The sequence below is a fragment of the Acidovorax sp. LjRoot66 genome (assembly GCF_964253305.1).
In the GTDB taxonomy this organism is placed as follows: Bacteria; Pseudomonadota; Gammaproteobacteria; order Burkholderiales; family Burkholderiaceae_C; genus Acidovorax.
This window is the reverse complement of record NZ_CAXUQU020000002.1, coordinates 1-57,671: the sequence shown is the minus strand read 5'-3', so window position 1 is coordinate 57,671 and position 57,671 is coordinate 1. Positions and strand designations below refer to the sequence as shown.

At 63.5% G+C, this 57,671-nt stretch carries 45 protein-coding genes and 5 pseudogenes (1 of these 50 running past the window's edge); 21 read left to right on the top strand and 29 right to left on the bottom strand.

Features of this window, described 5'->3' with window-relative positions; genetic code table 11:
- A protein-coding gene (locus ACSQ3Y_RS32545; protein ID WP_436180238.1) for an AMP-binding protein crosses the window boundary here: on the bottom strand, positions 1–1,786 show its 5' portion. Its footprint begins 185 nt before the window's first position; 1,786 of the gene's 1,971 nt are visible here — the first part of the coding sequence; the start codon lies at positions 1,784–1,786; its stop codon lies off the left edge, out of view.
- A 97-nt stretch (positions 1,787–1,883) separates the two neighbouring features.
- Between ACSQ3Y_RS32545 and ACSQ3Y_RS32540 the strand changes: the two genes are divergently transcribed.
- From ACSQ3Y_RS32540 to ACSQ3Y_RS32520, 5 genes are all read left to right on the top strand, one after another.
- On the top strand, positions 1,884–2,567 hold the full coding sequence (locus tag ACSQ3Y_RS32540) for a nitroreductase (RefSeq protein WP_436180237.1): 684 nt from the start codon (positions 1,884–1,886) through the stop codon (positions 2,565–2,567).
- A gap of 46 nt (positions 2,568–2,613) precedes the next feature.
- Complete coding sequence (locus tag ACSQ3Y_RS32535) at positions 2,614–4,251, top strand: class I adenylate-forming enzyme family protein (RefSeq protein ID WP_436180236.1); 1,638 nt, start codon at positions 2,614–2,616, stop codon at positions 4,249–4,251.
- Positions 4,252–4,274: 23 nt separating this feature from the next.
- Positions 4,275–5,474 carry a thiolase C-terminal domain-containing protein gene (locus ACSQ3Y_RS32530; RefSeq protein WP_436180235.1) on the top strand — a complete coding sequence of 400 codons (1,200 nt, stop codon included), beginning with the start codon at positions 4,275–4,277 and terminating at the stop codon, positions 5,472–5,474.
- Positions 5,471–5,902 (top strand): Zn-ribbon domain-containing OB-fold protein, encoded by a 432-nt coding sequence (locus ACSQ3Y_RS32525; RefSeq protein WP_372658014.1) that lies wholly within the window; start codon positions 5,471–5,473, stop codon positions 5,900–5,902. Before ACSQ3Y_RS32530 ends, ACSQ3Y_RS32525 begins: the two co-directional genes overlap by 4 nt.
- 587 nt (positions 5,903–6,489) lie before the next feature.
- A complete protein-coding gene (locus ACSQ3Y_RS32520) occupies positions 6,490–6,750 on the top strand; it encodes a hypothetical protein (RefSeq protein ID WP_436180496.1) in 261 nt (86 codons plus the stop codon).
- 32 nt (positions 6,751–6,782) lie between these two features.
- On the opposite strand, the pseudogene ACSQ3Y_RS32515 reads toward ACSQ3Y_RS32520, so the two are convergent.
- The 27 genes and pseudogenes from ACSQ3Y_RS32515 to ACSQ3Y_RS32385 form a co-directional block, all read right to left on the bottom strand.
- A pseudogene (locus ACSQ3Y_RS32515) lies at positions 6,783–7,311 on the bottom strand (aminotransferase class III-fold pyridoxal phosphate-dependent enzyme); the annotation flags it as partial.
- Between the two features lie 58 nt (positions 7,312–7,369).
- A pseudogene (locus ACSQ3Y_RS32510) lies at positions 7,370–10,339 on the bottom strand (Tn3 family transposase).
- A gap of 2 nt (positions 10,340–10,341) precedes the next feature.
- A complete protein-coding gene (locus tag ACSQ3Y_RS32505) occupies positions 10,342–10,899 on the bottom strand; it encodes a recombinase family protein (protein WP_436180234.1) in 558 nt (185 codons plus the stop codon).
- Positions 10,900–11,177: 278 nt separating this feature from the next.
- Positions 11,178–11,294, bottom strand: a pseudogene (locus ACSQ3Y_RS32500) (IS5/IS1182 family transposase); the annotation flags it as partial.
- Between the two features lie 288 nt (positions 11,295–11,582).
- Positions 11,583–11,696 (bottom strand): annotated as a pseudogene (locus ACSQ3Y_RS32495) (Tn3 family transposase); the annotation flags it as partial.
- Between the two features lie 18 nt (positions 11,697–11,714).
- Positions 11,715–12,743, bottom strand: a complete 1,029-nt coding sequence (locus ACSQ3Y_RS32490) for an aldo/keto reductase (protein ID WP_436180233.1) — start codon at positions 12,741–12,743, stop codon at positions 11,715–11,717.
- A gap of 153 nt (positions 12,744–12,896) precedes the next feature.
- Positions 12,897–13,673, bottom strand: a complete 777-nt coding sequence (locus ACSQ3Y_RS32485) for an SDR family NAD(P)-dependent oxidoreductase (protein ID WP_324345344.1) — start codon at positions 13,671–13,673, stop codon at positions 12,897–12,899.
- 59 nt (positions 13,674–13,732) lie between these two features.
- Positions 13,733–14,317: a TetR/AcrR family transcriptional regulator gene (locus ACSQ3Y_RS32480; protein WP_436180232.1), complete on the bottom strand. Its 585-nt coding sequence runs from the start codon at positions 14,315–14,317 to the stop codon at positions 13,733–13,735.
- The gene (locus ACSQ3Y_RS32475; RefSeq protein ID WP_324345348.1) at positions 14,314–14,994 is read right to left on the bottom strand and encodes a cupin domain-containing protein; all 681 of its coding nucleotides are present in this window, start codon (positions 14,992–14,994) and stop codon (positions 14,314–14,316) included. The genes ACSQ3Y_RS32480 and ACSQ3Y_RS32475 overlap by 4 nt, the downstream gene beginning before the upstream one ends.
- A gap of 21 nt (positions 14,995–15,015) precedes the next feature.
- Positions 15,016–15,255 (bottom strand): hypothetical protein, encoded by a 240-nt coding sequence (locus ACSQ3Y_RS32470; RefSeq protein ID WP_324345350.1) that lies wholly within the window; start codon positions 15,253–15,255, stop codon positions 15,016–15,018.
- Between the two features lie 60 nt (positions 15,256–15,315).
- A pseudogene (locus ACSQ3Y_RS32465) lies at positions 15,316–15,972 on the bottom strand (aminotransferase class III-fold pyridoxal phosphate-dependent enzyme); the annotation flags it as partial.
- Entirely contained in the window at positions 15,884–16,300 is a 417-nt protein-coding gene (panD, locus tag ACSQ3Y_RS32460) for an aspartate 1-decarboxylase (protein ID WP_436180231.1), read from the bottom strand. The pseudogene ACSQ3Y_RS32465 and the gene panD, both read right to left, overlap by 89 nt.
- A 49-nt stretch (positions 16,301–16,349) precedes the next feature.
- Entirely contained in the window at positions 16,350–17,396 is a 1,047-nt protein-coding gene (gene bioB, locus ACSQ3Y_RS32455; protein WP_436180230.1) for a biotin synthase BioB, read from the bottom strand.
- An 85-nt stretch (positions 17,397–17,481) separates the two neighbouring features.
- The gene (locus tag ACSQ3Y_RS32450; RefSeq protein ID WP_436180229.1) at positions 17,482–18,270 is read right to left on the bottom strand and encodes a citryl-CoA lyase; all 789 of its coding nucleotides are present in this window, start codon (positions 18,268–18,270) and stop codon (positions 17,482–17,484) included.
- 34 nt (positions 18,271–18,304) lie between these two features.
- Complete coding sequence (locus ACSQ3Y_RS32445) at positions 18,305–19,144, bottom strand: HpcH/HpaI aldolase/citrate lyase family protein (RefSeq protein WP_436180228.1); 840 nt, start codon at positions 19,142–19,144, stop codon at positions 18,305–18,307.
- Positions 19,141–20,511 carry an MmgE/PrpD family protein gene (locus tag ACSQ3Y_RS32440; RefSeq protein WP_436180227.1) on the bottom strand — a complete coding sequence of 457 codons (1,371 nt, stop codon included), beginning with the start codon at positions 20,509–20,511 and terminating at the stop codon, positions 19,141–19,143. The genes ACSQ3Y_RS32445 and ACSQ3Y_RS32440 overlap by 4 nt, the downstream gene beginning before the upstream one ends.
- Positions 20,512–20,527: 16 nt before the next feature.
- Positions 20,528–21,706 carry a CaiB/BaiF CoA transferase family protein gene (locus tag ACSQ3Y_RS32435; protein WP_436180226.1) on the bottom strand — a complete coding sequence of 393 codons (1,179 nt, stop codon included), beginning with the start codon at positions 21,704–21,706 and terminating at the stop codon, positions 20,528–20,530.
- 11 nt (positions 21,707–21,717) lie between these two features.
- A complete protein-coding gene (locus tag ACSQ3Y_RS32430) occupies positions 21,718–22,875 on the bottom strand; it encodes an acyl-CoA dehydrogenase family protein (protein WP_436180225.1) in 1,158 nt (385 codons plus the stop codon).
- Between the two features lie 54 nt (positions 22,876–22,929).
- Positions 22,930–23,715 (bottom strand): enoyl-CoA hydratase-related protein, encoded by a 786-nt coding sequence (locus ACSQ3Y_RS32425; protein ID WP_436180224.1) that lies wholly within the window; start codon positions 23,713–23,715, stop codon positions 22,930–22,932.
- A 32-nt stretch (positions 23,716–23,747) separates the two neighbouring features.
- Positions 23,748–25,730, bottom strand: coding sequence for an acetoacetate--CoA ligase (locus ACSQ3Y_RS32420; RefSeq protein ID WP_436180223.1), 1,983 nt, complete (start codon positions 25,728–25,730; stop codon positions 23,748–23,750).
- Positions 25,727–26,950, bottom strand: a complete 1,224-nt coding sequence (locus tag ACSQ3Y_RS32415; protein WP_436180222.1) for a CaiB/BaiF CoA transferase family protein — start codon at positions 26,948–26,950, stop codon at positions 25,727–25,729. Before ACSQ3Y_RS32415 ends, ACSQ3Y_RS32420 begins: the two co-directional genes overlap by 4 nt.
- 14 nt (positions 26,951–26,964) lie before the next feature.
- On the bottom strand, positions 26,965–27,753 hold the full coding sequence (locus ACSQ3Y_RS32410; protein WP_436180221.1) for an enoyl-CoA hydratase/isomerase family protein: 789 nt from the start codon (positions 27,751–27,753) through the stop codon (positions 26,965–26,967).
- A 208-nt stretch (positions 27,754–27,961) separates the two neighbouring features.
- The gene (locus tag ACSQ3Y_RS32405) at positions 27,962–29,554 is read right to left on the bottom strand and encodes an AMP-binding protein (RefSeq protein ID WP_436180220.1); all 1,593 of its coding nucleotides are present in this window, start codon (positions 29,552–29,554) and stop codon (positions 27,962–27,964) included.
- Positions 29,555–29,653: 99 nt separating this feature from the next.
- Positions 29,654–30,592, bottom strand: a complete 939-nt coding sequence (locus ACSQ3Y_RS32400) for an electron transfer flavoprotein subunit alpha/FixB family protein (protein ID WP_127806087.1) — start codon at positions 30,590–30,592, stop codon at positions 29,654–29,656.
- Positions 30,592–31,341, bottom strand: coding sequence for an electron transfer flavoprotein subunit beta/FixA family protein (locus ACSQ3Y_RS32395; protein WP_436180219.1), 750 nt, complete (start codon positions 31,339–31,341; stop codon positions 30,592–30,594). The genes ACSQ3Y_RS32400 and ACSQ3Y_RS32395 overlap by 1 nt, the downstream gene beginning before the upstream one ends.
- Positions 31,342–31,421: 80 nt before the next feature.
- The gene (locus ACSQ3Y_RS32390; protein ID WP_436180218.1) at positions 31,422–33,035 is read right to left on the bottom strand and encodes a long-chain fatty acid--CoA ligase; all 1,614 of its coding nucleotides are present in this window, start codon (positions 33,033–33,035) and stop codon (positions 31,422–31,424) included.
- Positions 33,036–33,099: 64 nt separating this feature from the next.
- Complete coding sequence (locus ACSQ3Y_RS32385; protein WP_436180217.1) at positions 33,100–33,729, bottom strand: TetR/AcrR family transcriptional regulator; 630 nt, start codon at positions 33,727–33,729, stop codon at positions 33,100–33,102.
- A 158-nt stretch (positions 33,730–33,887) separates the two neighbouring features.
- On the opposite strand from ACSQ3Y_RS32385, the gene ACSQ3Y_RS32380 reads away from it, so the two are divergent.
- The 16 genes from ACSQ3Y_RS32380 (at position 33,888) to istB (ending at position 56,180) form a co-directional block, all read left to right on the top strand.
- Positions 33,888–35,024 (top strand): acyl-CoA dehydrogenase family protein, encoded by a 1,137-nt coding sequence (locus ACSQ3Y_RS32380; protein WP_436180216.1) that lies wholly within the window; start codon positions 33,888–33,890, stop codon positions 35,022–35,024.
- Positions 35,025–35,089: 65 nt separating this feature from the next.
- On the top strand, positions 35,090–36,298 hold the full coding sequence (locus tag ACSQ3Y_RS32375) for an acetyl-CoA C-acetyltransferase (protein WP_436180215.1): 1,209 nt from the start codon (positions 35,090–35,092) through the stop codon (positions 36,296–36,298).
- Positions 36,299–36,343: 45 nt separating this feature from the next.
- On the top strand, positions 36,344–38,476 hold the full coding sequence (locus ACSQ3Y_RS32370; RefSeq protein ID WP_436180214.1) for a 3-hydroxyacyl-CoA dehydrogenase NAD-binding domain-containing protein: 2,133 nt from the start codon (positions 36,344–36,346) through the stop codon (positions 38,474–38,476).
- A 75-nt stretch (positions 38,477–38,551) separates the two neighbouring features.
- Positions 38,552–40,171, top strand: a complete 1,620-nt coding sequence (locus ACSQ3Y_RS32365) for an acyl-CoA carboxylase subunit beta (RefSeq protein ID WP_436180213.1) — start codon at positions 38,552–38,554, stop codon at positions 40,169–40,171.
- A gap of 132 nt (positions 40,172–40,303) precedes the next feature.
- Complete coding sequence (locus ACSQ3Y_RS32360; RefSeq protein ID WP_281362732.1) at positions 40,304–42,262, top strand: acetyl/propionyl/methylcrotonyl-CoA carboxylase subunit alpha; 1,959 nt, start codon at positions 40,304–40,306, stop codon at positions 42,260–42,262.
- Positions 42,263–42,317: 55 nt separating this feature from the next.
- A complete protein-coding gene (locus tag ACSQ3Y_RS32355) occupies positions 42,318–43,481 on the top strand; it encodes an acyl-CoA dehydrogenase family protein (RefSeq protein ID WP_127806094.1) in 1,164 nt (387 codons plus the stop codon).
- A 13-nt stretch (positions 43,482–43,494) separates the two neighbouring features.
- Entirely contained in the window at positions 43,495–44,655 is a 1,161-nt protein-coding gene (locus ACSQ3Y_RS32350) for an acyl-CoA dehydrogenase family protein (protein ID WP_436180212.1), read from the top strand.
- Positions 44,627–45,595: an AAA family ATPase gene (locus ACSQ3Y_RS32345; RefSeq protein WP_127806096.1), complete on the top strand. Its 969-nt coding sequence runs from the start codon at positions 44,627–44,629 to the stop codon at positions 45,593–45,595. Before ACSQ3Y_RS32350 ends, ACSQ3Y_RS32345 begins: the two co-directional genes overlap by 29 nt.
- Complete coding sequence (locus ACSQ3Y_RS32340; protein ID WP_164868402.1) at positions 45,579–47,009, top strand: vWA domain-containing protein; 1,431 nt, start codon at positions 45,579–45,581, stop codon at positions 47,007–47,009. The genes ACSQ3Y_RS32345 and ACSQ3Y_RS32340 overlap by 17 nt, the downstream gene beginning before the upstream one ends.
- A 31-nt stretch (positions 47,010–47,040) precedes the next feature.
- Positions 47,041–48,681 carry an MBL fold metallo-hydrolase gene (locus ACSQ3Y_RS32335; RefSeq protein WP_436180211.1) on the top strand — a complete coding sequence of 547 codons (1,641 nt, stop codon included), beginning with the start codon at positions 47,041–47,043 and terminating at the stop codon, positions 48,679–48,681.
- 38 nt (positions 48,682–48,719) lie between these two features.
- Positions 48,720–49,211 (top strand): PaaI family thioesterase, encoded by a 492-nt coding sequence (locus ACSQ3Y_RS32330; RefSeq protein ID WP_008905367.1) that lies wholly within the window; start codon positions 48,720–48,722, stop codon positions 49,209–49,211.
- Between the two features lie 30 nt (positions 49,212–49,241).
- The gene (locus ACSQ3Y_RS32325; RefSeq protein WP_436180210.1) at positions 49,242–51,023 is read left to right on the top strand and encodes an acyclic terpene utilization AtuA family protein; all 1,782 of its coding nucleotides are present in this window, start codon (positions 49,242–49,244) and stop codon (positions 51,021–51,023) included.
- 43 nt (positions 51,024–51,066) lie between these two features.
- The gene (locus ACSQ3Y_RS32320) at positions 51,067–52,260 is read left to right on the top strand and encodes an acyl-CoA dehydrogenase family protein (RefSeq protein ID WP_436180209.1); all 1,194 of its coding nucleotides are present in this window, start codon (positions 51,067–51,069) and stop codon (positions 52,258–52,260) included.
- 144 nt (positions 52,261–52,404) lie between these two features.
- Entirely contained in the window at positions 52,405–53,055 is a 651-nt protein-coding gene (locus ACSQ3Y_RS32315) for a TetR/AcrR family transcriptional regulator (RefSeq protein ID WP_436180485.1), read from the top strand.
- Between the two features lie 799 nt (positions 53,056–53,854).
- Entirely contained in the window at positions 53,855–55,381 is a 1,527-nt protein-coding gene (istA, locus tag ACSQ3Y_RS32310) for an IS21 family transposase (protein ID WP_436180208.1), read from the top strand.
- Entirely contained in the window at positions 55,371–56,180 is an 810-nt protein-coding gene (istB, locus tag ACSQ3Y_RS32305) for an IS21-like element helper ATPase IstB (RefSeq protein WP_436180207.1), read from the top strand. Before istA ends, istB begins: the two co-directional genes overlap by 11 nt.
- Before the next feature lie 297 nt (positions 56,181–56,477).
- Here the strand turns inward: istB and ACSQ3Y_RS32300 are convergent, their stop codons facing one another.
- Positions 56,478–57,563, bottom strand: a complete 1,086-nt coding sequence (locus ACSQ3Y_RS32300; RefSeq protein WP_436180206.1) for an IS630 family transposase — start codon at positions 57,561–57,563, stop codon at positions 56,478–56,480.
- Positions 57,564–57,671 lie beyond the last annotated feature (108 nt).

The window sequence follows — 57,671 nt, the reverse complement described above, 5'->3', positions numbered from 1 at the left end:
CATGGACGACCGCCTGCGACAGTTCGGCCTGCAGCGCCGCGTCCGCCGCCACGCCGGGCATCGGCACGCAGACGCAGACGATGGCCGAGCCCTTGATCTCGTCGGGCACGCCGATCACCGCCGCCTCTGACACCTTGCCGGTGCCGGTGAGCAGGGTTTCGATCTCCGACGGGCCGGTGCGCTTGCCTGAGACCTTAATCGTGTCGTCGCTGCGTCCGAGGATGTAGAACAGGCCGTCCGCATCGCGCATCGCAAAGTCGCCATGCACCCAGACGCCCGCAATGGTGCGCCAGTAGCTGTCGAGGTAGCGTTCGTCGTCGCGCCACAGGCTCTTGGTGAAGCCGATGTTGGGGTTGCGCAGCACCAGCTCGCCGACCTGGCCCGCGCCGACCGGCTGGCCGCTTTCATCGACGATGTCAACCCCGGCGCCGAGCCCGCGCGCGCCGAACGAGCCTGGCCGCAAGGGATGGTGCAGGGTGCCGGTGAAGTTGCAGCCGCCCACTTCGGTGCCGCCGACAATATTGAGGAACGGCAATCGCTCTTTGCAGATGTGCTTGAAGAACCAGCGCCAGGGCGCCTCGGTCCAGGCCTCGCCGCCGGAGCAGGTGATGCGCAGCGAAGACAAGTCGTAGCGCTGGACTTCTTCGTCGCCGTAGCGCATCAGGCTGCGGATCAGCGTGGGCGCGACACCCAGGTAGGTGACTTTGTGATCTTGCACCAGGCGCCAGAAGCGGCCCGTGTCGGGGAAGTCGGGCGTGCCTTCGGCCACCAGCAGGCTGCCGCCGAAATAGCTCGGAATGCAGGCGCACATGGCGCCCACCATCCAGCCCATGTCGCTCATGAAGAAGAAACGGTCGCTCGACTTGAAATCGGCACAGATGTGCATGTCGCGCGTGACCATCGAGCCCAGGAAACTCACGTGGGTCCATATGCAGCCCTTGGGCTTGCCGGTGGTGCCCGAGGTGTAGAGCAACACGGCGGGGGCCTCGGAGGCCATCTCGGCGGTCGGCATGTCATGGGGCTGGACGGCGACCAGGCTGGCCCAGTCGTGGTCGCGCCCGGGCGTCATCGGGCATGGGGACGCTTCACCCAGGTGACGCAGCACCATCACGTGCTGCACGCTGGGTGTCTCGCGCAGGGCTTCGTCCAGCACCGACTTCATGACGCCGGGCGTGCCGCGCCGCCAAGTGCCGTCCACCGTCAGCACCGCCTTGGCTTGGCCGTCGTTCAGGCGGGCGACGATGGGTTGCGGCCCGAAGCCCGAAAACAGCGGCATCAACACGGCGCCAATCTTCAGTACGGCAAAAAACGCGACGAAGGTCTCCGGCAGGTTGGGCAGGTACAGGCCGACCCGGTCGCCTCGGCCAATACCCAGCGACTGCAACGCCGCGGCCAGGCGACAGACTTCGGCGTCAAACTCGCCGTAGCTTAATGATTTGCGGTTTTTCGGGTCTTCACCTTCCCACACCAGGAAGGTCTGATCCCACACCGGCGTGCCGCGGTGCCGATCCAGGCAGTTCAGCACGATGTTGGTGGTGCCGCCGACACACCAGCGACCCCATTCAATACCGCGCGAGGTGTCGAGCATCTGCGTGTAGGGTTTGAAAAAGCGGAAGTCGCAGAATTCGAACACTTCCTGCATCAGCCACACGGGGTCGGCATCGGCACGCGTAGCAAGGTCCTCGAACCAGAGCTCACCCACCTTGCGCAGGAAGGCGGTCAGATTTGAGGACGCTATCAATTCAGGCGTGGGCACCCAGTCAAACGGTTGTTTGTTAGAATTCATGCCACAATGGTAGTCGAACGTCGTGCTGGCGTCCAGTGCGCGTCCAGCTTGAATTTTTAGTTTCCTCTATTTGGCTTGTTAGAAAGGCGGTTCATCCATGCATGTCGACGAAGCGATTCGCAGCCGGAAATCGGTCAGGCGTTTTCTACCCACGGCCGTTGCTCCTTCGGTCGTGCAGCAAATTCTGAGCGTGGCGGCGCGGGCTCCGAGTGGCAACAACGTGCAGCCGTGGAAGGTGTACGCGGTGGCGGGTGAAGCCCGGCAGCTTCTGTGTGATGCTTTCATCGAGGCGGCCACGCACGAGCCTGATCGCCACCAGCCCGAGTACGCTTATTACCCCACCACCTGGGTCGAACCCTATCTGGATCGCCGGCGTCGCTGCGGTTTCGGTTTGTATGCCAGCCTGGGCATCGCCCGCGACGACGCGGCGGCACGCGAGCGGCAGATGCTGCGCAACTACACGTTCTTCGAAGCGCCGGTGGGGCTGCTCGTCACGCTCGACCGCCGTTTGAACACCGGCAGCTTCATGGACCTGGGCATGTTCATCCAGAACATTCTGGTGGCTGCGCGCGCACAGGGCCTGCACACCTGCGCGCAGGCAGCGATTGCCTGGTACCACAAGGTGGCCCGGGCCCAGCTGCCGATCGGCGACCACGAAATCCTCGCATGCGGCATTGCCCTGGGTCACGAAGACCCGTCCGCCCCGGAGAACGCCTTCATCACTGAACGTGGCGAGGTGGAGAGGTTCACCAGCTTCCATGGCTTCGATCCCCAGAGCTGATCAAAGCCTTTCATTTATTTAAACAAATTTTCTGAAGACACTATTCATGATCCTGCATTCGCCTTCTACGATTGAACGCTACACTGCCGCCAAACTTTGGGGGGACCGCACCCTGCTTGATGTGGTTGCGGCACATGTTGTCGATGTTCCGCAACGGGTGGCCATCGTCGATACACCAGACCGTGAGGCGCTGATCGGCACGCCCGCCACCTCGGTAACTTGGAGCGAGTTCGGCAAAGCCGTCGACGCGATTGCCACCGGGCTGATTCTCCGTGGACTAAAAAAAAACGATGTTGTGGTTGCGCAGTTGCCCAATGTCTGGGAGTTGATTGCGTTGTACTTTGCTGTGTCCCGTGCCGGAGGCGTGCTGTCTCCGGTGGCCATGCAGTGGCGCGAAACCGAGTTGCGCAACGTCGCAGAGGCCAGTCAGGCGCAGCTCTACATCGGCGTAAAAAATTTCAAGGGCTTCGACCACATTTCGATGGCTGCCAAGCTAGGCTACGCCACCTTGGCGATTGAAGACGTCACCGCTTTGGCCGCACAGGCACCAGACCAGGCCCTGCTGGACGCTGTCAGCGTCAGTGCCAACGATATTTTCAGCCTGTGCTGGTCCTCGGGTACTGAATCACATGCCAAGGGCTGTCCGATGTCGCACAACAACTGGCTTTACCAGATGCGGCTGGTGCCCAATACGGCGGGCATTCAAGAGGGTGACCGTGTACTGGCACCAGCACCGATGGTCAACATGACGGGTGCCGTGGCTTGGCTGAGCTGGCTGGCAGCGCGTGGCACGCTGCTGCTGCACCATCCGCTCAATGTCGAACTGTTCCTCAAGCAAATACTCACGGAAAAGGTTCAGTTCACGATTCTGGTGCCTGCAATCCTGAACATGATCCTCAAGCTGCCCAATGTCGACAGCCTCGATTTGTCATCCATCCGCTCAATCGCCACAGGCTCAGCGCCGCCCTCGCGCTGGAGCATGGAGGAGTTCAAGCGCCGCTGGAACATCGAGATCTGCAACCTGTGGGGGCAGACCGAGGGCACAGGCTTGGTTGGCGGCCCGGTTGACGTGCCGGATTTCGCTATGCGATCGGAACATTTTCCCTGGTGGGGCAAGCCGGGACTTGAATGGCCGTCGACAATGGAAGGCGTACAAGCCAAGCTGCTTGACGAGCAAGACAAAGAATGCACGCAGCCAGGCGAGGTGGGCGAGTTGGTCTATCGCGGACCCAACGTGTTTGCCGGCTACTACCGGCGGCCAGACCTCGCACAGAATTCGTTCACGGCCGACGGTTTCTTTCGCACCGGTGATTTTTTCATCGTGCGCGATGAACGCCACATCGGCTTTTTTGACCGCAAGAAGGACATCATCATTCGTGGTGGTTTCAATATAAGCGCCGCCGAGGTCGAGAACCTGGTACTCACCCACCCCGGTGTGCAAGAGGTAGCAGCGGTGGCGGTGCCCGACGAAATCATGGGCGAGAAGACCTGTATCTACGTCGTGCCCAAGGACAAGGCCCGGCTGCCGACGCTGGAAGATATCGTTGACCACTTGAAACAAATTGGCGTGGCGGTCTACAAGCTGCCCGAGCATATTGAGTACCTTGACATCATCCCGCGCAACCCGGTGGGGAAAATTTTGAAGGCGCAATTGCGACAACGCGTGCATGCTTCGGGGGCGTGACCTCCAACTCTGGACACTCAATCATGACCCCTCAAACGAACTCATCGCCGCGCAGTCTCCGCGGTGAAACCGCGATCATCGGCGCCGGCATTTCGGCCGTCGGCCGCGTGCCGGGCAAGAGCGCGCTCGCGCTGGCCGCCGACGCAGCAGGCAAGGCGCTTGCCGATGCCGGCATCGGCAAGCACGAGGTCGATGGCGTGCTTTCCAGCTCCGCCTTCGCCTCGCCGTTTCACCGATTCAGCGTAGCCTTCAGTGAGTACCTCGGCATCCAGCCGACGTTCTCCAACACGATGCAGGTCTCCGGCGCCACGGCGGCCACCCTGTTCAACATCGCCGCCGCCGCCATTGCTGGCGGCCTGGCCGAGACCGTTCTGGTGGTGGGCGGCGACAGCCTGCTGACTGGTCTGTCGCCCGACCTGGCCCTGCGCTCGATGACCGAAAGCCGGGACCAGCAATACGAAATGCCATTCGGCATTCCCGTGGCCAACACCTTCGCCATGACAGCGCATCGCCACATGAAGGAGTTCGGCACCACCTCCGAGCAATTTGCCAAGGTGGCGGTGATCCACCGCGAACACGCACGCCGCACGCCGGGGGCGCAGATGACCGATCCGCTGAGCGTCGATGACGTGCTGAATTCCGGCTGGGTGACAACGCCCTACCACAAGCTCGACTGCTCGCTCATCTCCGACGGCGCAGCAGCCTTCATCGTCACCTCGGCCGAGCGCGCCAGGGCGCTGGGAATTGCCAAGCCCATCTACATCCTCGGCGGCGGCGAATGCTACACGCACGAGCACATCTTCTTGATGCCCTCGCTGACCACCACGGGCGCGGTGCAGTCGAGCGCCAAGGCCTACGCCATGGCCGGCTGCGGGCCAAAGGACATCGACGTGGCCGGGGTCTATGACTGCTTCACCGGCACGGTGATCATGATGCTGGAGGACCTCGGCTTCTGCCCCAAGGGCGAAGGTGGGCGCTTCGTCGAGGACGGGCAGATCACCTACGGCGGCGCCATCCCCTGCAACACCCATGGAGGCCTGCTGTCGTTTGCGCACTCGGGCATGCCGGGTTCGCTGTTTCATTTCTACGAGGTCGTCAACCAGCTGCGCGGAAGCTGCGGTGAACGCCAGGTCGCGGGCGCTGAACTTGGCCTGGTGCACAGCCTGGGCGCCGGTTTTGCGACCAACGCCACCACCATCCTGGGAACGGAGGCCACGCTGTGATCAACCTCAAAGACGCCCACCTCAAGCCACAGCCGATGCCGGATGCAGATTCGGACATCTATTGGCGCGGCATTCAGGAGGGCAAGCTGCTGCTGCAGCACTGCCCAGCGTGCGGCCACGTGCAGCTCTACCAACAGGCGATCTGCCGTGAGTGCGGTAGCGAGCGCCTAGAGCACCGCGCCGCCAGCGGTCGCGCCAAGGTGCATTCGTTCAGCGTGGTTCACCGGGCGCCCGGCCCGGCTTTCAAACAGGACACGCCCTATGCGGTGCTGCTGGTCGAACTCGAAGAAGGTCCGCGGATGATCAGCTCCTTCATCGGCGCAGACCCTTCAGCAGTCACTTTCGACATGGCTGTCGAGTTGGTTTGCGAACCCGTCGGTGGTAGTGTGTCGCTGCCGCGATTCCGGGCGGCCGGACCTCCAGCGTGAAGCAGCGTCGTCGTGCGCCTTCTGAGTGTCTGAGGACATGACCCAACCCAACGCGGGATTTCGGTGGCCGCAGCTTGCTGCGCCGTCCTCCCAGGCGGCAGTCGAGGGGGCTCCTCCTGACCTGACGACGGCCACAGTGGCGCGGCGGGCGATTGCGCCCTTGTCCATGCATGATCGGATCGTGGCCATCGTTGCGCCGGTCGGCTATGGCAAGACGACATTGATGGGCGGATGGCTTCGCGCTTGCAAAGACGCAGACCCCGTGTGGGTGGGACTCGATGCTTCCTGGCGCGACCAGGTGTTCTTTGTTCGCTCCTTGTTGAATGCGATCGGAGGCCCGTCGGAGCCGGTCGCGATGGGGGCCATTGACGCGGCGGCAGTGGTCGAGAGCGGCTTGCTGGCGTTGTTGCAGGCCCTTGGACAAAGTCGTCGTCCCATGATGCTTTTTTGCGCCGCTATGCCAGGTCTTTGTGCGCCAGTGGCCGGCAGGACCACAAGATCAGGACCCATTCCACTATGGCGCCGCACAAACGGTTCTGGCCTATGCGCACAAATGCAATTGACGTTTCACCGAGGCCACCAAGTCCTTGCGCGAGGTGCAAGTGAAGTTCGGGGAGGCTCCTTCGCTTTTCGGCCACATGTGGGTGCGGGTGATCTTTTCCGCCTTGCTGTTCAAGGCGGGGCGGCATCGTGAGGCCCTGGCAGACAGCACCTCGGCGCTGACCGAAGAGCTGGCTTTCGCTCCCGACGCCTCGTGCCTGGCGGTCAGGCTGCGCGCGATCCGCGCGTTGCTGCTGTACGAACGCAACCTGTGCATCGAGGCGATGGTGGATTTGGAGGTGGTGTGACCACTACTGTCGCACCAGGGCATCGTCGATAAGATGGCGTAGATTGTGTGGCCGATGGGGCGCAGCAGCAGCCCCTGCGCCAGCGCGTGGCGGGCATAGCGGCGGCCGAAGTCGGGCAGGCGTGCTGAGCACGTGCCACGCGAAGACCATGCCCTTGCGTCGATCGAAGCGCACACGCGGGTGCTTGGAGATCGGCGCGAACTGCGCGGCCAGCCGCTCGCTGGTGCCCAGGTTCTGGCGCAGCGCGTCGGTCTGCGCGAAGAAGTCCAGCGTGGCCAGCGCGGCGCGGCAGGCCAGCGGGTTGCAGGTGTAGCTGTGCGAATGCAGGAAGCCGCGCGCCACCTCGTCGTCGTAGAAGGCGGCATAGACCGCGTCGGTGGTGAGCACCACCGACAGTGGCAGCGTGCCGCCGGTCAGGCCCTTGGAGAGGCAGAGAAAGTCGGGGCGGATGCCCGCCTGCTCGTGCGCGAACAGTGTGCCGGTGCGGCCGAAGCCGACCGCGATTTCGTCGAGCACCAGGTGCACCTGGTGCCGGTCGCAAAGCTCACGCGCGCGTTTCACGTTTCAGGTACAGCGGGTCGTGCATGGGGTCGTCTCAGAAAACGGAAAATAAAGCACGCTAAGCCGGTGGCAGCGGTCGCAACGGCCTGAACTTGCCCGCGCCGACCTTGGTGCTGCTGCGCCAGAGGTAATCGCCGGTCAGATTGATGTGCTCCCAACCCAGCGGTGACAGGTATTGCAACAGCGTGTCGTCTACCGGTTTGCCGTGCCCGTTCAAAGCGTTGTTTGCCCGTTCCAGATAGACCGTGTTCCACAACACGATGGCTGCCGTCACCAAGTTAAGGCCGCTGGCCCGGTAACGTTGCTGCTCAAAACTGCGGTCACGGATTTCACCCAATCGTTAGAAGAACACGGCGCGGGCCAGCGCGTTGCGCGCCTCGCCCTTGTTTAGCCCGGCATTAACGCGCCGGCGCAGTTCCACGCTTTGCAGCCAATCCAGAATGAACAGCGTGCGCTCGATACGCCCCAACTCGCGCAAGGCGACAGCCAGACCGTTCTGGTGTGGATAGCTGCCGAGCTTGCGCAACATCAGCGAGGCCGTCACCGTGCCCTGCTTAATCGAGGTGGCGAGCCGCAAGATTTCATCCCAATGGGCGCGTATCTGCTTGATGTTCAGCCGATCGCTGCTAATCATCGGCTTGAGCGCGTCATAGGCCGTATCGCCTTTGGGGATGAACAGCTTGGTGTCGCCCAGGTCACGGATGCGCGGCGCGAAGCGGAAGCCCAGCAGGTGCATCAAACCAAACACATGATCGGTGAAGCCTGCCGTGTCGGTGTAGTGCTCCTCAATGCGCAAGTCCGACTCGTGGTACAGCAGGCCATCAAGCACGTAAGTTGAATCACGAACGCCTACGTTGACCACCTTGGCGCTGAAGGGCGCGTACTGGTCGGAGATATGGGTGTAGAAAGTCCGTCCGGGACTGCTTCCATACTTCGGGTTGATATGACCAGTGCTTTCTGCTTTACTGCCAGTTCTGAAGTTCTGGCCGTCCGACGACGAAGTGGTGCCATCACCCCAGTTCGCGGCGAAAGGTTGCCGGAACTGCGCGTTGACCAGCTCGGCCAGCGCCGTCGAATACGTTTCATCCCGGATGTGCCAGGCTTGCAGCCACGACAGCTTGGCGTAGGTAGTGCCAGGGCAGGACTCGGCCATCTTGGTGAGTTCAAGATTGATGCCATCAGCCAGGATCGTCGTCAGCAGCAAGGTCTTGTCCTTGGCAGTGTCGCCGCTCTTCAAATGCGTGAAGTGCCGGGTGAAGCCTGTCCACTCATCAACTTCCATCAGCAGTTCGGTTATCTTGACGTGCGGCAGCAACATCGCCGACTGGTCGATCAGGGCTTGCGCGGTCTCCGGCACCGCCGCGTCCAGCGGCGTGATCTTCAGGCCGGACTCGGTAATGATGGCATCCGGCAGGTCGTTGGCCGCCGCCATGCGGTTGACGGTGGCAAGCTGCGCTTCCAGCAGCGTCAGCCGGTCTTTCAGGTATTGGTCGCAGTCGGTGGCCACGGCGAGCGGCAACTCGCTGGCCAGCTTCAGAGTGACGAACTTCTCGACCGGTACCAGGTATTCGTCGAAGTCCTTGAACTGGCGTGACCCCTGCACCCAGACATCACCCGAGCGCAGCGCGTTCTTCAACTCCGACAGGGTGCACAGCTCGTAGTAGCGACGGTCGATGCCATCGTCTGTGAGCACCAGTTTGGCCCAGCGTGGCTTGATAAATTCGGTTGGTGCGTCGGCGGGCACCTTGCGTGCGTTGTCATTGTTCATTCCGCGCAGCACGTCGATGGCATCGAGCATGCCCTTGGCGGTTGGTGCGGCCCTCAGCTTGAGCACGTCTAGGAACTGCGGCGCATAGCGGCGCAATGTGGCATAGCTTTCACCGATGCGGTGCAGGAAGTCGAAGCCCTCCGGTTGTGCGAGCTTTTGCGCCTCCGTGACGCTGGCGGCGAAGGTGTCCCACGGCATGACCGCCTCGATGGCGGCGAACGGATCGCCGCCGCTCTGTTTTGCTTCCAGCAGGGCTTGACCGATGCGCCCGTACATCCGCACCTTGTCATTGATCGCCTTGCCGGAAGCCTGAAACTGCTGCTGATGCTTATTTTTGGCGGCGTTGAACAGCTTGCCGATGATGCGGTCGTGAAGGTCGATGATTTCATCAGTGACGGTGGCCATGCCCTCGATGGCCAGTGCTACCAAGGTGGCGTAACGCCGCTGCGACTCGAACTTGGCCAGGTCGGCGGGCGTCATCTGGCCGCCCTCGCGGGCGATCTTGAGCAGTCGGTTCTGGTGAACCTGTCGCTCGATGCCTGTGGGCAGGTCAAGCGCCTGCCACGCCTTGAGGCGCTCGATGTGTTCGAGCATGTGCCGTGAGTTCGGTTTGACGGGCGACTGGCGCAGCCATGCAAGCCACGTCATTTTGCTGTCTTCCTTGCGCTTGAGAAGTTCGTCCAGGCGCTGACGGTGGGGTGATAACAAAGAATCGGTCAACGCCGCGTAAATACGCCGGTTGGCGCGGGTGATGGCCTCGGCGCTCGCGCGTTCGATGGCATTCATGGCGGGCAGGATGATGCTCTGCCGTCGCAGGTTTTCGACAAGGGTGCTGGCCAGCACAATGCCCTTGTCGGTCTGCAAGGCCCGCTCCGTCAGCGTATGCACCGCTTGTCGGTAGTGGCTCATGGTGAAAGGCTTGAACCCAAACACCGTTTGCAGCTCGACCAGGTGCTCCCGCCGTGTCTGCTCGCGCTGGCCGTACTCGTTCCAGCTTTCCACAGGCACCTTGAGTTGCGCGGCCACCATGCGCAACAAGGGCGGGAACGGAGGTTCATCTGCACCCAAAAAAATGCCAGGGAATCGCAAATAGCAAAGCTGGATGGCAAAGCCCAACCGATTTTCGGGGCCACGACGCTGACGGATGACCGACAGGTCGGTGTCGTTGAACGTGTAGTGCCGGATCAGATCGTCTTTGGCATCAGGCAGTGCCAGCAGGCTTTCGCGCTCGGTGGCGGACAGGATTGATCGGCGCGGCATTGTCAGTCTTCCCGCAGGTACTGGTACAAGGTTTCACGGCTGATGCCGAAGTCACGGGCCACCGTGGTTTTTTGATCGCCTGCCGCGACTCGCCGTTTCAACTCGGCAATTTGTTCGCCGTTCAGCGATTTCTTTCGTCCCCGGTAGGCACCGCGCTGCTTGGCAAGCACAATTCCCTCGCGTTGACGTTCACGGATCAGGGCGCGCTCGAACTCAGCAAAGGCTCCCATGACCGACAGCATCAGATTGGCCATCGGTGAGTCCTCGCCGGTGAACGTCAGCCCTTCTTTGACGAACTCCATGCGCACGCCCCGTTGTGTCAGCCCCTGAACGATGCGACGCAGGTCATCGAGATTGCGTGCCAGCCTGTCCATGCTATGCACCACCACGGTATCGCCCTCGCGGGCGAAGGCCAGCAGCCTTTCAAGCTCGGGACGTTGCGTATCCTTGCCGGAAGCCTTATCGGTAAATACCTTGCCAACGTCGATTTTCTCCAGTTGCCGATCAGGGTTCTGGTCGAAGCTGCTGACGCGGATATAGCCGATGCGTTGACCTTGCAATATACCTCCGAAGGTAAAAGTGTCAGGATGAAATCTATTACCCTTGGCGGTTTATGTCAATAAATACAAACTACGACTCTATTCTGACGATGTTTGCACATAGCACCTGACATCAGGATAGGGTATAGCTCAATCTGACGCATCAACGCTTGAAGGCCAACAAGAGAACGCCACCGGCGACCATCGCAATGCCCGACCACTCGCGCAGTGATGGTCCGCTCACCGGCTTTGTTGCGTAAATTGAATTTGAGGCGAATCACCCCTGACCCCAGACGGAGTTATGCCACGGTCGCCACTACGAAGGTTTGAGGGCGGCCCAATTGCGTGAAGCGATTGAGCAGCGCGGCGCGAATCTGCAACTCGACCACCTGGCGCTCGAAGGTGCGCGCGGCTACCAGCCCAGCGTTGCCGCTTTGTGCAACAAAGCCGCGCCCTGGTGATTGCGGCCTCTCTGGTCGCTTCCCCTGCGGTGCTGGGTAGCCTGCTGGCCACTGTGGCCGGCCTGTTTCTAATGGCCTCGCCTGGCCTGCATGGGGTCGCTCAAGCGATGCCCATGCAAACCCCTGCGCCGGTCGTCCAGGTCGTCCAGGTCGTCCGCACTATTGCAGATCCGCTGCGGATCTTCGCACTGGACGATGGGGCCAGCGTGGTCGTGTTTCGCACTGTGGACGGCAAGCTGGTTAGCTGCCAAGCTTGCGCAGCATCAGCGAGGCCGTCACCGTACCCTGCTTGATTGAGGTGGCCAGCCGCAGAATTTCGTCCCAATGGGCACGTATTTGCTTGATGTTCATTCCGCCATCGGCGGCAAGCTGGGTCTACATCATCATCTGCGGGTTGTCGCGGTCAAGCCGGGTAAATTCCAGCATCCAGTTTGGATACAGGCGCGGCGGTGCGCTGACGGCATCGAGCGCCGCGACTTCTTCGACCGTGAGTTGCCATTCCACGGCCTTGAGGTTGTCCTGCAACTGTTCGGGCTTGGTGGCGCCGACGATCACCGAACTGACGGTGGACTTGCGCAGCAAATAGTTGAGCGACACTTGCGCTGCGCTGACACCGCGCGCAGCGGCAATGCGCTGCACCTCGTCCAAGATATCGTAGTCTGCCTCGTCAATCTGGATGAAGTTGTGGTCTTCCTTGCTGCGCCTGGCGTCCTGGGGGCCTTGCGCGCCGCGCGGATATTTGCCGCTGAGAAAGCCTCCGCACAAAGGTGACCAGGGAGTGATGCCCAGACCCTGATCCTGGCACAGCGGGGCGAGTTCGATCTCCACGTCACGCGAGACCAGCGAATAATGCGCCTGCAGCGAGACGAACTTCTCCCAGTGGTGCTTTTCGGAAATCGACAACGCCTTCATCAACTGCCAGGCGAAATAGTTCGAGCAGCCCAGATAACGCACCTTGCCCTGGTGTACCAGGTCGTTTAGCGCCGAGAGCGTTTCTTCCAGCGGCGTCATGAAGTCGAAGCTGTGCACGATGTAGAGGTCGAGGTAATCGGTGCCCAGGCGCTTGAGGCTGTTTTCGCAACTCTGCATGATGTGGTGTCGGCTCAAGCCCACGTCGTTGATTTCCGGGCTCATGCGCCCACGAACCTTGGTGGCGATCACCGCCTTGTCGCGCTTGCCCTTGAGCGCCTTGCCCAGCATTTCTTCGGACTGGCCGTAGGAATAGACATCGGCACTGTCGAAGAAATTGATGCCGGCATCGAGGGCGGTATCGACCAGATGCTGGGCCGCTGGCTGGTCTAGCCCGCCGATTTTCTCCCAGTAGCCCTGCTTGCCGAAGCTCATGGTGCCGAAGCACAGCTCCGAGACAAGCAGACCTGATTTTCCCAATTGACGGTATTGCATAGTTGAAATCTCCTTTTTAAGGTTCCCAGTTGCAAGAAAATAAATCAAGAAAGCATGATGCGGTTTCGCTGCCAACACCATCACGCCCGCACGAAGCGTTAATCTATGGCCCCGTCTCGGAAAACGGAAGGCGGTTCACCTCTCGTTCCCTCATTATGTGTTGCGGCCAGCCATCACGCCGCCGTCAACGTCCCAGATTGCGCCCGTCACCCATGCTGCCTTGTCCGACAACAGGAAGAGGATGACCTCGGCGACGTCTTGTGGCGTCCCAACCCTGCCGATTGGGTGGAAGCTGTTGAATCCCTGTAAGGCGCCATGAACCTCGGCCTTGGGTATGAATCCCTCGTAAATCGGCGTTTCGACAACCGCCGGAGAAACGGCATTGACCCTGATTTGTTTGGATGCCAGCTCCATCGCAAGGTGCTGGGTCAGCGAATGCAAACCTGCTTTTGCCATCGAATACGCGGACGACGGCGTAGCCGCAATCGCCTGCTTGCCCCACATCGAGCCGATGTTCACAATGGCGCCGGGACGCTCGCTGGCCACGAGATTGGCCACGACTTTTTGTGTGATGAAGAAGAACGCTTTATTCAACGTCAAATATTGTTCGTAATCACTTTCCGAGTGCTCAAGAAACGCCTTCGGGAAGAATACCCCAGCCGCGTTGACCAGAAGATTGATGTCCTTGTGGTGTTCATCGATGGTATGCAGGAGTCGCTTCACATCTTCGGCTCGCGAGAGATCGGCAGTCAGGGCGGTCACGGTGCCCAACGACGACAGCGCCTTGCGGGCCTCTTCGGCCTTGTCTTCACGGTGACCGACGATGACGACGCTTCCGCCTTGCTCAAGAACCATGCGGGCAGTTTGTAGTCCCATCCCGCTAGTGCCGCCGATGACCAACAACTTCTTGCCATTAAATACAGTACTCATAATAATCTCCTTGACTACCAACTAAATGGTATGGCTGTGTTGCAAAAAAAGTGCCGACCTCAGGTCAACACGGTGGAAAGAAAAGTGTTTCCAACTTCGGCCGGTCCGCGTGACGACCGCATGCCACGGCCCACCATCATCGAGCCTTCCAACGCGCACAAGAATGCCTCTGCGAGAGACTCTGGGGTGGAATTCGAGGTGATCAGCGCGGCACGCTGACCATCGGCAACGACAAGAGTCAACCAGTCGAGATTGACTTTAAAGAATCGCTCGACCTCGCTCACAACGGCGTCCGGCAGCGAGTCCGACTCGGCACCCAACATGCCGCAGACACAAAGGCGCCGGTCCTTGGCGAAGGTGCGTTCGAAAAGTGCCGCATACGCAGTTAGCCTGTCAGGCGCTTTCGCATGCTGCCCTTCGATGCTCAGCAACTCCTCACGAAACCGGTGCGTGTAGCGCTGTGCGACCACGGCCACGAGCTCACCCTTCTTGGGAAAGTGGTGGTGGATACTTGGTTTTTTGATGCCTACCAACTGGGCCACGTCGTCGTATGAGAAGCCGTTGTAGCCGTGCTGCTGTACCAAGCCTTCAGCGGCATCGACCACCCGCTCGGCGGTCGGCGAGATTTCGGAGAAATGCTTCATGCAAGCGCCTCATTTGATTCGGCGACTGGCAGGTGGCCGGTCTTGACCAGGATGGTGCAGCCTGTATTGCTGAAGGGACGGTGAGCACTCAAATGCGGACTGCGCATCCATGTGCCGGCAGGGTAGCTTCCGAACTCATCCTCAAAGACGCCTTCCAACACATAGATTTCTTCACCGCCGTAGTGACGATGCGAATTGAATCGGGTACCCGGTGCCCAGCGCACCAAAGCCGTATGTTGGGTGTCGAACTCAGAAAGGGGCATCACCGACAGACCAGGCACGAGGCCTGGAAACCAAGTTGCCTTGCGAGTGTCGATCACAGTACGTTGACTATCTGCTAGATCAAGATGACGCAACTTGACGAACAACGTGCAACCCGTCGCGGAGCTCGGTGCATGCGAAGAACCTGGTGGATTCTTGATGTAAGTGCCAGGTCCGTAACTCCCGGACTCATCGCTGAACACGCCGTCCAGGACCAGAATTTCCTCGCCCAAGTCGTGCTTGTGACCCTCAAAAGCGGAGCCCGGCACGTAACGCACAATCGAAGTGGCACGTGCCACTTCGCCGCCATCACGTTCAAGTAATTGGCGTTGAATCCCGTCCGTTGGCGAATCGACCCACTCTAAGCTTGAAGGCTCGACGACAGCACGCTTCGAAAGATTTGAATTGACTTTCATGGTTTGGCTTTAATGTACCTATTAGTTGGTAGGTATTTTATTAGTTTTCATTCCATGTGTCAAGCTGATGTCGCCAGTTTCTTTCTCATTGCGAAAAACAGTGGATTGAAAGTCCGATCTATCTTGGCTGTGCCAGCCTATGGCGTCTTCAATCCCGTCGCGGTATTGCAATGTTGTTGGCAAGCGCGTTGCCGGCTTTTTATGGGGTCGATTCGGAGCGTCGGTCACGTTCTGCGCTGGAGTGACTTCCAGCGCGGTCATATTCATATGAATAGTTAAAGCTTAACGTGCTTTATTTTCCGTTTTCTGAAGCGACCCCTGCATGGCCTTGCCGGCGGCGCACTGGATCAGCGGCTCGATGATCACCGCAGCGGTCTCGTGCGCGTGTTCGGCCAGCCAGTCGCCCAGAGAGGTGGCGGCCCCCTCGGCCACGTCGGCCGGGGTGTCGCCGGGCGCGGCCTGCCTGGCGTCGGGGCTGGGCACGGTGGCGGCCATGCGCACCAGCGGCGCGTAGGCTTCACGGAACAGCGCGATGTCGGTCACGGCCAGCGCGCCCACCGTCTCTCCGTGGTAGCCCCCGGCGACACCGACAAACCGGCACTTGCCTGCCCGGCCCGCATTGCGCCTGTGGTGGGCGCTCATCTTCAGCGCGAACTCCGTGGCACTGGCACCGTCGCTGCCGTAGAAGGCGTGGCCCAGGCCGGTGCGCGCGGCCAGGCGTTCGGAGAGTTCAACCACTGGCCCGTGGGTGAAGCCTGCAAGCATCACGTGGTCCAGTGTGTGCAGCTGGTCGATCAGCGCGGCGCGGATCGCGGGGTGGTTGTGGCCGAACAGGTTGACCCACCAGGGCTGCGCTGGCGCCAGGCGGCGTTGGCCGACACGGGCTGCGTCAAAGCTCGGCGCCCAGGGGCAGGATGACCGGGTCGCCGGCCTGCGGACCTGCGGGCTCGCTGCGAGTCTCGACGATGCGGTTGGCAGCGTCGGGGAACACCAGCTTGGGCACGGCCTCGTCGAGCTTGTCTTCGTGCACCATGCCGAAGGCCGCGATGATCACCAGGTCGCCCACGCTGGCGCGCCGGGCGGCCGAGCCGTTGAGCGAAATGATGCCGCTGCCGCGCGGCGACCTGATGGCGTAGGTGATGAACCGTTCGCCGTTGTTGACGTTCCAGATGTGAACCTGTTCGTTGGGGCGGATGTTGCTCGCCTCCAGCAGGTCTTCGTCGATGCCGCAAGAGCCTTCGTAGTGCAGCTCGCAGTGGGTGACGGTGGCGCGGTGGATTTTGGATTTCAGCAGGGTGCGGAACATAGGGGATTTGCTTGAACGGAGGGAGCCTCGGCCATCGACACGGCCAAGGTCAGGCGTGCGCCCGCGTGGTGTGCATGCCCATGCGGGCCAGCAGGTCCTGGTCGGCTTCCACGTCGGGATTGCCGGTCACCAGCAGCTTGTCACCGTAGAAGATGGAGTTGGCGCCGGCCAGGAAACACAGCACCTGGGTCGATTCGTCCATCTGGCGGCGCCCGGCCGACAGACGCACCTTGGCCCTGGGCATGGTGATGCGGGCCACGGCCACGGTGCGCACGAACTCCAGCGGGTCGAGGTCGGGCTCGTCGGCCAGCGGCGTGCCCGGCATCTTGACCAGGTGGTTGATCGGCACCGACTCGGGGTACGGTGCCAGGTTGGCCAGCTGCGCGATCAGGCCGGCGCGCCCGGCGCGCGATTCACCCAAGCCCACGATGCCACCGCTGCAGACGTGGATGCCGGCCCCGCGCACGTGGCCCAGGGTGTCCAGCCGGTCCTGGTAGTCGCGGGTGGTGATGACATTGCCGTACAGCTCGGGCGCGGTGTCCAGGTTGTGGTTGTAGTAGTCCAGGCCCGCGCCCTTGAGGCGTTGCGCCTGGTCACCCGTGAGCATGCCCAGGGTGCAGCAGGCCTCCAGGCCCTCGTCCTTGATCACGCGCACCAACTCCTCGACCTTTTCCAGGTCGCGGTCGTTGGGCGCACGCCAGGCAGCGCCCATGCAGAAGCGTGAGGCGCCGGCCGCCTTGGCGCCGAGCACGGCTTCGCGCACTTCCTCGGGCGTCATCATCTTGGTGGCGGGCACGCCGGTCTCGTGGTGCACCGACTGCGGGCAGTAGCCGCAGTCTTCGGGGCAGCCGCCGGTCTTGATGGACAGCAGCGTGGCCAGCTCCATGTGGGTCGGGTCGTGGTGCTCGCGGTGCACGGTCTGGGCGCGGTGCATCAGCTCGGGGAACGGCAGGTCCAGCAGGGCCTGCACCTCGACCACCGGCCAGGCCAGCTGGCGGGCCTCGACCGACAAGGTTCCCACGCTCGATGCCTCGGCAGGCTGCGGGGGTGATTGCACCCAGTGGATGGGTTCTTCTCTCAGGATCGTGTCATTCATCGCGCAATACTCCAGTGGTGTCCAGCAAAATTCAATCGATAGGTCGACGCGGGCGCATCGTGCCTGCAAGGCCAGCCACAGCGCTTCAGGCGCTTTGTGGTCTGATGTGCTGGGTGGCCTCGTCTTCGACCCGCTGCCAGATCTCGACCGCCATCGGGTTTTTGCTCTCTTCCAAGATGTGCCCCACCAGCCCGATGGCACGCGCCAGGACGCCGATGCCTCGCACGATTTTCCAGGGTAGCCCGAGCTCGCAGCTGATGGCGCCGATGGCGCCGGTCGCGTTGACCGGCAGCATCTTGCCGGCGGTGCGCTCGGCCTCGGCGCAGATCAGTTGCTCCAGGCGGATGTAGTCGCCGGAAAAACCGTTGTCCTGGGCGATCTGAAACAGACGCGGGGCGCGCGGATCGACCGGCTTGTGCAGCGGATGACCGAGTCCGGGAATGATCTGGCCGCGCGCACGAAAGGCTGCCACGGTGTCGCAAGCGATGCGCTCCAGGTCAGCTCCTTTCGTTCCGGGTGGCAGGGCCTCGTACAGCATTTTGGCGGTGCCTTCGGTGCTGCCGACGAACACGCTGCCCAGGCCGCACAATCCGGCCGCCACTGCGGCCTGCAGCGATTCGGGCGCACCGGCGTAGGTCAGTCGCGCGACCAGCGCACTGGGCGTGATGCCGTGCTCGACCAGCGTCACCGCGATGGCGTTGAAGACGTTGGACTCCTGCTGCGTTGGCATGCGCCCGACGATCTGCAAGAAGGCCATATCACCCAAGTTGAGATGGCCGAGGATTTCGTCAGGCAGACTCTTGCCGTGCACCTCGATGCGGTCGGGGGTACTCCAGGCAATGTCGGAGCGGATGGGTTTGGCTTTGCGAGTCATAAGGAATTCCAGTCGATTGGAGTGGGTTAAAAAATCAGGCGCTCAGACCCGCGTCGCGCAGCACGGCGCGCGCGCGCTGCACCACCGGCAGGTCGACCATCTGGCCGTCCACGGCCACGGCGGCACCACCCGCGGCGGCAAAGGCTTCGCAGACGCGGCGCGCCCAGTCAATCCGTTCGGGGGTCGGCGTGAACACCGCCTGGACGGTGGCCAGCTGCTTCGGGTGGATGCACAGCTTGGCGCCGAAGCCGAGTCGACGTGAGCGTTCGGTGTCGGCCTGCAAGCATTGCAGGTCGTCGATCGCGGTGCTGACACCGTCCACCGGCGCAGCCAGCCCGGCCAGCCGCGAGGCCAGCACGAGTTGGGAGCGGAAGGCCAGCAGCTCGATTTCCGCGCCATCGGGGTCACAGTCAATGCCCAGATCCAGCGCCAGATCGACGCTGCCAAAAGCCAGCCGGATCACGCCCGGCACGCTCGCAATGCTGTGGATTTCCTTAAGGCCGCGCGCCGACTCGATGATCGGCAACACGTCGTGATAGGTGGTCTCGACCACGGTGCACACGGCGTCGATGCCCTCGGCCTTGGGCAGCATGATGGCGGCCACGCCGGGGTGGCGGCACAGTTCCAGGTCGTCGTCAAACCAGGGCGTGCCTGCGGCGTTGATGCGCACCACCAGCGGCGCGGCCTCGTCCAGCAGCGCCGCCAGCGTCTCGCGCGCGCGCACTTTAGCCTCGGGGGCCACGGCGTCTTCCAGGTCAACGATGACCGCGTCGGCGCCGCTGGCGCGCGCCTTGGCGATGCGCTCGGGCCAGTCGGCGGGCACAAAAAGATAGGCATGCGGCAAAGCCTTCAGGCTGGAGGTATGGGCTGTCATGCGCGTGCCTCCGGCCAGCGGTCCATGCACGGTGCCTCGGCGACCGCCCAGATACGCGCGATCAGCGCCTCCATCTCGGCAGGCGTAGCCCCCTTGCCGTAGGCCGCCAGGCGCTGCGCCTTGTCTTCCAGCTCGGCACGTGTCAGGGTGTTGCCAGGGTCGCCTTTGGGCTCATCGACCCGCGCGCCAAAGGTGTGGCCATCGCGCGTGCTCACCGTTACCTTGCCGATCCAGCGCTGCGGGTAGGCCTTATCGACCTCGGAGTCGAGCTGCATCGTCACGCGGTCGCGCAAGGCGGCCACGCGCGGCGCGAGGTAATGCGCTTCAAATTCATTCAGCCCGGCAAAGCCGTATTCGGCGGCCAGCGCCAGCACCGTGCCCATTGAGAATTTGGCCTGGTGCACGGTAGCGGGCACGGTGACGCGGCCCAGCACGTCGATGGCGCCCTGGTGCACATGGGTGGTCACCGCGGCAATATCGTCGGCCTTGAGCCTATGCGTCTGCATCAGCGCCAGCAGCGCGTCGGCGCTGGGGTGGGTGTGGCGGCACGAGGCGTGGTATTTGAACGAGGTTTCCGCCGTGGCCCAGCGCTGGCCCAGGCGGTCGGTCAGGCGCGCCGGATCGGCGTCGTTCGACATGCCCGCAGCCATGCCTTGCGCGCCTTCCAGAATCTGGCGCGCTCCGGTCAGCCCCTCGCGCGCCAAGTAGGCGCAGGCCAAGCCGCTGGACGCCGCATGCGCGGTGTGCAGTTGCTTGGAGTCAGCGGCGTCGCGCAAAAACTCCCACAGCCCGGCGGCTTGTGTGCCGGCGCTGCCGAAGGCATGCAGCATGGTGGTCGCATCGAGCTTGAGCAGCCGTCCGGCCGCCGCAGCGGCGGCAAGCGTGCCGGCGGTGGCCGTGGTGTGAAAGATGCGGTAGTGCGAGCGGCCCAGGAACTCGCCCACCCGAATGCCGACTTCATAGCCCGCCACTACGGCGGCCAGGAACTCGCGGCCGCTGGCACCGATGTCCTGCGCGATGGCCAGCGCCGCCGGGAACACGACGGCTGCGGGATGAAACACCGAGCCGTTGTGGACGTCATCCTGCTCGGCGAAATGCGAGGCGGCCGCGTTGACCATCGCAGCGAAATGGGGCGAGGTGGTGCGGCGCGAGATCAGCACCTCGGCGCGGCCGGAGGCCGGCCCCATGGTGCGGGCATAGGCTTCGATGGCCTCGACCGGCCGGGCGCCCTTGCCCGCCAACGCGGAGGCGTACCAGTCGAGGAACAGGTCTTCGGTTCGGCGCAGCACCGGCGCCGGAATGGTGTCGAATGACAGATCGGCGGCAAAGGCAGCCAGCGTCGCGCTCGGGTTTGTATCCAGGGTCATGGCATCGATCTCGCAGTCAGATGGCGTGGTCCGCACGCAGCCGGGCGATGTCAGTCGCGCCGTAGCCGAGCTCGGTCAGGATGGCTTCGGTGTGCTGGCCCAGCGCAGGCACCGGCCCCATGGGCGGCGGAGGCTCGCTGCCCTGGACGTGGTGCGGCGGGTACAGCGCCGGTAGCGTTCCGCCGGGCGAACCAATCTCGGTCCAGCGCCCGCGCGCCGCAAGTTGCGGGTGCTTCCACAGGTCGGCCATCTCGTTGAGCTGGCCATTGGCGATTTGCGCCGCGTCGAGCCGCTCCACCAATTGCGCGGCGGTCAAGGTGGCGCACACGCCTTCGATGATGCCGCGCAGTTTCTCGCGCTGGGCCAGCCGGTTGGCGTTGCCCAGGTACTGTGCGGTCAGCTCGGGCAATTGCAACACCTGGTTGCAGAAGGTGGCCCATTCGCGGTCGTGCTGCACCGCCAGCACCACCTGCTTGCCGTCGCCGCAGGCAAAGGGGCCATAGGGGTAAATGGCGGCGTGCGAGGCGCCGGCACGCGGCGGCGGCGGCTGGCCGTCCAGCGTGTAATAGAGTGGGAAGCCCATCCATTCGGACATGGCTTCGAGCATCGAGATTTCGAGCCGCTGGCCGCGCCCGGTGCGCCCGCGCTCCAGCAAGGCGGCCAGCACGCTGCTGTAAGCGTACATGCCGGAGGCGATGTCGGCAATCGACAGGCCGGCCTTGGAGGGCTGTTCGGGCGTGCCCGTGACGGAGACAAAACCGGCCTCGCTCTGGATCAGCAGGTCATAGGCTTTTTTCTCGGTGTAGGGGCCGCCGTCGCCGTAGCCCGAGATGTCGCACACCACGATGCGCGGATTGACCGGCGCCAGGCTGGCGTGGTCCAGTCCCATGCGCGCGGCAGCACCGGGCGCCAGATTCTGCACCAGCACGTCGGCGCGCTCCACCAGCTTTTGCAGCACGGCGCGGGCATCTGGGTGCTTGAGGTCGAGCGTCAGGCTTTCCTTGGAGCGGTTGCACCAGACGAAGTGGGAAGCCGAGCCGTGGGCCCGGCTGTCGTAGGCGCGGGCGAAGTCGCCCTCGCCCGGGCGCTCGACCTTGATGACGCGCGCGCCGAGGTCGGCCAGTTGGCGGGTGCAGAACGGCGCGGCAATCGCGTGCTCCAGCGTGACGATCAGCATTCCTTCCAATGGACGCATGGCAATTTCTTTCAGAATGAACGGGGCAGATCCAGCACGTGTTCGGCCACGTAGCTCAGGATCAGGTTGGTGGAGATCGGCGCCACCTGGTACAGCCGGGTTTCGCGGAACTTGCGCTCGATGTCGTATTCGCAGGCGAAACCAAAGCCACCATGGGTCTGAATGGCGGTGTTGGCCGCCTCCCAGGAGGCTTTGGCGGCCAGGTACTTGGCCATATTGGCCTCTGCGCCACACGGTTGGTGGGCGTCAAACAGCTCGCAGGCACGCCAGCGCATCAAGTCAGCGGCCTCGGTCTCGATGTGGGCCTCGGCCAGGGGAAATTGCACGCCCTGGTTCTGCCCGATCGGGCGGTCAAACACGCGGCGCTCGCTGGCATAGCGGGCGCTGCGCTCGACGAACCAGCGGGCGTCGCCAATGCACTCGGCGGCAATCAGCGTGCGCTCAGCGTTCAGTCCGTCCAGGATGTACTTGAAACCTTTGCCCTCCTCGCCGATCAGGTTCTCGGCCGGGATTTCGAGGTTGTCGAAAAACAGCTCATTGGTCTCGTGGTTAACCATGTTGCGGATCGGGTTCACCGTCATGCCCTGGCCAATGGCCTGGTGCAGGTCAACGATGAAGATCGACATGCCCTCTGACTTGCGCTTCACATCTTTGAGCGGGGTGGTGCGTGCCAGCAAAATCATGAGGTCGGAGTGCTGAATCCGCGAGATCCAGACCTTCTGGCCATTGACCACATAGCGGTAGCCCTGCTTGACCGCGGTGGTCTTGATTTTGGTGGTGTCGGTGCCTGTGGTTGGCTCGGTCACGCCCATGGACTGCAGGCGCAGATCGCCGCTGGCGATTTTGGGCAGGTAGAGGCGCTTTTGCTCATCCGAGCCATGGCGCAGCAAGGTGCCCATGTTGTACATCTGGCCGTGACAGGCGCCGGCATTGCCGCCGCAGCGGTTGACCTCTTCCATCACCACCGAGGCTTCGGCCAGACCCAAGCCAGCTCCGCCGTACTCCTGCGGAATCATCACCGCCAGCCAGCCGGCCCTGGTCAGCGCGTCCACACACGCCTGGGGGTAAGCACGGGCATCGTCAATCTTGCGAAAGTACTCGTCGGGGAAGCGTTTGAAAAGATCGCGCAGGGCGGCGCGCAACTCGGGGTAACGTTCTTGGTTCATCATTTTTTTCAGTCTCTAAAAGTTCCCCGCTGAGCCGCGCAGGACAAAGATTACCGGTTAGCGGAATTTGCTGAAGTCGGGCTTGCGTTTTTCAAGAAAGGCGCTGGCCCCTTCCTGCTGCTCGCCGGTACTGAAATAGTTGGGTGCCACTTCCTGGATCAGGTCGTTCATGTCCTTGCCCATGATCGGGGCCATGTGGTGGTAGAACGAACGCTTGACGATCTTCAGGCAGGTCGGCGACAGCGACAGCAATTCGTCGCAGTACTTCTGCACTTCTTCGTCGAGCTGGGCCATGGGCACCACCGAATTGGCCAGACCCCATTCGAACGCCTGCTTCGCGCTGTAGCGGCGGCACAGCATCCACAGCTCGCGCGCACGCTTGTGGCCAAGCACATTGGCCGAATGCGAGACGATGTAACCACCCGCCGGTGAACCGACGCGCGGGCCGTTCTGGCCAAAGATCGCGTGCTCGGCGGCAATCGTGAAGTCACAGAAATAGGCAATGTGGTGACCGGCGCCAATCGCGTAGCCGTTGACGCGCGCGATCACGGGCTTTGGGCATTCGGCGATCTGGCGGTTGAAGTTGAATTCCAGGTCCTGCAGGCCGCTCTTGCCGCTGCTGTCGCCCTTTTCCCAGTTGACATCACCGCCGACGCAAAAGGCGCGCTCGCCCGTACCGGTCAGCACGATCACGCCGACCTTCGGATCATTGCCGGCCTGGGCCAGCAGCCGCTCCATCTCTTTGATCGTATCGCCGGTGAACGCGTTGAGCGTCTTGGGTCGGTTGATGGTGATGGTGGCGACAAAGTTCTTGACTTCGTAAATGACTTCCTGATCGCTCATGGTGTTTCCTCGTGAAAAAAAGTTGGGGAAAATCAGCGGCTCTGCGTGGCATGCCCGCGTGCAAATTCAAGAAACCAGTCCAGGCTGGCGGGGTTGGTCAGTGCATCGCGGTTGACCACTTTGTCGATGGGCTGGCCGAGCAGCAGCTTCTTGATCGGCAGTTCGAGCTTCTTGCCGGTGAGCGTGCGCGGCACCTCGGCCACGGCAAACACCGCGTCCGGCACATGGCGCGGCGACGCGGCCGCGCGGATGGCGCTCTGGATGCGCCCGATCAGCGGCGCGTCCAGCGCCACGCCCGGACGCAGCACGACGAACATCGGCATGTAGCTTTCGCGCCCCAGATATTCAAGGTCGACCACCAGGCTGTCGAGCACTTCGGGCAGCGCCTCGACCACGCTGTAGATGTCGCTCGTGCCCATGCGCACGCCGTGGCGGTTGATGGTGGTGTCGCTGCGGCCGTAGATGATGGCGCCGCCGCGCGGTGTGATGCGGATCCAGTCGCCATGCCGCCAGATGCCGGGGTACATGTCGAAATAACTGCCCAGATAGCGCTGGTTGCCGGGGTCGTTCCAGAAATAAAGGGGCATGGACGGCATGGGCGCGGTGCAGACCAGCTCGCCCACCTCGTCCACGACCGGCTGGCCCTGTTCGTTGAAGGCCTCGACGCGCGCCCCAAGGCAGCGCCCCTGCATTTCTCCCACGACAACGGGCAGGGTCGGCACGCCGCCGACGAAGGCCCCGGCGAAGTCGGTGCCGCCGGAGATCGGGTTGATCCAGACATCGCGCCCGACATGCTTGGCAATCCACTGGTAGCTTTCCGGGGACAGTGGCGAGCCGGTCGAACCCACGATGCGCAGCGGCCCCAGCGCGCCCACCTCGCGCGGCTCGACACCGGCATTCTGGCAGGCCGCATAAAACGCCGCACCGGCACCCAGAAAAGTCACGCCGACTTCCCCAGCGAAACGCCACAGCGTGGTGTAGTCGGGCCAGGCCGGGTTGCCGTCGTACAGGCAGGCCGTCGCCCCCACCAGCAAACCGCCCACCTGGCAGTTCCACATGATCCAGCCCGTGGTGGAAAACCAGTGGAAGCGGTCTTCGGGACCGAGGTCGTTGTGCAGGTGCATCAGCTTGACCTGCTCCAGCACGATGCCGCCATGGCCGTGCACGATGGGTTTGGGCAAGCCGGTGGTGCCCGACGAATACACCACCCACAGAGGGTGGTCGAAAGGCAGTGACTCGATGCGCAGTTCAGCCGGGGCGCTGACCACCTCGCTCCAGAGCACGCCACCGCGCAGCGCGTCCGCGCTGGCGCTTCGATCCAGGCAGGGCAACAGCACGCAGCGAACGACGCTGGACAGCCCGTCGAGCAGCGTGGCCACGGCTTCGCGCCGGTCGAAGCGTTTGCCACCCCAGTGGTAGCCATCGACCGCGATTAACACCTTCGGATCGATCTGCCTGAAGCGGTCCAGCACCGTGGGTGCCCCCATGTCGGGCGAGCACACCGACCAGATCGCCCCCACCGAAACCGTGGCCAGAAAAGCCACGATGGTCTGCGGAATATTGGGCAGGTAGGCTACCACGCGGTCGCCCGGCCCCACGCCCGCCGCGCGCAGCCAATGCGCCAGCGCCGCCACCTGGTCTTGCAGCGTGCGCCAGGACATGTCCGCCCGCTCGCCCGCTTCATTGCGAAAGACGATGGCCGGTCTGGCGTCCGTGGCGTGCCGGAACACCTGCCGCGTATAGTTGGTGCGCGCGCCCACAAACCATTGCGCGCCCGGCATCCGGCGATCGCTCAGAACCGGGCCATTCCAGTCGTCGAGCGGCAACTCGAAATACTCGACAATGGCGCGCCAGAAGCCCTCCAGGTCATCCACGGACCATTGCCACAAGGCCTCGTAATCGGCAAAGCGCAGGCCTTTTTCGCGTTCCAGCCATTGCTGGAAACGGGTCAACCCGGCACCCGCGATGCGATCCGCGCGGGGGATCGACAAGATGTCGGGGGAAGACGGGCTCATGGCTTCCCTCCTGCTGTGCTTGCCATGGCGGTTTCTTGCAGGCGCACGACCCCGTCGCGCACCAGTTGGGCAATCTCCGGCGCACCGTAGCCCAGTTCGCCCAGCACCTGCCCGGTATGCTGCCCCAGCGCAGGAGGCGCCGGCATCTCACCGATCTTGCGCATGCCTGCAGCCAGCTGCGCCGGAAAAGGGATCAGCGGCAGCCCCGGCATCTCGGGGTGCTCCACGAAACGGGCGGCCAGCACCGGATCGGCCATGGCATCGGTCACCGTGTTCACCGGACCACAGGGAATATCGGCGGCCTCGAAGGCGACCACCCAGGCGGCGGCCGCACGGGTGATGAAAATCGCCTCCAGTTCAGCCAGCAGCGCCGGCCGGTTGGCAATGCGCACCGCATTGCGCTGGTAACGCGGATCGGTGAGCCACTCCAGCCGCTCGATGGCGGCGCAAAACCGCTTGAACGCACCCTCGTTCACCACCGACACGCTGAACCAGGCACCGTCGGAGCCTCGAAAGTGACGGCTCGGCACAGCAATCGGCAGGTTCACCGCACGAACCGGCTCGCGCTGCTCAACCGCATATTCACCCACCTTGCTCGCCATGAAATTGAACATGGTGTCCGCCAGTGACAACTCCACGCGCTGCCCCTGGCCGGTCTGCTGCCAATGCATCACTGCGGCCAGCACGCCCAGCGCGCCGCACATGCCGGACGCCACATCGATGATCGGCAAGCCGATACGAACCGGTGGATCGCCCTCTTCCCCACTGGCGTAGAAGGCCCCCGTCATGCCCTGCACCACGCTGTCGACCGAGGGTCTGAGCCGGTAGTCGCCCTGCTCACCGAAGGCGCTGACCATGTAGTACACCAGCGTCGGGTTGATTCGCCGCACCGCGTCGTAGGTCAGCGCATGTGTCTCGGCAAAGTCGGGGCGAAAGTTGTGCACCAGAACCTGGGCTTTTGAAATCAGCCGCTCCAGCACCGAGCGCCCGGCGGGGGTGCGTATGTCCAGCGCGATCGACTCCTTGCCCCGGTTGCAGGTCATGAAAGCGACGCTGGAGTCGCCATAAAACGGCGGGCCGAAATGCCGCCCCTCCTCGCCGGAGATGGACTCGACCTTGATGACGCGCGCGCCGAGGTCGGCCAGCACCATGGCCGCGTAAGGCCCGGCTATCAAGCGAGACAGATCGACGACGGTGATGCCACTCAGAATACCTTGCACGGCACCGCCCTTTTTTAGTTGCTGGCGCGTGAGCGGGTGCGGAAGGCCGCAATGCCGGCGCGATGCTCGGGCGTGTCTTCGAGCACCGCCATGTGCGAGGACACCATGTCCAGGTGCGTGGCGAGCGCCATGGTCTGGCTTTGGTAGACGGCGCGGCGAAAAAAGCGCACCGCCTGCTGCGGCTTGGCGGCAATGGTGCGCGCCATATCGTAGGTGGCGGTCATCAGTTCGGCATCGGGCACCACGCGATTGACCATGCCAATGCGTTCGGCCTCTTCCGCCCCCAACACGCGACCGGTCCAGAACAACTCAAGCGCGCGCGCGGTGCCTATCAGGCGCGGCAAGTACCAGGCACCGGCATCACCAGCCATCAGTCCGATGTTGATATAACTCTCGGCAAGCGTGGCCGAGCTGGCCATCAAACGGATATCGCACATCAAAGCCATGTCGCAGCCAGCGCCTCGCGCAGCGCCGTTGACAGCGGCAATGACCGGTTTTTCCATCCGCTCCAGCGTGAGCGCAATGCGATGCACGTGGCGGTACAGAAAATCCTTGCGTCCCATGCTGTCCATTTCGCTGAATTTGGCCATCTCCTCGAAATCGCCGCCGGCACAAAAAGCACGACCGGCACCGGTGACGACGATGACCTTGACGCGCTCATCAGCTTCGGCCTGCTCAAGTGCTGCGCGCCAAGCATCCACCATTTCAAGATCGAAGGCATTGAGCTGATCGGGCCGGTTGAGGGTCAGGGTCGCAATGCCGTCGGCATCAACCGCAAGCAAGATGGCAGGAACGACGGACATGGAAAACCTTTCTGACGGTGGGATGAACAAGGATCAAGGAACAAGGGCGACTGTCCGCGCCTGCCGGAAACCGGCTGGTTTCGATAAACGCCATGCGAACATATTGACAGAACGGTGGTTAGTTAGGACCACAAGCCGAAGCACGCCTTGCAAGCAGCCTGGTCACAGGCGCGGGCGTGTGTTGCACACCCCATGACCTTCCCGACACCTATCGTTCAATGTCCTCGTACAGGGAGCGATAGCTGTCACGCAGCGGATGCTTTTGAATCTTGCCGGTGGAGGTCATCGGCAAGGCATCGACGATGCGGATCGCCTTGGGCACCTCAAAGCCACCGAGATGCTCCTTGCAGTGGTTGATCAACCCGGCCTCGTCGGCCTGCGCCCCTGGCTTGAGCACCACGAAGGCGGTGACCGCCTCGATCCAGCGCGGGTGCGGCAAACCTACCGCCGCCACATTGGCCACCGCCGGGTGGCGCAGCAACGTGGCCTCGACCTTGATGGACGGCACGTTTTCGCCGCCGGTCTTGATCATGTCCTTCTTGCGGTCCCTGAACATCATCTGGCCATCGACCCACATGCCGAGGTCACCGGTGTGGTGCCAGCCGAAAGCGCGTGCCTCGGCGGTGGCTTCGGGATTTTTGTAGTAGCCCTCCATCACGTTCGGACCGCGGTGCACGATCTCGCCGACCTCGCCGGGGCCGAGCAGCTGGCCCGCGTCGTCCATCACCGCCGTGTCGTTGATCAATGCACTGACGCCCCAGTAGGAACCAAAGCGTTTAAGCTGCTCTTCCGGCCGGAAGGCCATGGTGAGCGGGTACATCTCGGTCTGACCGGTGGCCAATGAGTAATTCGGGCAGAACTCGGCGATCAGGCGGCGCAGCAGGGTCTCGGCCATGGGCGCCATGGCGTACACGCACATGCGCAGGCTCGACAGGTCGCGCCCCGGGCGCGAGGGATGATCGAGCATGGCCTGGTGCATCAGCGGCAAGCCCACCAGCAAGGTCACCCGTTCACGCTCGATGGCGTCGAGCATGGCGGCGGGTTCGAAAGCGCGCATCACAATCACCGTGCCGCCGCCCGCCAGCACACCGCACATCAGCGTGTGCTGGGCGCAATGAAAGAGGGGCAGCACGGCAATGTTCACGGCATCGCGCCACACCCCCAACTCAAGCGCGTTGTTCATCGCTGCCATCACCACCGACAAATGGCTTTGCATCACCCCCTTAGGGCGGCCGGTGGTTCCGCTGGTGTACATGATCTGGGCTACGTCGCGGTCATGAATTTCGACCTCGGACTCAGTGGCAGACTGCGCAGCAATCGCTGCAGCGAAGCTGCAGAAAGCCCCAGCCCCCTCGCCTTCCAGCACCCATCCGCGACCGGGCTGCGCCTCGATGGCTGCACGAAACTCCGGGCGCACCAGCAGAGCGGCATCCACCAGCAGGAAGCGCGCCTCAGAGTGGTCGATGATGTAGCGAACGTCATCCAGCCCCAGGCCGGTGTTGATCGGCACCCAGATCAGGCCGGCGCGATGGATGCCGAACATGGCCACCAGGAACTCAAGCGAGTTATTGCATAGCGTGGTCACGCGGTCACCTCGCACCAAGCCAGCGGCCAGCAAGGCATTGGCGCAGCGGGTCACGCGCTCATCGAGCTCACCGTAGCTCATGCTCTGATCGCCGAGCACGAACGCCGTCTTGGCGCGGTCTCGCGCTGCCGAGCGGCGCAGGAAGTCGCCGATGGCCACGCGGGCAATTGCGCCAGGGGATGGCACACCAGCGATGACGGAGGTTGATGGGTTCATGATCGATGTCTCCTACTTTTTGAATTGTTTGGCCCGTGCCGCCGACCATACTGCCAGGAACAAGCCTGGCCTCTGCTTTACCTCGGCATCCGCTGCGACCTATAACGCAGTCACCAATTCGGGCACCGCTGTGAACAGATCCGCCACCAGCCCATAGTCGGCCACCTGGAAGATCGGCGCTTCGGCGTCCTTGTTGATCGCAACGATCACCTTGCTGTCCTTCATGCCGGCCAGGTGTTGGATGGCGCCCGAGATGCCGACCGCCACGTACAACTGGGGTGCCACGATCTTGCCGGTCTGGCCGACCTGGTAGTCGTTGGGCGCGTAGCCGGCGTCGACGGCGGCGCGCGAGGCGCCGATCGCCGCGCCAAGCTTGTCGGCCAGCGGCTCCAGCACGGCGTGAAACTTGTCGGCCGCGCCCAGTCCGCGTCCGCCCGATACGATGACCGTTGCAGCGGCGAGTTCCGGGCGCTCCAGCTTCACCACCTCACGCCCGACCAGGGTGGTCAAGCCGAGATCGCCAGCCGCGTCCAGCGTCTCGACCGCTGCCGTGCCGCCCGAACCGACCGGGTCGAAGGCGGTGGTGCGAATGCTCAGCACCTTGATGGCATCCTTTGATTGCACGCGGGCCAGCGCGTTGCCGGCATAGAACGGGCGCAGGAAGGTGTCGGGCGACTCGATCGCGATCACGTCCGACACCTGGGAGGCGTCCAGCAAGGCCGCCACGCGCGGCAGCACGTTCTTGCCAAAGGCCGTCGCCGGTGCCAGCACATGGGTGTAGCCCGCATCGGCGCGCACGCGTGAGCGCACCAGCTCGGCCAGGCTCTCGGCCATATGGGCCTCGTAGTGCGCCGCGTCGGCGTGCAGCACCTTGGTGACACCCGCGACCGCCGCCGCAGCGTGGGCAACGGCCGCACAGTTGCTGCCCGCCACCAGCACATGGATGTCGCCGCCGATGCGCGTGGCCGCGGCAATCGTGTTCAGCGTGGCCGCTTTGAGTACGGCGTTGTCGTGTTCCGCAATGATCAGGGTTGTCATCAGATCACCTTCGCTTCTTCTTTGAGTCGTTTGACGAGTTCGGCCGGGTCGGCCACCTTGATGCCGGCCTTGCGGGTCGGCGGCTCGCTGACGTGCAGGGTCACGGTGCGCGGCGCGATGTCGATGCCGAGCTCGGCCGCCTTGATCACCTCCAGCGGCTTTTTCTTGGCCTTCATGATGTTGGGCAGCGTGATGAAGCGCGGCTCGTTCAGACGCAGGTCGGTCGTGATCACGGCCGGCAGCTTCATGGCCAGGGTTTCCAGGCCGCCGTCGATCTCGCGCGTGATGGTGGCGGTGTCGCCGCTGATCTGCACCCTGGAGGCGAAGCTGGCCTGGGCCCAGCCCATCAGCGCGCCAAACATCTGGCCGGTCTGGCCGGCGTCGTCATCAATGGCCTGCTTGCCGAAGATGGCGAACTGCACGCCTTCTTTGGTGGCCACGTGCTGCATCAGTTTGGCCACCGCCAGCGGTTCCAGCCCGGCGTCGGCTTCGATCAGCACGGCGCGATCGGCGCCGATGGCCATCGCACTGCGCAGCGTCTCCTGGCAAGCGCTTGGGCCGCAGGACACGACGATCACTTCCGAGGCGACACCGGCCTCCCTGAGACGGACTGCTTCTTCGCAGGCGATCTCGTCGAACGGGTTCATGGACAACTTCTGGTTCGCGAGATCGACTCCCGAACCGTCGGACTTGACGCGGGCCTTGACGTTGTAGTCCAGCACCCGCTTGACAGCGACCAATATCTTCACTTTATCTCCATGTGATTTAAAAAATAAACAATTCAAGAACGGCAAGAACGAAGCCCGAAGCCGGCCCCTTCAATCCCGGCTCACTCCCACTTCCAGTCCTTGTACGTCTCGCGCAACTTGGTCTTGAGGAACTTGCCGGTCGAAGTACGCGGGATTTCATTCACGAAAGCGAAACCTTCGGGCAACTGCCACTTGGCGAACGTCTTGGCCAGATGATCGCGAATCTCATCCCCAGTGGCACTCATGCCAGGGCGCAACACCACCACCGCCAGCGGCCGCTCGGCCCAGCGCGGGTGCGGCACTGCGATCACGGACGCCTCCAGCACAGCCGGATGCCCCATCACGGCGTTTTCCAGATCGACCGAACTAATCCATTCGCCGCCCGACTTGATCAAATCCTTGGTGCGATCGGTCAACTGCAGGAAACCCTCGGAGTCGATGCAGCCGACATCACCTGTGCGCAGCCAGCCATCGGCAGTGAAGCTGCTTTCGTTGATGGGCAGATCGTGATAGGAGCCGGTAATCCATGGCCCACGCACCTGAATCTCGCCGACCGACCGCCCATCCCACGGTACTTCACCGTTGTCGCCGACCAGACGAATCTCAACCAATGGCGCGGCCATGCCCTGCTTGATACGGAAGGCATATTGCTCTTCCTTGGGCAGTGCCCGCATGGAGGGTTTGAGCGAGGACACGGTACCCAGCGGCGAAGTCTCGGTCATGCCCCAGGCAGTGCCAACTTCAAGACCAAACTCATCGAAGCCACGGAACAAGGATTCGGGCGCCGCAGAGCCGCCCACCATCATGCGCATGCCAGGCACCAGGTCGTACTTGCCCGGGTTTGCGCGCAGCGTCTGCAGCAGCGACAACCAGATGGTGGGCACACCACCGGTGACGGTGACCCGCTCGCGCTGGTACAAGTCGAGCAGCGATTCTGAGTCGAGGTGCGGGCCGGGAAACACCTGCTTGGCACCGACGAAGGTTGAGACGAATGGCAAACCCCATGCGTTGGCGTGGAACATTGGCACCACCGGCAGCACTGTGTCAGTACCCGACACGTTGATCCCCCCTGGCAGTGCCGCCACGAGCGTGTGCAGCACGGTGGAGCGGTGCGAATAGACGACACCCTTGGGGCTGCCCGTGGTGCCCGAGGTGTAGCACATGCCGCAGGGCGCGTTTTCATCGACTTCAACACATTTGAAGTCATCAGTCGCTCCACCGATGAAGCCTTCATAGTCCTCGTACCCCTGCGGCACCGGCTTGCCTGTCAGCGGCACCACAATGATGCGCTCGAAGTTGACATCCTTGGCAAACTGCGCCAGCAACGGCAGCAAAACATCGTCGACGATCAGGAAACGGTCCTTGGCGTGGTTGACGATGAACGCAATGTCGTGCGGGAACAGGCGCAGGTTGAGGTTGTGCATCACCGCGCCGGCCGCCGGAATGCCGAAGTAGCACTCGAGGTGGGCGTAATGGTTCCACATCAGGGTTGCGACCCGGTCACCGGGCTGGATGCCGGCCTTGACCAGCGCCTCGGCCAGACCCTTGGCCCGACGGTGGAAGTCGGCGTAGGTATGGCGATGCAGGGACTTGTCGGGCATCCTCGATACGATCTCCACCTTCGGGTGGTACAGCTTGGCCCGCTCCAGGAAATGATTGAGCGAGAGCGGCACTTGCATCATGGTCGATTTCATATTCAGCTTTCAACTCCAAAAAAATTGTCACTACAGACTCAACGAAAAACCAGAAATCAACTCCCTACCCCCGATGGGGTAACGGCTGACTTCGCGCTGCGCCTTGCGCGCCCGATGCCGCCACGCGAGGAAACAGCATCGAAAACATACGCTCCGCCAGCACATCCAGGTCCAGTCGCCCGGATGGTCGGTACCACTGCGCCGTCCAGTTGAGGGCACCAAGCACCGTCTGGCGCACCAGCACGGCATCGGCGTCAACCAGGCCCAGAGCCGCAGCCTCATTGATCGGCGCCATCCACAAGGCCTCGTAGGCGTCACGCAATGTCATCACCCGGGTCTGGGCGGTCGGCGAAAGGCTGCGCCACTCGTAGAGCAGCACGGTCATCGCGTCGAGCCGCGGACCCAGCAAGGCCTTCAGGTGGCTGCGCACCATCGACAACAGTCGCTCGGGCAAGCGAGCCTCGCCGACCAGCCCGTCGCGCACCGACTGCATGATGTCGCGAACGCCCTCCTCCATGATCGCCACCAGCAGTTCCTCCTTGGTGGCGAAGTGATAGAAAAGCGAGCCCGAAGTCATGCCCAACGCCTGGGCAATCTCGCGCACCGAGGTGCGCTCGTACCCCCGGCGCCGGAACTGGCTCGCCGCAGTCGCCAAAATCGTGTCTTTTCGCCCGTTGTCACGCACCTTTATCATGACATATGCTATACCATCTAACAAGCGTTTGGTCGATATACTGGTTCTTGTTCATCGTGTGTTCGGCGCTTCTGGCGCCCGCCTGCGGAAATGAGCTACCAGTGCAAGCCTCGACCATGCCAGTGTCACAGTGTCAATCGGACTTCAAGGACAGACCCATGCTCAACCGCACCATCTTCGGTGAAGAACACGAACTCTTTCGGGACCAGGCCCGCCGCTTTCTGGAAGAAGAAGTCATTCCCCATCACGCCGGCTGGGAAGCCGATGGTATCGTGCCGCGCGCCGTCTGGAGCAAGGCCGGCGCCGCAGGCCTGCTGTGTCCGGCCATTCCCGAAGCCTACGGCGGCGGTGGCGGCACACGCCTGCACAGTGCTGTGCTGATTGAAGAAGTAGCGCGCGCCGGCACGAGCGGGATCGGCTTCGGCCTGCACTCCGACATCGTGGCGCCCTACATCCTGGCCTACGGCACCGAGGAGCAAAAGCACAGCTGGCTGCCGAAAATGGCCACCGGCGAGGTCATTGGCGCCATCGCCATGACCGAGCCGGGCGCAGGAAGCGACCTGCAAAACGTGCGCACCAGCGCCGTGCGCGACGGCGATGAACTGGTGATCAATGGTCAAAAGACCTTCATCACCAACGGCCAGAACGCCGACCTGGTGATCGTCGTCGTCAAGACCGACCCGACGCAAGGCGCCAAGGGCACCTCGCTGGTGCTGGTCGAGACCAATCGCCACGGCTTCACGCGCGGGCGCAACCTCGAAAAAATCGGCATGAAGGCGCAGGACACCTCGGAACTCTTCTTCGACGGCGTGCGCGTGCCGGTCAGCAACATCCTCGGTGGCGAGGGTAAGGGATTTTTCCTGCTGATGCAGGAGCTGGCCTGGGAGCGCATGCAGATCGCCGTCGGCGCGGTGGCGGGCGCTGAGGCCGCACTGCAGTGGACCATCGATTACACAAAGGATCGCAAGGCCTTCGGCCAGCGCGTGATCGATTTCCAGCACAACCGATTCAAGCTCGCCGAAATGAAAACCGAAGTGCAGGTCGCACAGGTCTTTGTCGACCGCCTGATCGGCCTGCTGATGGACGGTCAGCTTGATGCTGCCACTGCGGCGATGGCCAAGTACTGGACTACCGACCTGCACTGCAAGGTGATCGACCAATGCCTGCAGATGTTCGGCGGCTTCGGCTACATGTGGGAGTACCCGATTGCCCGCGCCTATGCGGATGCACGCGTCGCGCGCATCTACGGCGGCACCAACGAGATCATGAAGGAAATCATCAGCCGTACGCTGTAGATTGACGCCCCACCCCGCCCCCAGCCGCTCTTTTGCCTCCACCGATTGAAAAAAGGAAACCCACCATGACCGACGCATTCATTTTTGATGCCGTGCGCACGCCGCGCGGCAAGGGCCGCAGTTCAGGTGCTTTGCACGGCACCACGCCCATCAGCCTGGCCATCACGGCGCTGCAGGCGCTACGCGACCGCAACACCCTGGACACCGCCTTCGTGGACGATATCATCCTCGGCTGTGTCGAGCCCGCCGGTGAGCAAGGCGCCGACATCGCGCGCGTCGCCGCCATTGCCGCCGGGTTCCACGAGAGCGTGGCCGGCGTGCAGGTCAACCGCTTTTGCGCCTCGGGGCTCGAGGCCTGCAACATGGCCGCCGCCAAGGTGATGTCGGGCCAGTCGCCGCTGGTCATCGGCGGCGGTGTCGAGAGCATGAGCCGCGTGCCCATGGGAACCAGCGGCGGGGCTTGGGCGACTGACCCGGCAGTGGCAATTCCGACCTATTTCGTGCCGCAGGGCATTTCCGCCGATCTGATCGCCACCCTCTACGGTCACAGCCGCAACGATGTTGACAGCTACGCGGTCGAAAGCCAGCGCCGCGCCGCCTTGGCCTGGGCCGAAGGCCGCTTTGCCAAATCGATCGTGCCGGTCAGGGACGTGAATGGCTGCATCGTGCTGGATCGCGACGAACACATGCGCGCCGACACCACGCTGGCGTCGCTGGCCAAGCTGGAGCCGGCCTTCAAGGTGCAAGGTGAACAATACGGTTTCGATGCGGTGGCGATGCAGCGCTACCCGGAAGTCGAGCGCATGACGCACATCCACCACGCCGGCAACTCCTCGGGCATTGTGGACGGCGCCTCCGCGGTGCTGATCGGCAACGCCGAGATCGGCAAACGGCTGGGCCTGAAAGCCCGTGCCCGCATCCGCTCGTTCGCATCCATCGGCAGCGAACCCACCATCATGCTGACCGGCCCCTCCTACTCGGCGGAAAAAGCACTCAAGCTGGCCGGCATGAAAGCCAGCGACATCGACCTCTACGAACTGAACGAGGCCTTCGCCTCGGTCGTGCTGCGTTTCATGGAAGTGATGAACGTCCCGCACGACAAGATGAACGTCAACGGCGGCGCCATCGCCATGGGGCACCCGCTGGGCGCCACCGGCGGCATGATCCTGGGCACCGTGCTTGACGAACTCGAGCGCCGCAACCTCTCCACCGGCCTGATCACGCTGTGCGTGGGCGCCGGCATGGGTACCGCCACCATCATCGAGCGCGTCTGAAGCCCCGGCCCGACGCGAACCTCCTCACAGACCTGGACCAACACCATGACTATTGACTACAAGCTGGATGCCGACGGCATCGCCACCATCACCTGGGCCATGCAGGACGTGCCGATGAACGTCCTCAACGGGCAATCCATTCCCGCCTTCACCGAGGCCGTGCGCAAGGCCGTCGCGGACGCATCCGTCAAGGGCGTGATCGTCACTTCGTCCAAGCCCGAATTCATTGCCGGGGCCGACCTCAACATGATGCTCGCCATCACCGACGTGGCCGGCATGATGGACTTTGTCACCCAACTGCACGTCCTGATGCGCGGCATCGAAAAAGGCGGCAAACCTTTTGTCGCCGCCCTCAATGGCACCACGCTTGGCGGCGGCTATGAAGTTGCGCTGGCCTGCCACCGCCGCATCGCCGCCGACAACCCCAAGGCCCTCATCGGCCTGCCCGAGGTGGCGATCGGCCTGCTGCCCGGCGGCGGCGGCACGCAGCGCCTGCCGCGCATGATCGGCATCCGCAACGCCCTGCCCCTGCTGCTCGAGGGCAAAAAGCTCGCACCCAAAAAAGCCCTGGAAGCCGGCCTGATCGATGAGGTCGTGCCGGCCGACCAGCTGCTGGCCCGCGCCAAACAGTGGCTGCTGACTGACGGTGCCGCGGCGGCCGTGCAACCCTGGGATCGCAAGGGCTTCAAACTGCCCGGCGGCACCGTGCAGAGCCCCATGGGCTACGACACTTTCGCCGCCAGCAACGCCATGCTGCGCGCCAAGACCTTTGGCAACTACCCGGCGCCCGAGGCCATTTTGAGCTGCGTCTACAACGGCTGCCAAGTCGATCTCGACACCGGCTGCAAGGTGGAGATGCGCGAGTTCGTCAAACTCACGACCGGCAAACAGGCCAAGAACATGATCCGCTCGCTGTTCTTCGGCATCGGTGACGCCAGCAAGCTCGCTTCGCGGCCCAAAGATGTTGCCAAGGCCAGCTACCGCAAGGTCGGCATCCTGGGTGCCGGCATGATGGGCGCGGGCATTGCCTTCGCCGCTGCCGAGGTCGGCATGGAAGTCGTGCTGCTCGACAGCAGTGCCGAGGGCGCCGCCAAGGGCAAAGCCTACAGCGAGAATCTGTGGAACAAGCGCGTGGCGACCAAGCGCATGACCGAGGCCGAGCGCGATGCCAAACTCGCCCTGATCAAGCCGACCATCAACTTTTCCGACCTGACCGGCTGCGACATCGTGGTCGAGGCCGTATTCGAAGACCGCGCCATCAAGGCCGACGTGACGCGCAAGGCCGAGGCGGTCATCGCCAGCAGCGCCATCTTCGCCTCCAATACCTCCACCCTACCAATCAGCGGGCTGGCCGAGGCCTCGGCGCGCCCGGCCAACTTCATCGGACTGCACTTTTTCTCGCCGGTGGACAAGATGCCGCTGGTCGAGATCATCCGTGGCAAAGCCACCAGCGACGATTGCCTGGCGCGCGCCATGGACTTCGTCAAGGCGATCCGCAAGACGCCCATCGTTGTCAACGACAGCCGCGGCTTCTACACCAGCCGCGTGTTCTCCACCTATGTTGGCGAGGGCCTGGCACTGCTGGCCGAAGGCGTGAAACCAGCCCTGATCGACAACGCCGGGCGCATGACCGGCATGCCGGTGGGGCCGCTGGCGCTGGCCGACGAAGTCTCGCTCGAACTAATGGCGCGCATCCGCAAACAGACCGCCGCCGACCTCGGCGCGGCCTACCAGCGCAGCGCCATCGACGACGTTTGCGACCGTATGGTGGACAAGTTGGGCCGGCTGGGCAAAAAGGTCGGCAAAGGCTTCTACGACTACCCGCAAGACGGCCCCAAACAGCTATGGGCGGGCCTGGCGCAAGAGTTTGCGCCAGCAGCCACGCAACCCACGGTGGAAGAAGTCAGGCAGCGCCTGATGTTCATCCAGTCGGTTGAGACCGCACGCTGCCTCGAAGAGAAAGTGCTGCTGTCGCCCATTGATGCCGATGTCGGTGCCATCCTGGGCTGGGGCTTCCCGGCTTACCTGGGCGGCCCGATCGGCCAGATCCACAGCCTGGGGGTGGCCGCCTTTGTCAAGGCCTGCGAGACCCTGGCCGAGCGGCACGGTGCGCGCTTTGCGCCGCCGCAACTGCTGCGCCGCATGGCCGATCAGGGTGAACGTTTTTACGACCTGTAAGAACGTACTCACGATCTAAGCAGGCCTGCTACCCCATTCGTTCACTGCGACCTTTCAGTTCAGCGAGAACCGCCCATGCCCGCCATTCAAAGTCAAGTCGATCCGCAGTCAGAGAGCTTCCGTCGCGAGCGCGCACAGATGCTCGCGCTGATCGACAGTTTCCGCACGCTCGAAGACCGTGTACGCAACACATCGAACAGCCAGGAAGCCAAGTTCCGCGCCCGCAAGCAGCTGCTGCCGCGCGAGCGCATCGCGCTGCTGCTCGACCGCGGCTCGTCATGGCTGGAGTTCTCGACCCTGGCCGGCTTCAGGATGCACGATGACGACGGCGAGAAGAACGTGCTGGGCGGCGGGATCATCTGCGGCATCGGGGTGGTGTCGGGCATCCGCTGCATGGTGATCGCCTCCGATAGCGCGATCAAGGGCGGCACCATCACACCAATGGGCATGAAGAAGAGCCTGCGCGCCGAAGCCATCGCACTGGAGAACAAACTGCCAGTGGTGCGACTGGTCGAGTCCGGCGGCGCCAACCTGATGCATGTGGGCGAGGTGTTCATTGAAGGCGGCCGCGGCTTTGCCAACCAGGCGCGGCTATCGGCCAGGGGCATTCCGCAGGTCTGCGTGATGCACGGCCACTCAACCGCCGGCGGCGCCTACCTGCCGGGCATGTCCGACTATGTGATCATGGTGCGCGGACGAGCCAAGGCTTTCCTGGCCGGCCCACCCTTGCTAAAAGCCGCCACCGGCGAAATCGCCACCGACGAAGAGCTGGGCGGCGCCGAGATGCACTGTTCGATGTCGGGCGTGGCCGAGTACTTGGCCGAGGACGATGCCGACGGCATCCGCATCGCGCGCGACATCTTGGCGCGGCTGCCCTGGAACGACCGCTTGCCGATGCGCGCGGTGAAGACCTGGAAAGAGCCGCGTTATCCGGTCGAGCAACTGGCCGGCGTCGTGCCCACCGACTTCCGCCAGCCCTATGACATGCGCGAGATGCTGGCACGGCTGATCGACGACTCCGACTTCCTTGAATTCAAGCCGCTGTATGGCTCCAGCACCGTGTGCGGCCACGGCGCCATCGAGGGACACCCATGCGGCTTCATCGGCAACAACGGCCCCATCGATCCGCAAGGCGCCACCAAGGCGACCCAGTTCATCCAGTTGTGCTGCCAGTCGGGCACCCCGATCGTCTACCTGCAGAACACCACCGGCTTCATGGTCGGCAAGGATGTGGAGCAGGTCGGCATGATCAAGCATGGCGCCAAGATGATCCAGGCCGTGGCCAATGCCACCGTGCCGCAAATCACCGTGATGACCGGTGCCTCCTTCGGTGCCGGCAACTACGGCATGTGTGGCCGTGCCTACGATCCGCGCTTCGTGTTCTCCTGGCCCAACGCGCGGGTGGCTGTGATGGGCGGCGAGCAGGCCGCGACCGTGATGCGCATAGTCACCGAAGAAAAATTTGCCCGCACCGGCAAGGAGCCATCCGCCGAAACCATGGCCACCATGAAAAGCGAGATCCTGGCACGTTTTGACCTCGAATCGCATTCGCTGTTTGCCACCGCGCGCCTGTGGGACGACGGCATCATCGACCCGCGCGACACCCGCCGCGCGCTCGCCACCACCCTGGCGGTGTGTCGCGAAGCCGCGTTGCGGCCACTGAACCAGAACACCTTTGGCGTGGCACGGATGTGAGAACCCCGATGAACTTCACCAAAATCCTGATTGCCAACCGCGGCGACCAGCCGACGCCAGTCGGCGCAGCGGCAAAGCCACATCGCATGGCACGCACAGCGTGCGCAGGGGATTTTTCCGCGGGAGCTGAGCATGTTTAAAAAAATCCTGATCGCCAACCGCGGAGAAATCGCCTGCCGGATCATCCGCACAGCCCAGGCCCTGGGCTACCGCACGGTGGCCGTTTACAGCGAAGCCGATGCGCGGGCGCTGCATGTCGCCCTGGCCGACGAGGCCGTGTGCATCGGCCCGGCGCCGGTACGCGAGAGCTACCTCAACGTTGCGGCGCTGCTGGCGGCGGCGCGCAGCACAGGCGCCGACGCGGTACACCCCGGCTACGGCTTCCTGTCCGAGAACGACGGCTTTGCGCAGGCTTGCCTGGACGCCGGGCTGGTGTTCATCGGCCCGGACCCGCAGGCCATCCTGAAAATGGGCAACAAGGCCGGCGCCAAACGCCTGATGCTGGCGGCGGGCGTGCCCTGCGTGCCGGGCTATCAGGGCACCGACCAATCCGATGCCACGCTGCTCACGAAAGCTGCCGAGATCGGTTTCCCGATCATGGTCAAGGCGGCGGCGGGCGGCGGCGGGCGCGGCATGCGGCTGGTCGAACACCCGCAAGACCTGGCGGTCGCCCTGGTCAGCGCCCGCTCGGAAGCCGGCAACGCCTTCGGCAGCGAAGAGCTCATCCTGGAGCGCGCGGTGATGGAGCCGCGCCACGTCGAAATCCAGGTCTTCGGCGACCAGCACGGCCACATCATCCACCTGGGCGAACGCGACTGCTCGATCCAGCGCCGGCACCAGAAGGTATTCGAAGAAGCGCCCTCCCCGGCGGTCACGCCCGAGCTGCGCGCGCAAATGGGCGCGGCGGCGGTGGCGGCGGCGCGCACCGTGAACTACGTCGGCGCCGGCACGGTCGAGTTTCTGCTCGATCGCGAAGGGCGTTTCTACTTTCTGGAGATGAACACACGGCTGCAGGTCGAACACCCGGTGACCGAGTGCATCACCGGACTGGACCTGGTGGCCTGGCAGATCGCCGTGGCCCGTGGCGAGCCCTTGCCGCTGACGCAGGAGCAAGTGCAATTGAACGGGCACGCGATCGAAGTGCGCCTGTATGCCGAAGACCCGTACGCGGGCTTCCTGCCGCAAAGTGGCGATGTTGCGCTCTGGAGCCCGCCCACGGGCGAAGGCGTGCGCGTTGACCACGGCCTGGCATCGGGTCAGACCGTGAGCCCTCACTACGATCCGATGATCGCCAAGATCATTGCACACGGCGCCACCCGCGACGAAGCCCGGCGACGCCTGATCGGTGCGCTGCAACGCACCCGCCTGCTCGGTCTGCCCCACAACCGTGCCTTCCTCGAAGCCGTGGCCAGCCACCCGGCCTTCGCCGCTGGCGAAACGACCACGGCCTTCATCGCCCAGCACTTCGGCGCTGCGGCGCTGGTGCGGCCCCAGCCCGACTCGCTGGCGCTGGCGCTGGCCGGCACGCTGTGGTTTGAAGCCAGCGCCACGCCGGTCGCAGCCGCGCCCTGGCGCTCCAGCGGACCGGCACGCTGGCCGATGCTGATCGGCGAGGGCGAACACCGACATGCCGTGCACATCACGGTCACTGGCGCCCACCGCTACACGCTCGAAGTGGGCGCGGCGCTGCACCACGTCACCCTCAGCGGGCGTCAAGGCGAGTGCCTGCACCTGATCGCCGATGGCGTGCAACAGCACGCGGCTGCGGTGTTTGCCGGCGGCGTGTTGCACCTGGAACTGGGCGACCTGAGCGCCAGCTTTGAAGACCTGACCTATGACCCACCGGCCGCAGCTGCAGGCAGCGCGGAGTCACGTGTGCTCGCCCCCATGAATGGACGGGTACTGGCCGTTGACGTCCAACCTGGCGACACCGTCACCAAGGGGCAACGCCTGGTGGTGCTCGAAGCCATGAAGATGGAGCACCAACTGCTGGTCCGTCGCGACGGCGTGGTGGACCAAGTGGCGGTGCGCGCTGGCGACCAGGTGGCCACGCGCGCCTTGTTGGTGTCGCTGGTCGAGCAGCCTGATTGAGGCGCGCACCGCCCTGCACGCACGACACCCGCCACACCCACGAGGAGTAATACCCATGCCTGCCGAAACCCTGCCTGCCAAGAGTCCCTTCTATACGCCCGAGCACCTGGCGTTCCGCGACGCGATGCGCCGCTTCGTCGCCCGAGAAATCAGTCCGCACGTGGATGCCTGGGACGAAGCCGAGTCCTTTCCTGTCGATCTGTACCGCAAGGCGGCCGAAATCGGCCTGCTGGGCCTGGGTTTTCCGCAAAGCCATGGCGGCAACGACGGCGACCTGTTCATGACCATCATCGCCGCGCAGGAACTGGCGCGTTGCGGTGCTGGCGGTGTGCTGGCGAGTCTGCTGTCGCACACCATCGGCTGCCCGCCAATCGTCAACGTGGGCAGCGAGGCGCTCCAGCAGCGCGTCTTGCCGCCGGTGCTGCGGGGCGAGAAGATCAGCGCACTCGGCATCACCGAACCCTCCGGCGGTTCGGACGTGGCCAACCTCAAGACCACGGCGCGCCGGGATGGTGACCACTACGTCGTCAACGGCTCGAAAACCTTCATCACCTCCGGCATGCGCGCCGACTTCTACACCGTGGCGGTGCGCACCGGCGGGCCGGGGCCGGGCGGCGTGTCGCTGCTGCTGATCGAGAAAGGCACGCCCGGCTTTACGCAAACGCCCTTGAGAAAAATGGGCTGGTGGTGCTCCGACACCGCCACCCTGTATTTCGACAACTGCCGCGTGCCGGTGGAGAACCTGGTGGGGGTGGAAAACCAGGGCTTCAAAGCCATCATGAAGAATTTCAACCGCGAGCGCATCTTTCTCGCCGCCGGCGCCAACGGTTTTGCCCGTGTCTGCCTGGACGAGGCGCTGGCCTGGTCGCGTGAGCGCGAGATGTTTGGCGGCAAGTTGATCGACCAGCAGGTCACCCGCCACAAACTCGCCGACATGGCCATGCGCGTCGAGGCGACCCAGGCCATGCTGGAATTGCTCGCCTGGCGCGTCGAACAGGGCGACACGCCGGTGGGCGAAATCTGCCTGCTGAAAAACCAGGCCACCCAGACCATGGCCTATTGCGCCAGCGAGGCGGTGCAACTGCACGGCGGCGCCGGTTTCATGCGCGGCGTCAAGGTGGAGCGCATTTACCGCGAAGTCAAGGTCAACGCCATCGGTGGCGGCGCCGAAGAAGTGATGCGCGACCTGGCGGCGCGACAGCTCGGGTTTTACGCCTGATCTGGATGGACCTATGAGCCGCTCTCAATCCCCTGAGCAACCCAAGTCGGACCCGGCGCTGCCCGAGGCCATGCGCCTGGCCCTGGCGAACGCGCCAGCGCCTGACTGCACGCACGGCTTCCCCCGCGCCTGGTGGCGCCACCTCGGCGCCAGTGGCCTGCTCGGCGTGGGCTTCGACAGCGACGGTGGGGCGCCCGTAGCGGACTCCGCGCTGGTCAGCGCGCTGGCCGGCATCGTCGCCCGGGAATCCGCCAGTCTGGGGCTGGGCATGTCGTGGATGATGCAGCAAATGCTGGCGCGCTTCGTGCTGTCGCCGAATCTGCGCAGCGACCGGCATCGTGCGCTGCTGCAATCCATGGCGGTCGGCGACACCCTGCTGGCACTCGCGATCTCCGAGCCCGGCACCGGCGCACACCCCAAACACCTGAGCTGCCGGGCGGTACGGGACGGCGACGACTGGCTTCTTGACGGCCACAAGGCCTTCGTCAGCAACGGCCCTGCCGCCGATGCCATCATCGTGCTGGCCGTCAGCGGCGAAAAAGAAGGGCGCAAGCGCTTCGATGCTTTCGTCGTTGAGGCCAACACACCGGGCCTGACCCGCGAACTGGACGACAAAGTGCGCGGACTGGCGCCGCTGGGCCATTGCGGCCTGCGCCTGGTCGGCTGCCGGGTGCCGGAAAGCCAGCGCCTGGGCGAGCCTGGACAGGCTTTCGACACCATCGCTCGGCCGCTGCGCGCGATCGAAGACGCGCTGCTGCTGGGCCCGATGCTCGGCGCCATGCAAGCCGAGCTGGATACCCTGGCACGCTGGTTTCGCCATGCAGCCCGCACGCCGGCTTTGACCCGGGAGCTGGGTGGCTTGCAACTCGAACTCGACGCCCTCTCGCCCGTGGCACGCCATGCCGCCCAGCACCTGGACCAGCACGGGCCCGACGAGGCGCTGGCGGCGTTCAACCTGGGCGCGCGCCGCCTGTTTGATCGCTGGCAAGGCGCCTGTGAATCCTTTGCCGCAGCCCTGGACGACCATGAACCGGCCCTGCTCACCCTGGCGCGCGACCTGCGCCTGGTGCAGGGCATCGCCCGCAGCATCGCCGAATCCCGGCAATTCCAGGCCGGAGAAACCCTTTTGGAATCAACGACAACCCATGAAAACACTGCACCAAGCCCACTTTGATTCCGTTGACCGAGTCTCCAAAGCCTTCGCCTCGGTCGACTACATCGCCAGCCGCGAAATCGCCACCTCGGTCTACCTGGGCTTCAACCTGGAAAAGCCGATCCTGGTCGAAGGCCCGGCCGGCGTCGGCAAGACCGAACTGGCCAAGGGCATGGCCGAGATTCTCGACGTGCCCCTGATCCGCATGCAGTGTTACGAAGGCCTGGACGAATCCAAGGCTTTGTACGAGTGGAAATACGGCAAGCAATTGCTCTACACGCAACTGCTCAAGGACAAGCTGGGCGAGATGATGCAGGGCGCCGTCGGCCTGGCCGCCTCCATGGACAAGCTGCATGCGCACGACGACCTGTTTTTCAGCGAGCATTTCCTCGAACCGCGCCCGCTCTACCAGGCCTTGCACCAGGAGCGCGGCTGCGTGCTGCTGATCGACGAGATCGACAAGTCCGACCCCGAATTCGAGGCCTTCCTGCTCGAAGTGCTGTCCGACTTCCAGGTCTCGGTACCCGAACTCGGCACCATCAAGGCCAAGGTCAAGCCCCTCGTCTTTCTCACCAGCAACAACACGCGCGAAATGAGCGACGCGCTCAAGCGCCGCTGCCTGCACCTGCACATCTCCTTCCCCGAAGCCGCGCTGGAGCGGCGCATCCTGGAGCGGCGCGTGCCCGGCCTGTCGGCAACACTGAACCGGGAGCTGGTGGCCTTCATCCAGGCGGTGCGCCAGTTGGACCTGAAAAAACTGCCCTCGGTCAGCGAAACCATCGACTGGGCCAAGACGCTGCTGCTGCTGCACGCCGAACACCTGAACCTGGACGTGGTGCGCGACACGCTCAATGTCTTCCTCAAGTTCGAGCAAGACATCGCCACCGCCAACGCGCAGATGTCCACCCTGCTGCAACAAGCGCGCAAGGATGCGGAGAGTCCCCGTGCAAGCCACGCTTGAAGACTTTTTCAAGGCGCTGCGCGGCAGCGACCTTGAAATCCATCTCAACGCCCAGGTCGATGCGGCGCGTGCCGTCGAACTGGTGGGTTGGAGCGACCGCGCCCTGCTCAAGAGCGCGCTGGGCACCACGCTGGCCAAGACCACGGTCGACCGCGCCCTGTTCGACGAGGCCTTTGACCATTTCTTTCGTTTCAGCTCTTTTGAAAACCTGGCAGCCCCTGGCGGCGCGGTCCGGCCCGGCGTCCAACCCGGCGCCGACGCCACACCAGCGCAGGACCCGCCCGAGCAAAGCCCCAAAAACCAGACAGCCACCGGCTCCGGCGGGCCGGGCGGTTGCCAGGGCAGCGGTGGCCAGGCCTTGTCGCAGTTGTTGCTGTCGGGCGACTCGGCGGCGCTGGCCAAGCGCATGCAGGAAGCCGCGCGCGAGGTGGGCCTGACCGACATCTGGTTCTTCACGCAAAAGGGTTTTTACACCCAGAAGATCCAGCAGGCCATGGGCCTGGAACTGCTGGACCGCGAAATCTCTGACGCCAAACGCCAGACGCTGGCGCCCGAGCGCGCCAAGGAGCTTGAACTGGCGCGCAAGAAATTGTTCGAGGAGGTTCGCAATTTTGTCGAACGCAAACTCGCGCTCTTCGGCACGGCCCCGACGCGCCAGTTGCACGACGACTTCCTGCAAACGCAAAAGCTCTCCAACATCGAAAAGCGCGATTTCGCGCGCATGCACGTCATCGTCAGCAAAATCGCCAAGCGGCTGGCTGATCGCCACTCGCGGCGCAAGAAGCAGCGGGTGCGCGGCCAGCTCGACTTCCGCAAGACCCTGCGCAAGAACGCGGCCTACGACGGCGTGATGTTCGAGACCTTCTGGCGCTCCAAGGTGGTGGACCGGCCACGCGTGGTGGCCATTTGCGACGTCAGCGGCTCGGTGCGCCAGTACGCGCGCTTTCTGCTGCTGTTCCTGCACAGCCTGGGCGAGCAGGTCAGCGACGTGCGCAGTTTCGCCTTCACCAACCACCTGGTGGACGTGAGCGACACCTTCGAGCTGCTGCCGGTCGAGCAAGCGGTCGACAAAGTGATGCAGGCCGTGGGCGGCAGCGGCACCGACTACGGTCAAACCCTGCTCGATATTGAAGAACAATTGCTGGGCGACATCGACCGCCGCACCACGGTGCTGATCCTGGGCGACGCGCGCAACAACCGCGGCGAGGCGCATGTCGAGGTCATGAAGCAGCTTTATGAGCGCGCGCGCCGGGTGATCTGGCTCAATCCCGAGCCCACCTCGTTCTGGGGCCTGGGCGATTCGGAGATGAAGCGCTACGCGCCCTATTGCCACATCGCGCGCGAATGCAATTCCCTCACCCACCTGGAAAGCACACTCGACGCCTTGCTGCGCACCCATTCGGCCAGCGCGTAGAGCCCCCATCCCCCGCGCAAGGAACACCGCCATGGCCCGCCCCACCCTGCAACTGCACCCCCGCAAAGAACCGGCCGTGGCGCACCCAGCGGCCACCCTGCTGCTGCTGCGTAACGGAGCGCTGGGCGTCGAAGTGCTGATGACCCGGCGCTCGCCAAACGCCAGCTTCTTGCCCGGCGCCTATGTGTTCCCCGGCGGGCGAGTGGACGCCGACGACCACCAGACACACACGCTGGCGCGCGCCCCCGACGCGGGCGGACGCTACCGCACGGCGGCGCTGGCGGCGCTGCGGGAAACCTTCGAGGAACTGGGCATCCTGCTGGCCGTGCAGGCCGATGGCAGGCCCATCACCCGCACACACCTTCAAGCGCTGGACCGCAGCCGGGCGCTGTACCCGCAACTGCAAGCCCAGGGCTGGTCACTGGCGGTCGATCAGGCGCGCATGCTGGCCTGCTGGACCACCGACCGCAGCGTGCCCAAGCGTTTCGACACCGTCTTCTTCGCTGCGCTGATGCCCGACCAGCAGGAACCGGTGGCCGACGAAATGGAGCAGTTCGAGCCGGTCTGGGTCCGGCCCCAGGATGCGCTGGCGCAGCACCAGGCCGGCAACTTCTTCATGATCTTCCCCACCATCCGCACCCTGCACTGGCTGTCGGCCTTCGAACAGGCCGGGCAGGCCCTGGCGGCCTGCACCGAGGACGAACCACTGTGGAACTCCACCCCCCGTGGTGGTCTGGTCGGCGGTCAACCGCAGCGCTTCATGGAGCAGGACCTGCCCTACGCCGAGCTCGCGCTGGTGTGCCCATCCGGACAACTGGAACATGCGCTGGACTGGCAGCACGAACGGCCGGTGCCCCTGCTGCGGCACCTGCATCGCCTCACCGCCCCCAACGCCAGCGTCATGACCGGCCCCGGCACCAACAGCTACATCGTGGGTGACGCGGCCAGTGGCTACATCGTCATCGATCCGGGCCCCTTGCTGAACGACCATATCGAGCGCCTGCTGGCGTTCACGGCGGGCCAGATCACGGCCATCGTCTGCACCCACTCGCACGCCGACCACTCCCCCGCCGCACGGCCGCTGGCCCAGGCCTGCGCCCGCCTGACGGGCCGTACGCCGCCCGTGCTGGGCCTGGCCAGCGCCGCCACCGCCCGCTCCACGGCAGCCTTCGCCCCCGACCGCGCGCTGGCCGACGGCGAGCGCCTGATGCTGCACGATGGCGAGCACCACAGCACCCTGCGCGTGGTCCATACCCCAGGGCACGCCGCCAACCACCTCTGCCTCATCCTCGAAGAAGACGGTCTGCTGTTCTCGGGCGACCACATTCTCAGCGGCAGCACCACCATCATCGACCCGCCCGACGGCGACATGAGCGCCTACCTCGATTCGCTGGACCGCCTGGCGCAGGCCTGCGAAGAGGACGGTATCGAATTCATCCTGCCGGCGCACGGCCACGTCATCGGCTGGGCGGCGCAGTCCATTGCGCAGCTCAAGGCGCACCGCCTGCGGCGCGAGGCCAAGGTGCTGGCGGCCATGCGCGCCGTCCCGCAAGGCAGCCTGGACGACTGGCTGCCACTCGCCTATGACGACACGCCCGCAGCGCTCTGGCCACTGGCGCGCCGTTCGTTGGCGGCCCATGTGCAACGCATCGAACAACTGGCGATGCTTTGAATCCCCTACGATTTTTAAACAAGCCTCAGGAACCCCATATGAATGCCAACGCCCCCCACCTTGACCGCATCGCCGCTTACAAGAAAAGCTGGAACGACAACCCCTTTCTGAAGGCGCAAGGGCTGGAAGTGGAAGAAACAGGCGTGGGCAGAGCCATTGTGCGACTGCCCAAAGCCCTCCCCACCCAACGCGGCGGCGGCGGTTCGGACACCGTGATCAATGGCGGCGTCATCTCCTATATGTTTGACGGCGCGCTGGGCTGGGCCATCATCTCCTCGCTGCTGGACATGCCTGAGGCGGCCGACATTGACCCCTTCGAGCTGCGCCAGTTCACGATCAACCTCGACATCACCTTCCTCAACGCTGCCTTGGGCGATAGCTTTGAGGCGCGCGGCAAGGTGGTGCGCATCAGCCGCACGACGGCATTTGCCGAAGGGGAGTTCCTGGATGCCCATGGCACCGTCTGCGCCACAGCCAAAGGTATCTGGCGCGTGTTCTGGCCACGCAGTCTTGCCACCACCCCGCGCTGACCCCACTCCCCCAATCAACTGGAGACATTCATGAAAAAAGACACCCTTCGCATTGGCAGCGCCTCGGGCTTCTGGGGCGACTCTGAGTTCGCCGCCGCCCAACTGGTGCAGCACGGCAACATCGACGTCCTGGTGTTCGACTACCTGGCCGAAATCACCATGTCGCTGCTCAGCCGCGCCCAGGCCAAGGATCCGGCACTGGGCTATGCACCGGATTTCGTGACCACCCTCCAGCCCCTGATGAAGGAGATCAAATCACGCGGCATCAAGGTCATTGCCAATGCCGGCGGCGTCAACCCGTCGGCCTGCCGCGCCGCGCTGGTGGCGGCAGCCCAGGCCGAAGGTGTCGATCTGAAAATCGCCGCCGTGCTGGGCGACGACCTGATGCCTCAGGTAGAGGCACTGCGCTCGGCCAACACCCAGGAGATGTTCGCGGGCAGCCCCTTTCCACAAAAGGTCATGAGCGCCAACGCCTATCTGGGCGCCTTCCCGATCGCCGCGGCGCTCGATGCCGGCGCCGACATCGTGGTCACGGGCCGCTGCGTCGACAGCGCGGTCACGCTGGCGCCGCTGATCCATGCCTTTGGCTGGGCCGCCACCGACCACGATCTGCTCGCGCAGGGCAGCTTGGCCGGCCACCTGATCGAGTGCGGCACACAGACCACCGGCGGCAACTACACTGACTGGGATTCGGTGCCGGGCTGGGACGACATGGGCTTTCCCATCGCCGAGTGCCGCGCCGACGGCAGCTTCGTCATCACCAAGCCCGAAGGCACTGGCGGGCTGGTCTGCCACTCCACGGTGGGCGAGCAGATGCTCTATGAAATCGGCGACCCGCGCGCCTACATCCTGCCCGATGTGGTGTGCGACTTCACCAGCGTCACGTTGACGCAGATCGGCCCCGACCGCGTCGAGGTCAAGGGCGCGCGCGGCCTCCCGCCGACCGATCAGGCCAAAGTCAGCGTCACCTACGCCGACGGCTTTCGGGCCATGAGTTTGTTCATGATCGGCGGCATCAATGCCGGCGCCAAGGGGCAGCGCGTTGGCGCCGCAATGCTGGCGCGCATGCGGCGACACTATGCACAGCGCGGTTGGCCCGACTTCACCGAAACTTGTGTCGAGGCCATCGGCGCTGAAGACACCTACGGCCCCCACGCTCGGCCCGATGCGCGCGAAGTGATGCTCAAGGTCGGCGTGCGCCACCCGGTCAAGGACGCACTCGAACTGTTTTCGCGCGAAGTGGCGCCGATGGCCCTGATGTCGGCCCCGGCCATCACGGGCTTCACCGGTGGTCGACCCAAGGTGCAACCGGTGGTTCGGCTGTTTTCCTGCCTGATCCCCAAGACCCAGCTGGCCGCGAGCATCGACATGGGCGACAAGACCGTGGCGGCACCGCCATGGCACGGCCAGGCGTTTGATCCGGCGACCCTGCCCCAGGTCGGCGGCCCGCTGCCTGCCGCCGACGCCTATGCGCGCGGCACGCGCATAGTGCCGCTGGTGAAGCTGGCCTGGGGCCGCAGCGGCGACAAGGGCGACGCCGCCAACGTCGGCGTCCTGGCGCGTCAACCCGGCTACCTGCCTTTCATCCGCGCCGCCCTGACCGAGCAGGCCGTGGCGGCCTGGTTCGCCCACCTCGTCAAGGGCAGCGTGCAGCGCTTTGACCTGCCCGGCACGCACGCGCTGAACTTTCTGATGCACGAAGCCCTGGGCGGCGGCGGCATCGCTTCGGTTCGCATGGACTCGCAGGGCAAAGCCTTTGCGCAGATGCTGCTCGATTTTCCAGTCCCGATCCCAGCCGACTTGGCACTTTGACAACTTTCGCCCCTGCCCCCAATCCAAGACAGAGAAATACACCATGAACACCTCGGCCACTACCGCGATAGCCAACACGGCGTCCACCGCCTTGAGCGCGCGTATCCGCGACGTGCAGGAAGCCACCCGCGGCGTCACCACCCTGTACCCGCGCAGCTACATCCTCCAGTGCATCAAGGAAGATCGCTTCCCCGACGAGCTGTGGCAAAAGCTCGGCGAGTTCGGCCTGCTCGGCCTGTCCGTCCCGGAAGAGTATGGCGGCTCCGGAGGCGGCGTACTGGAGATCACCGCGCTCAATGAAGCGCTGGCTTTGGCCGGCGTGCCCACGCTGTTCCTGGTCGTCACAGGGCTGGGCCGGGTACCGATCATGCGCCACGGCACACCCGAGCAGATCAGGAAATACGTCATGCCGACTTGCACCGGCGAGAAGAAGTTGTGTTTTGCCATCACCGAGCCCAATGCCGGCACCAACAGCTTTGCCATGACCACGCTGGCCACACCGGACGGCGATGGCTGGGTGCTCAATGGCCAGAAGGTCTTCATTTCTGGCGCGCGCGATGCCGACTACATGCTGGTGATTGCCCGCACCACCAAGGCAGGCGAGGTGAAAAACCGCACCGAAGGCATCTCGCTGTTCGTGCTCGACATGAAAACGCCCGGCATCCAGCTCACGCAACTCAACATCCAGGTCGAGACCGCCGAGCGCCAGTACATGGTGTTCTTTGACAACGTCAAACTGCCCGCCGACGCACTGATCGGCGAAGCCGGCAAGGGCGCCAAGCTGATGTTCGAAGGCCTGAACTCGGAGCGCCTGCTGGCCGCTGGAGCCGCAATCGGCTTGGGCGACTACGCGCTGGCCAAGGCGGTAGCCTATTCGAAGGAGCGTAAGCCCTTCGGCAAGCCAATTGGCTCCTATCAGGCACTGCAACACCGTATGGCGCAAGCCAAAGCGCAGATCGAGGCAGCGCGGCTGATGACCTACAACGCCGCCGCGCGCTTCGACGCCGGCGAGGATGCTGGTGCCCACGCCAACATGGCCAAGCTGCTGGGCTCGCAAGCGGCGGTGGCCGCCGTAGAGGCCGCGCTGCAAACCCACGGCGGCTACGGATTCGACCGCGACTACGACATCATCACGTTGTGGCCCATGGTGCGCCTGCTGGAAATCGCGCCCATCAACAACGAGATGCTGCTCAACTACATCGGCGAACATGTATTGGGCTTGCCTAAGTCGTACTGAGCCGATGGCCGTCATCCCCGGTACCGACCCCCCAGACCGCGACCGATGTTCGCAACACAGTCGAGGCCTCCGTCCGCCGCTTTCGGGGTCGTCTGAGCTTTCAACCCGAAATCATTGGCAGGCCTCGCTACTCGTTTCTGGATGATGTGTGCCGTGCGCGCCCTCCCCATTTTCGAAGCAGCCAAGCGGCCGCGAGGCCGCCCACGCAAGACGCCGCAGGAGCGAAATGAAGGCAATCGCCGCCAAGATGTCGTCAAGGCCGCGGCAAAACTGTTTCGACGCTACGGCTTCAACGGCACGAGCACGCGGGACATTGCCTGTGCCGTCGGCATGCATTCCGGATCACTTTTTTTTCACTTCAAAAGCAAGGATGCGCTATTGCATGAAGTGATTCAGGAAGGCATGCGCAGCGCGATGGCGCGCCAGATGATCGTGTTACTTGCAGAGCATGACGCTGTGACCATGCTGCGGCTACTGATCCGATCGCATTTTGAAACGATTCTGGGATCGAGCAGCGACTTCATGCATGTGGTGCTCTACGAGTCGCGCTACCTCAATGCTACGCAGCACAAAATCATCGCGAATCTGCAAGCTGAATACAAAGCGACATGGACCTCTGTGCTCCAAGAGCTCTCATTGACTGGCTGCTTGCAAGTCGAGGTTCCGGTTGCGCGCCATTTGCTCTTTGGAGTGCTGAACGGGTCAGCGCAGTGGTTCAAGTCTGAAATGGGAATCTCGATTGATGACCTGACCGACGCAGTGGTGACCCTGTTCATACACGTCCCTGCGGCATAGCTGGACTTGGCGTTGAACGCGCCTTTGGGCGTCAGGGTCTGTATCCAAACGACGCCAACACCGTGGCCGATCTGCCCAGCAAGGCCGACTCGTGAAGTACAAGAGCCAGGGCATAGACATCATGGCGCCGCAGCTCTTCGACCTTCTGAGCACAGACACTTCAGAGCGGATCGCGCACTCTCAGTACGCGCGAAAGGCCCGCTCAGCCGGTCTGGACATCATGGCCTGGACCCTGAAGCGCTCGGGTCTGCTGACCGATGGCGACAACGGCCTGTACTACCAGACGTTCGATTCGGCCATCAAGACCTAAGGCGACATGATGCGTGTGCTCGACGTGCTAGCCCGCGAGGCGGGTGTGATTGGCGTTTTCTTGGAATGGCCAGCCACGACCACGTACTATGCGAACTGCACCAATAAGCGGTAGTCTTCATCGGCGCCCGGCGTTCTTGAGGGCCAACCAGGATACGGCCAGTTTTGGCTCATAAGCGATTTGTCTTAGACTTCATTTTTTACGCCGGATGTTGCCGCGCGTGCAAATCTGCGTTACTGAAAGCTTCAGGGAGTCGCTCTAACCAGCCACCCTCCAAATTGGCCTTTCGGCCCCCCCCGGCTTCGCTTCCCGCGCACAGGTTTGGATGGTGGTTGGAACTGCGCCATCAGCGCGCGATGGGTATTCTCTTCCGCCTTGTACTGTTGATTTCCATCCAGAAGTGACCCACTAACCCCTAGGTTTTCCATCTAAAACTGACCCACGTACTAACCCTAACCTGCTGCTTTGTTAAGCAGCAGGAGACCAGGAGTGATAGACGTGGCAACACTGAGTGTCATCAGGCGCTGGGCCCTGCGAGAGCAGATGTCCATCCGCGAGATCGCCCGCCGTACCGGCCTCTCGCGCAACACCATCCGCAAACACCTGCGCGCCGACGCCGACGAGCCGCGCTACTCCAAACGCATCAGCCCCAGCAAGCTCGATCCCTTCGCGCTGAAGCTGGCAGGCTGGCTCAAGACCGAGGCGGGCCGATCCCGCAAGCAGCGACGAACCGTCAAGCAGATGCACGCCGATCTGCAGGCGCTTGGCTACACCGGCTCCTACAACCGGGTCGCCGCCTTTGCCCGGCTCTGGCACGAGCAGCGCCAGACAGCCCAGCAGACCACCGGCCGCGGCACGTTCGTGCCCCTGGCCTTCGGCTGCGGCGAGGCCTTCCAGTTCGACTGGAGCGAGGACTGGGCAGTTCTTGCAGGAGTGCGCACCAAGCTGCAGGTGGCCCACTTCAAGCTCAGCCACAGTCGGGCGTTCTACCTGCGGGCCTATCTGCTGCAAACGCACGAGATGCTGTTTGACGCCCACAACCATGCGTTCGCAGTGTTCGGCGGGGTGCCAAGGCGAGGCATCTACGACAACATGCGCACCGCCGTGGATCGCGTGCGCCGGGGCAAGGAACGCGACGTCAACGCGCGCTTTGCAGCCATGGTGAGCCACTTCCTGTTCGAGGCCGAGTTCTGCAACCCGGCCTCCGGCTGGGAGAAGGGCCAGGTGGAGAAGAACGTGCGCGATGCCCGTCACAGGCTGTGGCAGGTCGTGCCGCCATTCCCTGGGCTGCCAGAGCTCAACGCATGGCTGCACGACCGCTGCGTGGCCCTGTGGCACGAGATCGAGCACGGCAAGCTACCTGGCACCGTCGCGGACGTCTGGGCCGAGGAACGGGCAGCATTGATGCCAGTACCGCGTCCCTTCGACGGCTTCGTGGAGCACACCAAGCGAGTCTCTCCCACCTGCCTGATCCACTTCGAGCGCAACCGCTACAGCGTGCCGGCGCCATTCGCCAACCGACCTGTCAGCCTACGGGTCTACGCCGACCGCCTGGTGATCGCCGCCGAAGGCCAGATCGTCTGCGAACACCAGCGCCTGATCGAGCGCAACCACCATGGCGCTGGCCAGACGGTCTACGACTGGCACCACTACCTGGCGGTACTGCAACGCAAGCCTGGAGCCTTGCGCAATGGTGCACCCTTCCTGGAGCTGCCGCCGGCGTTCAAGCGCCTGCAGGCCACCTTGCTCAAGCAGCCAGGCGGCGACCGGGAGATGGTGGAGATCCTGGCCCTGGTACTGCACCACGACGAGCAGGCAGTGCTCTCGGCCGTGGAGCTGGCCCTGGAGGCCGGCGCTCCCAGCAAGACCCACATCCTGAACGTCCTGCACCGACTGCTCGATGGCAAGCCCGCACCAGCGCCGGTGACGTCTCCACAAGCCCTGCGGCTCACCGTGGAACCCCAAGCCAATGTTTTTCGCTATGACCAACTGAGGGAGGTGCGCCATGCGTCATGACCCCGCCATTGCTTCCATCGTCATCATGCTGCGTGAACTCAAGATGCACGGGATGGCCCAGGCCGTCAACGAACTGGCCGAACAAGGGGCGCCTGCCTTCGAGGCAGCCCAGCCCATCCTGGCGCAACTCCTCAAGGCCGAGACCGCAGAACGGGAGGTTCGCTCAGTGGCATACCAACTCAAGGTGGCCAGGTTCCCAGCGTACCGCGACTTGGCAGGCTTCGACTTCAGTCACAGCGAAGTGAACGAGGCCCTTGTGCGCCAGCTGCACCGGTGCGAGTTCCTGGAAGAAGCCAACAACGTCGTACTCGTGGGCGGACCCGGCACAGGTAAGACCCACATCGCTACAGCCCTGGGGGTACAGGCCATCGAACATCACCACCGAAGGGTCAGGTTCTTCTCGACGGTGGAACTGGTGAATGCACTGGAAGAGGAGAAGGCCCAGGGCAAGCCCGGGCAGATCGCACACCGACTGGCTTACGCTGACCTGGTGATCCTGGATGAGTTGGGTTACCTTCCGTTCAGCACTTCAGGAGGAGCATTGCTGTTCCACCTGCTGTCCAAGTTGTACGAGCGCACCAGCGTTGTGATCACCACGAACCTGAGCTTCAGCGAGTGGGCCAATGTGTTTGGAGATGCCAAGATGACCACGGCACTGCTGGACCGGCTTACGCATCACTGCCATATTCTGGAAACAGGCAACGACAGCTACCGGTTCAAGAACAGTTCGGCACAGCAGCCACAGACCCCAACCACGACCAAAAAGGAGAAGACCACCAAGAACTTATCCACAACGTGAGCATGAAGTTCACGCAAAAGGGTGGGTCAGAATTCGATGGAAATTGTGGGTCAGGTTTGCATGGAAATTAACAGACACTACAGCCACAGTCGTGCCAACTACCAATGCTGTCACTGCAAGGGCTATTCGATTGCGCAGACTTGAGCGCAGCCAAGACAGAGGGTTTGACAAGGTAGCCACTGCGAGTTGTGAGATTGGTCTTGTTTTAGACTTCGCTCGTGCGCTTCAAGAGCATGTCTCACCCGATTGGAATTTCTGCATGGCAATTAAACCGGTGCACCTTGCAATTAGGCGCCTCTAGTGTCGTGAGTTAGAAGTTCGCAGACAAAACCTCTCGACACTCGCGAGGATGTCATCGGCGGTCTTTGACCAAACAAATGGCTTGGGATCTTCGTTGTTGACCTTGATGTAGTGCCTGATCGCTTGCTCCAACTGCCGAGTGGAACGGTGGGTGCTGCGGCGAATGTACTTCAGCGTCAGAGTGGCGAACCAGCGCTCGACCTGGTTCAACCAGGACGCAGAAGTCGGCGTGAAATGCACCTGAAAGCGAGGGTGCCGAGCAAGCCAGTTTTTGATGGCGGGCGTCTTGTGTGTGCCGTAGTTGTCCATCACCAGATGGATGTCCAGAGCTTGCGGCACATTGCTCTCAATGGTGCGCAGAAACTGCAGGAACTCGCTGCTGCGGTGGCGTCGATGAAGATCCCCGATGACGGCTCCGGTGGCGATGTCCAACGCTGCGAAAAGCGTCGTTGTGCCGTGGCGCTCATAGTCATGTGTGCGCCGCTCGGGGATACCCGGGGCCAATGGCAGCAGAGGCTGTGTGCGATCCAGTGCCTGGATCTGGCTCTTCTCATCCACGCACAACACCATGGCCCTGTGCGGCGGATCCATGTACAGCCCCACGATGTCGCGTACCTTCTCAACGAACAGCGGATCGCTGGAGAGCTTGAAGGTCTCCTGTCGATGGGGCTGCAGTCCGAATGCGCGCCAGATGCGCGATACCGCCGTCTGCGACAGGCCTGCCTCGCGTGCCATGGTGCGTGTGCTCCAGTGCGTGGCTGCTTCGGGCACGCTCTCCAGCGTCTTGGCGATCACAGCATCGACACGAGCGTCATCGATGGTGCGTGGTGCTCCAGTGCGAGGAGCATCGAGCAGTCCGTCGAGTCGATCCCGCACGAATCGGGCCCGCCACTTCGAGACGGTTTGCGGTGTCACGCGCTGGCGGCTGGCAACCACCTTGTTGTCAATGTCCTGGGCACAGGCCAGGACAATGCGAGCCCGCAGCGCCAACGCCTGCGCGGTCTTGCGCCGCAGCGTCAGCGCTGTGAGCTGCTCAAACTCGACTTGCGTCAGTACCAGTTGCGCCTTGGGTCGTCCACGCATCGCAGCCTCCTCGTGTGCACACGGTACACGACTGACTCGACATGTGATCACTAGTTCAACGAACTTCTAACTCACGACACTAGCAGGCTGAAGAAATACCTCCCACCC

Excerpts from the sequence above, each read along its gene's own strand:
- ACSQ3Y_RS32540 (WP_436180237.1), top strand. The coding sequence starts at position 1,884 with ATGCATGTCGACGAAGCGATTCGCAGCCGGAAATCGGTCAGGCGTTTT.
- ACSQ3Y_RS32535 (WP_436180236.1), top strand. The coding sequence starts at position 2,614 with ATGATCCTGCATTCGCCTTCTACGATTGAACGCTACACTGCCGCCAAA.
- ACSQ3Y_RS32530 (WP_436180235.1), top strand. The coding sequence starts at position 4,275 with ATGACCCCTCAAACGAACTCATCGCCGCGCAGTCTCCGCGGTGAAACC.
- ACSQ3Y_RS32490 (WP_436180233.1), bottom strand. The coding sequence starts at position 12,743 with ATGCAATACCGTCAATTGGGAAAATCAGGTCTGCTTGTCTCGGAGCTG.
- ACSQ3Y_RS32485 (WP_324345344.1), bottom strand. The coding sequence starts at position 13,673 with ATGAGTACTGTATTTAATGGCAAGAAGTTGTTGGTCATCGGCGGCACT.
- ACSQ3Y_RS32480 (WP_436180232.1), bottom strand. The coding sequence starts at position 14,317 with ATGAAGCATTTCTCCGAAATCTCGCCGACCGCCGAGCGGGTGGTCGAT.
- ACSQ3Y_RS32475 (WP_324345348.1), bottom strand. The coding sequence starts at position 14,994 with ATGAAAGTCAATTCAAATCTTTCGAAGCGTGCTGTCGTCGAGCCTTCA.
- ACSQ3Y_RS32470 (WP_324345350.1), bottom strand. The coding sequence starts at position 15,255 with ATGACCGCGCTGGAAGTCACTCCAGCGCAGAACGTGACCGACGCTCCG.
- panD (WP_436180231.1), bottom strand. The coding sequence starts at position 16,300 with ATGTTCCGCACCCTGCTGAAATCCAAAATCCACCGCGCCACCGTCACC.
- bioB (WP_436180230.1), bottom strand. The coding sequence starts at position 17,396 with ATGAATGACACGATCCTGAGAGAAGAACCCATCCACTGGGTGCAATCA.
- ACSQ3Y_RS32450 (WP_436180229.1), bottom strand. The coding sequence starts at position 18,270 with ATGACTCGCAAAGCCAAACCCATCCGCTCCGACATTGCCTGGAGTACC.
- ACSQ3Y_RS32445 (WP_436180228.1), bottom strand. The coding sequence starts at position 19,144 with ATGACAGCCCATACCTCCAGCCTGAAGGCTTTGCCGCATGCCTATCTT.
- ACSQ3Y_RS32440 (WP_436180227.1), bottom strand. The coding sequence starts at position 20,511 with ATGACCCTGGATACAAACCCGAGCGCGACGCTGGCTGCCTTTGCCGCC.
- ACSQ3Y_RS32435 (WP_436180226.1), bottom strand. The coding sequence starts at position 21,706 with ATGCGTCCATTGGAAGGAATGCTGATCGTCACGCTGGAGCACGCGATT.
- ACSQ3Y_RS32430 (WP_436180225.1), bottom strand. The coding sequence starts at position 22,875 with ATGATGAACCAAGAACGTTACCCCGAGTTGCGCGCCGCCCTGCGCGAT.
- ACSQ3Y_RS32425 (WP_436180224.1), bottom strand. The coding sequence starts at position 23,715 with ATGAGCGATCAGGAAGTCATTTACGAAGTCAAGAACTTTGTCGCCACC.
- ACSQ3Y_RS32420 (WP_436180223.1), bottom strand. The coding sequence starts at position 25,730 with ATGAGCCCGTCTTCCCCCGACATCTTGTCGATCCCCCGCGCGGATCGC.
- ACSQ3Y_RS32410 (WP_436180221.1), bottom strand. The coding sequence starts at position 27,753 with ATGTCCGTCGTTCCTGCCATCTTGCTTGCGGTTGATGCCGACGGCATT.
- ACSQ3Y_RS32405 (WP_436180220.1), bottom strand. The coding sequence starts at position 29,554 with ATGAACCCATCAACCTCCGTCATCGCTGGTGTGCCATCCCCTGGCGCA.
- ACSQ3Y_RS32400 (WP_127806087.1), bottom strand. The coding sequence starts at position 30,592 with ATGACAACCCTGATCATTGCGGAACACGACAACGCCGTACTCAAAGCG.
- ACSQ3Y_RS32390 (WP_436180218.1), bottom strand. The coding sequence starts at position 33,035 with ATGAAATCGACCATGATGCAAGTGCCGCTCTCGCTCAATCATTTCCTG.
- ACSQ3Y_RS32385 (WP_436180217.1), bottom strand. The coding sequence starts at position 33,729 with ATGATAAAGGTGCGTGACAACGGGCGAAAAGACACGATTTTGGCGACT.
- ACSQ3Y_RS32380 (WP_436180216.1), top strand. The coding sequence starts at position 33,888 with ATGCTCAACCGCACCATCTTCGGTGAAGAACACGAACTCTTTCGGGAC.
- ACSQ3Y_RS32375 (WP_436180215.1), top strand. The coding sequence starts at position 35,090 with ATGACCGACGCATTCATTTTTGATGCCGTGCGCACGCCGCGCGGCAAG.
- ACSQ3Y_RS32370 (WP_436180214.1), top strand. The coding sequence starts at position 36,344 with ATGACTATTGACTACAAGCTGGATGCCGACGGCATCGCCACCATCACC.
- ACSQ3Y_RS32365 (WP_436180213.1), top strand. The coding sequence starts at position 38,552 with ATGCCCGCCATTCAAAGTCAAGTCGATCCGCAGTCAGAGAGCTTCCGT.
- ACSQ3Y_RS32360 (WP_281362732.1), top strand. The coding sequence starts at position 40,304 with ATGTTTAAAAAAATCCTGATCGCCAACCGCGGAGAAATCGCCTGCCGG.
- ACSQ3Y_RS32355 (WP_127806094.1), top strand. The coding sequence starts at position 42,318 with ATGCCTGCCGAAACCCTGCCTGCCAAGAGTCCCTTCTATACGCCCGAG.
- ACSQ3Y_RS32350 (WP_436180212.1), top strand. The coding sequence starts at position 43,495 with ATGAGCCGCTCTCAATCCCCTGAGCAACCCAAGTCGGACCCGGCGCTG.
- ACSQ3Y_RS32345 (WP_127806096.1), top strand. The coding sequence starts at position 44,627 with ATGAAAACACTGCACCAAGCCCACTTTGATTCCGTTGACCGAGTCTCC.
- ACSQ3Y_RS32335 (WP_436180211.1), top strand. The coding sequence starts at position 47,041 with ATGGCCCGCCCCACCCTGCAACTGCACCCCCGCAAAGAACCGGCCGTG.
- ACSQ3Y_RS32330 (WP_008905367.1), top strand. The coding sequence starts at position 48,720 with ATGAATGCCAACGCCCCCCACCTTGACCGCATCGCCGCTTACAAGAAA.
- ACSQ3Y_RS32325 (WP_436180210.1), top strand. The coding sequence starts at position 49,242 with ATGAAAAAAGACACCCTTCGCATTGGCAGCGCCTCGGGCTTCTGGGGC.
- ACSQ3Y_RS32320 (WP_436180209.1), top strand. The coding sequence starts at position 51,067 with ATGAACACCTCGGCCACTACCGCGATAGCCAACACGGCGTCCACCGCC.
- ACSQ3Y_RS32315 (WP_436180485.1), top strand. The coding sequence starts at position 52,405 with ATGTGTGCCGTGCGCGCCCTCCCCATTTTCGAAGCAGCCAAGCGGCCG.
- istB (WP_436180207.1), top strand. The coding sequence starts at position 55,371 with ATGCGTCATGACCCCGCCATTGCTTCCATCGTCATCATGCTGCGTGAA.
- ACSQ3Y_RS32300 (WP_436180206.1), bottom strand. The coding sequence starts at position 57,563 with ATGCGTGGACGACCCAAGGCGCAACTGGTACTGACGCAAGTCGAGTTT.